This is a genomic window from Gilvimarinus xylanilyticus (assembly GCF_024195295.1).
In the GTDB taxonomy this organism is placed as follows: Bacteria; Pseudomonadota; Gammaproteobacteria; order Pseudomonadales; family Cellvibrionaceae; genus Gilvimarinus; species Gilvimarinus xylanilyticus.
On sequence record NZ_JAMFTH010000001.1, the window covers coordinates 1095760 to 1153430 of the forward strand.

Here is a 57671-nt window from a genome sequence, read left to right on the forward strand (position 1 = left end):
ACGACAGCCTTCTGCCCCAAGTAACCCGCGCGGATATTCAGCCGCAGATGTCTTACACCGCCGGCAGTCACGAAAATCTGGGCGCCTACCCTTTGCGGGCCTATGGCGCTGGCACCAACGGCCTGGTCTACCAGCAGCTGGTGGTGCGCCTCCCTGAGCTCAGTGAACGACAGCAACATCTGCTGGGCATTTATTGTCTGTGCCTGACCGAGGTGGGCCACGGCCAGCTGGATTATCTGCAGGCGCAGCTCCGTCAGGCCGAGCAGGTCGGGTCAATCAGTGCTCGGGTCAGCATTCGCAGCAACGGAACCGACCCCCAACACACCGACGCCTATTTGACGCTATCGGCCAAGGCCCTGGCGCGTAACGCCGACGCCTGCGCGCAGCTGATGCACGATACGTTCGAGCAGGTTCGCTTTGACGAGCACGAGCGCATTGCCGAGTTAATTGCCCAGGCCCGTGCACGCCGCGAACAATCCATTACCGGCAACGGCCACGCCCTTGCCATGCAAGCGGCCTCGGCCGGGGTTTCGCCCTCGGCAAAAATTGCCCACGAACTGGGGGGGCTGGAAGCAACCGCCAGGCTGATTGCGATCGACAACGGCAACCGCGAGCCGACTCAATTGGCCGAATTTTGCCGCGAGTTGAAGCAGCTGCACACCCTTATGCAGCGGGCGCCGCGCCAATTGCTGCTGGTGGGCGAGCAAGAGCAGCTGGATGACTACCGCGAGCTACTGGGTAACATCTGGCAGGACAGCCAAGAGCATACTACAGACGCCCTGAGCCTGCCCCCGGTACAGCGACAGATCCATCAGGGCTGGCTAACCAACACCCAGGTTAACTTTTGCGCTAAGGCCTACCCCACAGTAGCTTCGGACCACAAGGATGCACCCGCACTCACGGTTCTGGCGGGCATATTGCGCAACGGCTTCTTGCACCGCAGCATTCGCGAGCAAGGTGGCGCCTACGGGGGTGGCGCCTCGCAGGATAACAACGCCGGTGCCTTTCGCTTTTTCTCCTACCGAGATCCGCGTCTAAGTGAGACTTTGGATGACTTTGATCGCTCGGTGCAATGGGTGCTGGACACTGACATCGACTCCAACGAGATCGAACAGGCGATACTGGGCATCATCAGTAGCATCGACAAACCCGCCTCCCCCGCGGGCGAAGCCAAGCAGACCTTTCACGCCGAACTGTTTGGCCGCACTCGGGAAAAACGCGAGTCGTTCCGCGCGCGGGTACTGGAAGTGACTCAGGCCGACATCAAAGCCGTGGCGCGCCATTACCTGCAACCCGATGCAGCCAGCGTCGCAGTTGTTGCCCCCCATGGCGCAAAACAAACTTTACAATCGCTAGGGCTGGAAATAAAAACCCTGTAAACTGGCGCAAGGAATTGGCGGCTGACCCGCGCTATGCTGAGGGTCAGCCATCACAAGAATAATGCAAAACGCTAATGGAGCAGGATGGCTGGCAGAATCTTGGCACTGCCTGAAAGCCGCAAACCGGACCTAACGCCAGCTATGCAGAAACTGGACTCGAGCTCATTGACCAACCCAGGTCGTAAACGAGGCAACAACGAAGATTGTTTTCTCAGTTTACCCGAACACTGTCTGTGGATGGTGGCCGACGGTATGGGCGGGCACGAGGCCGGCGAAGTGGCCAGCGCCATTGTCAGCCAGACCCTGGCCCGCCACAGTGATAAACCACTGGCCGATGCGATTCAAACAGCGCACAAAGACATCTTGCAGGCCGCCGCGCAAGGTATCGGCGCCGAAGGCATGGGTTCGACGATAGTGGCACTTCGCCACCGCGGCGAGAGTTACGAAATCGCCTGGGTGGGCGACAGCCGCGCCTACTCGTACAGCGACGAAAACGGCTTACAGGCACTGACGACCGATCACTCTTACGTGCAAATGTTACTGCAAAGCGGAGCCATAGGCCCCGCCGAGGCAGAGCAGCATCCGGATAAAAACATTATTACCCAGTGCCTGGGCTCGCAAGAGCTGGACGATGTAAAGGTCGACACCCTGACACGCCCCTGGCAGCCCCGGCAGTGGTTATTGTTGTGCAGCGATGGCCTGAGCGACGAATTGAGCTCGGCCGATATGGAAAAAATTCTGCGCCGCTGCGCCAGCCCGGCCCAGGCAACGCGCGCGCTAATGAATGCCGCGCTAAAAGCCGGAGGCAAAGACAACATTACCATTCAAGTGGTGGCGGCGCCGCTACAACGCGGCGAAAGCTGGTGGAACCGGCTCCTGCACTGGGTTCCGGTTTTTACCCACAGCCGAACCCTGGACGCCATAATTTACGCAGCGGCATTGGGCGCACTGTGTGCCCTGCTCTATGGGACAATTTTGTAGAAGACGATGCAGATTCCCGGTTACCGAATCATTCGCAAAATAAATCACGGCGGCATGTCCACCGTCTACCTGGCGATTCAGGAGAGCGTCGGGCGGGTAGTGGCACTCAAAGTGATGTCACCGGCGCTTAATAGTGACCCGAGCTACAGCGAGCGGTTTCAGCGAGAAGCCAATATTGTGGGCCAGCTATCGCACCCGCACATCGTCTCAATCTACGACATCGGCAAACACGACAATCTCAACTACATTGCCATGGACTATCTGCCGGGCGGTTCGATCCATGACCGCATGCTGGCCGGCATCGACAGCAATGATGCACTCAAGATTCTCAAAGAAATTGGCGCCGCCCTAGATCACGCTCATGAAAAGGGCTATGTGCACCGGGATATCAAACCCGAAAACGTCTTGTTCCGCGACGACGGCTCGGCGGTACTCACTGACTTTGGCGTCGCGCGCGCTCAATCGCTTAACTCCCGCGCCACCCACGCCGGTACCGTAGTAGGCACCCCCCACTACATGAGCCCCGAGCAAGCCCGCGGTAAGACGGTAGATTCGCGCTCGGACTTATACAGCCTGGGCATTGTATTCTATGAAATGCTGACCGGCTCAGTGCCCTATCAGGGCGAGGAGGCGGTCGCCATTGCGCTAAAGCACTTGGCCTCGCCCCTGCCCGTGCTTCCTAAACAGTTTTCCCACTGCCAGCCCATACTGGACACACTGCTGGACAAAGAACCGGGCAAGCGCTATCAACACGGCCAGCAATTGGTGCAGGATGTCGAGGCACTGCAATTGCAAATCCGCGAGCAAGGCGAAAGGCGGACCGCCAGCTTGTCGCAACTAGGCGGCCAGCTGAGCAGCGCTTTGGGTATTGTATGGCGCAAATTCAAAGCATCATGTGGCACTTACTGGAAACAGTGTAGCGCTTTTATCGCCAGTATCCGGTTTGCCAAAGGTCGCGGTTTTTATCGTGTGGAAACAACGCACCAGGAACAGCTGCGATCACTCACACAGCAAAACACCCTGGTCGCGACTCGCGTACACCGACAGGTAAGCCCAGCCGGGGCCGCCGCCCTGTGGCACGACCTTGGCACTTGGGGGCAGCGCGCCGTGTGGGCAACCGCCGCACTGGTGCTGGTTTTAATTGCATTGCTGCTGTGGCCAGCTGATACGCAGCCGCCGGCGACAAAAACCGGCGATATAGTGAGTGCGAGTAAACACAGCGCAAAGGGCAAAAGCCCGCAGCCTTTAGCGTCCAGCGCTGGCAGTCTCGCAAACAGTGCTCAGAGCAGCCCTGCACCCACTGCCATTGCCTCTGCCCATGCCCATGCCGAAACCAGCGAGGCCTATTCAAGCCCGCCTCCAGCAGACTCCCCCCTTATCGAGACGGCCGGAACACAAGTGCAACCCCGTGCTGAGTTTGAAGGCCGCCCCGGAACGACTTTAGAAAATGCCCGCACAGCGGTCGACACCGAGATCGAGCTCGCGTCCAGGACCAATGCTGAGCCTGAGTTCGAGCCCACACCCGAGCCCGATAACGCGCAACCACCCGAACCCGAGGTAGAAAAATTTTCCCTCACGGTTGCGCCTAAACCCGCCAATGCGCGGGTCAGGATTATGAATATCCGTGAGAAATACCACGACGGTATTGCCCTGGCACCGGGGGCTTATCAAATTGAGGTAACAGCGCCCGGCTACCGCGAGCACCTGGAGTGGATGGACATAGACGATACCGATTTAAACTACGCGGTCGAGCTGGCCCCCAGCCGCCCCGCCGGGGCGGAATTTACCGACACATTGGAAAATGGCGAGCGGGGCCCGGTAATGGTCGTGATTCCCGCGGGCAGTTTCACTATGGGCGGTCCCGACAGCAACAGCCAGCCGCGTCACGAAGTAAGTTTCGCGCGCCCCTTTGCCATGAGTAAATTCGAGATTACCTTTGCCGACTATGATCGCTTTGTGGAGGATCAGTCATTGGCGCTGCCCGGCGACAATCGCTGGGGGCGAGAGCAGCGCCCGGTCATTAATGTCAGCTGGGAGGAAGCCGAGCTTTACGCCCAGTGGTTGAGCATGCAAACCGGCAAAACTTACCGCTTACCTACCGAAGCAGAATGGGAATATGCCGCACGCGGCGGGCGTCAATCGCGTTTCTGGTGGGGCGATGAGGCGAGTAACGCGGCGGCCAAAGCCAACTGTAAGCGTCACTGCGACAGCGGTTATACCGGTCTCTTTCGCACTGAAACCGCGCCGGTGGGATCGTTTCAAACCAATGACTACGGATTACACGATATCGCCGGCAATGTGGCCGAGTGGACCCAGGACTGCTACCGCGATACCTACCAGGGCGCGAGCCCCGACGGGAGTGCCTACAGTCAGAAAAATTGTCCCGCGCGCGTGGTGCGCGGGGGCTCATTAAACGACGGGGCCGAGGCGCTGGGAGTCTATCAGCGGCGCTATCAACCCCAGCACACCTACCATACCGATATTGGAATACGGTTAGTGGTGGAGGAGCTTTAACTTTTGTGTTTTAAGGTTTGAATCTGGTCGCGCAATTGGGCGGCCTTTTCAAACTCCAGGTCTTTGGCGGCTTTCATCATCTGAGCTTCCAGCTGTGCGACCTGCTTAAACAAATCGCCGCCCTCGGGAATGTCAGGAATATCCATCTTGCCGCTCTTATCGGCCTTGCGGCGGTTTTTACTGCCGGCCCCAGGAACCTGAGAGCCCTCCAGAATATCGGCAACATTCTTTTCAATACCGCGAGGAGTAATTCCATGCTCTTGGTTGTGCTGGATTTGCTTCTCGCGACGGCGCTCGGTTTCATTCATGGCGCGCTCCATCGAGCCGGTAATGCGATCGGCGTAGAGAATAGCCTTACCGTGAACGTTCCGCGCCGCGCGCCCGATAGTCTGAATAAGCGAGCGGTCCGAACGCAAAAAGCCCTCTTTATCCGCATCGAAAATCGCCACCAAGGATACCTCGGGCATATCCAAGCCCTCGCGCAGCAGGTTGATCCCCACCAACACATCGAATTCCCCCAGGCGTAAATCACGAATGATTTCCACCCGCTCAACAGTATCGATATCCGAGTGCAGGTAGCGCACTCTCACCCCCTGCTCGGTGAGATATTCGGTTAAATCCTCGGCCATGCGTTTTGTCAAAACGGTAATCAAAACCCGTTCATTGGCCTCTACCCGATTTTTTAGCTCAGACAGAACATCATCTACCTGAGTGGTGGCAGGCCGCACTTCAATTTCCGGGTCGACCAAACCGGTGGGACGCACCACCTGCTCCACCACCTGCCCGGCGTGCTCATTTTCGTAGGGGCCGGGGGTGGCAGAGACGAAAATCATCTGCGGCGCCCGGGCTTCCCACTCGTCAAATCGCATGGGGCGATTGTCCAGCGCCGACGGCAGGCGAAAACCATATTCCACCAGCGTCTCTTTGCGCGAGCGGTCGCCTTTGTACATGGCGCCAATCTGCGGCACGGTTACGTGGGACTCATCAATCACCAACAGTGCTTCGGGGGGTAAATAGTCAAAAAGCGTGGGCGGCGCCTCACCGGGATCGCGCCCGGATAGGTAGCGGGAGTAGTTTTCAATGCCGTTGCAGTACCCCAACTCTTGCATCATTTCAATGTCATAGCGGGTACGCTGCTCCAGACGCTGGGCTTCTACCAGCTTGTCGTTGTCGCGCAACTGCTGCAAACGCTCTTCCAGCTCTACTTTGATGTCTTCAATTGCCTCGAGAATACGCTCGCGCGGGGTCACATAGTGAGACTTGGGGTAAATCGTCACTCGCGGGACTTTTTGTAGCACCTCGCCGGTGAGAGGATCAAAGATGGACAGTTGCTCAATCTCGTCGTCGAACAGCTCCACCCTGATGGCCTCAAACTCTGAATCGGCCGGAAAAATATCGATCACATCACCGCGCACCCGATAGGTAGCGCGCTGAAAATCCATATCATTGCGGGTGTATTGCAGCTCGGCTAAGCGCCGCAGGATTTTACGTTGATCGACCCGGTCACCGCGCACCAGATGTAGAATCATTTTTAAATAAGATTCCGGATCTCCCAAACCGTAAATGGCCGATACCGTCGCAATCACAATCGCGTCTTTACGCTCCATTAACGCCTTGGTGGCGGACAGGCGCATTTGCTCGATATGGTCGTTCACCGAGGCGTCTTTTTCAATAAAGGTATCCGAAGACGGCACATAGGCCTCGGGCTGATAGTAGTCGTAATAGGAGACGAAATACTCGACGGCATTATGGGGAAAAAACTCTTTAAATTCGCCGTACAGTTGCGCCGCCAGGGTTTTATTGTGGGCCATTACCAGCGTGGGGCGCTGGGCCTGTGCCACCACGTGGGCAATCGAGAAAGTTTTACCCGAACCGGTAACCCCTAGCAACGTCTGGTGGGCCAAACCGGAGTCGATACCGTCAACCAACCCGGCTATGGCGGTGGGCTGATCCCCCGCCGGAGAGTAGCCACTTTCAACCGTAAACAACTTACTCATCTAAAACCTCGCTTAAAACCGCATCGTCGCGCTGGCGGAAAACCGCACTTTATCAGGTATCACTAGGCACGGGGGTAAGCAGGGTTTTAAATTCGGGTAATTCGTGTAAAGGCTCCAGAGCCGTGTCGTCCATCATGGTCTCGCGATAGTTCTGCGATCGCTCCAGGGTTTCACCTAAGTAGTGAATGGCCTGATCGTAATTACCCAACATGGTCTTAGCGCAGGCCAGCTGATAAAAGGCGTGAGCATTGTCCGCATCGATCGCCAGCGCCTGGTGACAGAGGTTGATGGCCCACTGCACCTCACCCAACTCCAGAACTTCATCGGCTTTATACGTGAGGGCTTCACAATCGAGAGGATGAAGGTCCAAAATTTGGTCGTAAATCGCAATTTTATTGGCAGGCGTGGACTCCTGCGCAGCGCGCAACCAGAGGGCGTGAAGCTCCTGAGTCCGCTCAATCTCCTCGCGGTTTTCATCGATATGCCGGGTCTTCTGAGTCAGCTGAGATTCAATCGCCGCCAGGCGTCTCTCATAAGTTGCGACCAATTTGCTGACTTCTTCGTCAGCGATTTTATTCATTCGCTCTTTAATATCGCGCAGCGACGACCAACCCACCAGCACCAAAATAGAACTGGCTGCAGCAATCAAGTAAAAGAAGTTAGAGATGGTGCTGGTGGCATAATCCACCCCCCGGTCAACCGACTGTATTTGGCGATCGACAATTTTTTCGGTCAACTCCACGCGCTGCTGCGCCATTTCGGCGCGCAGCTGCTTTAGCTCATCCAGCACATAGCGCTCAACAAACGGGTTATACAAGGGCTCGTCCAAAGACTCGACACGCGCCTGGGCCTCTTGCTCGGTTACCTGAGCGGATTCAGCGGTAGCATTATCGCGGTTTTCCTGCGCCCACAAAAAAGCGCTGGGCAATGCCAGCGCTATGGCGAACATGGCCGCTATCAGGCAGCGCATATGGCCTCTCCATGATCGTGCACTTCAATCAGGCAACGGTGCAGGCTTTGTACGGCCAGATCATAGTCGTCTTCATCCAGCACAAATTGCATATCTACCTGACGAATCGACTGGTGCATAGCCAGAATACTGATATTGACCTCAGACAGAGCCGATACCGTTTTCGCCAACATGCCGGGCACTTTCATATCACTGCCAATGGCCGAGACCACCGCCACCTTACGGGTATTGATTTCCGCATCGGGATACAACTCTTCCAGTTCGCGGCGAATGCGATTCACGGTTTTTAAGTTAGCCCCGACATAGTGGGTAATGGTATTGGCGTTAATATCTTTACTTACCACATGGGCTTTAAAACGAGCAATGGTTTTCAAAATACCCGAGTCGTATTTTTCAATGCTGCCCATCATGTCCTGATCAAACAGCTCGATAGAGTACACCCGACGGCGTCCGGCAATAATCTCGACCCGAGGCGTATCGCTGACATAGTCACCGGTAATTAAGGTACCGGCGTGCTCTGGCTCAAAGGTATTTTTGACCCGCAGCGGAATATCGGCCTGACGCAGGCCCTTAGCGGCACGGGGGTGGATGGCCTCCATACCCAAGTTCGCCAACTGATCGGCCACATCATAGTTGGTGCGACCAATTGGCACGACCTTTTCGGCTCCGACCAAGCGCGGATCGGCAGAGCTCAGGTGGTATTCTTTATGAATAATAGCTTCACTGGCGTTGGTTAACACCGCAATGCGGCTAAAGGTCATCTCACTGTAGCCGCGATCAAAGCTTGCCATCAGGCCTTTATCGCAATGGGTATACCCGGTGGCAATGGCCAGTTCGTGGGCATAATCCACATCGGCAAAGGATTTACAAATCATGTCATCCAGTGATTCTGCCTGATCCGCACGCCAACCAGACAAGTCTACGAATTTGGCTTTAATACCGTCGCGCTCTAACAAATGCGCCATATTCCAGGCGCTGTGCGCTTCGCCGATACTCGCCAACATTTCCCGTACAGTAAATAAATGAGATTGCAGCTCAAAATGGCCGTGCTGACACAACCGCTCTAGGTCCTTCAGCACTCGCTCGGCGTCATCCAGGCGCTGGGCGATAAATTCGTTGGCTTTATCACCCAACTCTGTCTCACCGAATAATGACGCATTAACGGCAAACATTTCATTGCGTAAATCCGCAAACGCCTGATGCCATTCTTCGTCATTGTTGGTGCTGGCAAACAGACCGTAAACACCGGGCTTGCCATTTTTCTTGTTTTCGAGCAGCAGATCTGTCATGCCGCCATAGGCAGACACCACAAACACGCGGTTGTAAATGTCATCGCTGTTGTTGCCCTTTAAAATGACATTGTCCCGCACCGCCTCATACTCGCTCATGGAGGTGCCGCCGATTTTCTCTACTGTATGACTCATAAACTTGCCTTTGCTTCGGTTAAAAGAGAGTAAAGGGCAGCTCTATTAATTCAGAGGTGCCCTATAAACCATCCTTCAACTTAGCCTTTAACCTCCTCGGCATCTAATTCGTAAGCGCCTTCGGCATTATGAACTTCTTTACCATGCAGAGGCGGGTTAAACACACAGGCCATTTTCATTTCTTCTTCGGCGCGCAGGATATGCTTGTCGTGCTGATCCAGCAAATAGATAGTGCCCGGCTCAATGGTGTGTACTTCGCCGGTGGCCAGATCTTCAATGGAGCCGTAACCGCTGACGCAGTAAACCGATTCCAGATGGTTCTGATAGTGCAGGTGCAATTCAGCATCGCGATAGATAGTGGTAATGTGAAACGAAAAGCCCATGTTGTCGTTGCGAAGCGCCAGGCGAGTGCTGTCCCAGCCTTCGGATACAATTTTACGATCGCCCTTTTCTGCATCTTTTAAACGTCTAACAATCATTGCTTAACTCCATAATTCGTTGCGGTAAAACAATGGCGACCCGTGGGGCCGCCGGTGGTATGTCGCTTTCTTAGGAAGCTTTTTTCAGCTTCTCTTGGGCAAAAACTTCGGCAAAGCTTTGCTCCAACTTGTTCAAGCCATCGGTCAAGGCTTCTTCGCTGATAGTCAGCGGGCAAAAGCATTTTACAATTTGGCTGTGGTTACCCGAGGTTTCAATGACCACGCCATGCTCGAATGCCTGGGCGCAGACTTTGCTCGCCAACTCGCCAGTGCCGCAGTCAATGCCCTGCATCAAGCCGCGACCTTTAAGGCGCAGAGTTAACTCGCCATTGGCTTCAATAATTTTCTTAAAGCGCTGGGTCACCAACTGAGCCTTGGCTTTAATCTCGTTCTCTAACTTGTCATCGCTCCAGTAGTGCTCAATGGCCGCGGTCGCCGTTACAAACGCGTGGTTATTACCACGGAAGGTACCATTGTGCTCACCCGGCTCCCAGATATCCAAATCCGGCTTGATCATCACCACGGCAAACGGTAAACCGTAAGCACTCAGCGACTTAGACAAGGTCACAATATCGGGCTTAATGCCCGCGGGCTCAAAGCTAAAGAATGTGCCGGTACGGCCACAACCTGCCTGAATATCGTCCAAGATAAGCAGTATTTCGTGCTTCTTACACAGTTTTTCAAGGGCCTGCAGCCATTCAGTGGTGGCCACATTCAAACCGCCCTCGCCTTGCACGGCCTCAACAATGGCACAAGCCGGCTTATCGATACCGCTCGAGGGGTCGGAGAGCAGCTTATCGATCATTTTAACCGTATCAACATCGCGGCCGTAGTAACCACAAAACGGCATGCGATCGACATCGCTTAAGCTAACGCCGGCCCCACCGCGGTGGTGCTGGTTACCGGTAGCGGCCACTGCGCCCAGCGAGCAGCCGTGGAAACCATTGGTAAACGAGATCACATTATTGCGCCCGGTCACTTTACGGGCGATTTTAAGGGCCGCTTCAACCGCGTTAGTCCCGGTAGGACCGGTAAACTGCAGCACATACTCCATATCGCGGGGGGTAAGGATCTTGTCGCGAAAAACCTCTAAAAAGCGCGCCTTAGCGGAGCTGTGCATATCCAAGCCGTGAGTAATACCGTCTTCGCTGATGTAATCCAGCAGCGCCTGCTTTAAATGGTCGTTGTTGTGGCCGTAGTTCAGCGAACCGGCACCCGAAAGGAAATCGATATACTGCTTGCCGTCCTCGCCGTACAAGTAGCAGTCTTTCGCTTTGTTAAAGACCACCGGAAAAGAGCGGGCATAAGACTGAACTTCCGATTCCATTTCGTTAAAAATATTCATGCTGACCTCAGTTAAACAATAGTAAAGAGAGAATTCGTTAACAGACTGTAAAAAGCACCTGGGTTTTAACAGTCTGTGAGTGGGCGCGTTTCGCTATTAGCGGCTAATGGGCCCGATTTCCAGCAGGTGCTCATCGTCGTGAACACCGCCAAAGTGTTTGTCTTTTTGGAAGTAGACGCCGCTGTTCAATTCTGCGTTTAGATCTTTCGCCAGAGAGCGAAATAGCCCCCAAGAGGCGTCGTTATCCGGGGTAATCGTGGTGTGAATATGGGTTACCCCTTTACAGGCGTCACTATCCAACTGGGTTTTCACCAATCTTTTGGCCAAACCGAGGCCGCGCCCCGCCTTGTCCACCACAATCTGCCACACAAACAGAATGTGCGGAGTCGCCGGCGGGATGTAGCCAGAGACAAAGCCGACCATTTCGCCGTCTTTAAAGGCCGCCACACTGGTCTCAGCAAAGTGCGAGCACTGTAAAAGGTTGCAGTAAATGGAGTTGGGATCGAGAGGGGGATTGGCTTCAACCAACTGGTTGACGGTGTATCCGTCCTCGGCGGTGGGATGACGTAACTCTACGGACTCTGACATAGAATTTACTTTTTCCTCTAAAGAGATAAATTCCAACACTAAGCCAAATATATGACTGTTTTTTGGCAACCTTTCCCTAAAACGCGCCATTTTCAGCAAAAACGGCGGTAAAAACCGGGCAGAAGACAAAAAATATTACTTAGTGCTCTAAGCGTTAATCTATAGTACACTAAGTAAATTGCAGTGTCCAGACGATGAAGTTTTCGCCCTGCCTTGCCCAAACTCGACCCGAGCGACGCAGGCCCCGTTAAGTAACCCAAAAGGTAACGATTACATGGCTTACGCGACAAAATCGCATGTCGGAACACAAAGGTTAGAACTCGAAGCAAATGCTGCTTATAATTTCGCGCATTCCCATCAGAGATTGACAATGGATAAGATAGAAGAAGTATTGGTCGCGCTGCGCCGAGTGATTCGTGCCACCGACTTACACTCTAAAAAACTGATCAAAACCGCCAGCGTCACTGGCCCCCAACTACTGCTGATGCAGATTCTGCACAACAAAGGGGATATGACCATCAGTGAACTGGCCCGGGATATGAGCCTGTCCCAGGCGACGGTCACCACCGTGCTGGACAGACTGGAAAAACGCGAATTAATCACCCGGGTGCGCTCGCAGCAAGACAAGCGCAAGGTCTACCCGCAACTGACTCACAAAGGCAGCAAAATCCTGGAAAGCGCCCCCACCGCCCTGCAGGATGATTTTGTGCGCCGCTTTAAAAACCTGGATAACTGGGAGCAGAGCATGATTATTGCCTCGCTCCAGCGAGTAGCGGAAATGATGAATGCCGACCAGCTGGACGCTTCACCCTTTTTGGATATTGGGGCTCTGGACCGGGGCGAAATCGAAAAGGTTTAACCCTCCTCCCCACCCCGGCGCCGCCGGGGCTGGCATCCCCCCTCGAATGACCTGATACCAACCTTCACCGTTCGGCCGCCCCCTTGCTCCCGACGGATTTCGCGCGCATAATAAACTGTACATCCATACAGTATTTTGCGCCATATGATCCCCGACAGCCTTCTTTCTACCTTGGCTCGCCAAGGCCACATACGCCAGGGGCGACAGTTAATGCCTCCGGCGCCCGGTATTGATTCCGGTTACCCGGCATTAAACCGCCTACTGGGTGGTGGCTTGCCAGAATACGGGGTGTGTCGGCTAAAGGCGACGGCGGGTATCGGCGAGATTCGCTTGCTGTTGCCTTATTTAACCCGCCGCGCTGTGGACTCGAGCCTGGTGGTTTTAATCAACCCACCGGGACGCCCTCAGGCCGACTTCTGGCGCAAGTTCGGCCCGGCCCCCGCAAAAGTGCTCAATCTTATGATTCCAGATCGCCGGGACCTTTTATGGTGCCTGCAGCAATGCCTGCAAAGCGGTTGCTGCAGCGCCGTGTTGGTGTGGGACTGCGACATAGAAACCCGGCACTGCAAACAACTGCAGCACGCCGCTTACGCTGGCAACAGCTGCCTGTGGCTGATCGGGGATCAAACACTGAGCTCTATTCCTTTAACTCTGAGCCTAAGTGCTAGCCCGCTTGCCCGAGGTATTCGGGTTTGGGTCACTAAACGCAAAGGCGGCTGGCCCGCCGGCCCAGTGGATATAAAGTGGCAAGATCGCTGGCCCGATTTTTATCCCGCCGTTGGGCACAGCTGCCAACCAGGCTCCCGCTTTGGGGAGCTGGGTTATTAAGCCGTGACCGAGGCTAGCTGGTTATACCTGCACTTTCCCCGTTTACAGCTCGAGTGCCAGCCTACGAGCGAGGCGCCTCTGGCAGTCGTCTGCCCGCAAAGCCTAAAGATTAGGCAAAGCAACCAGGCGGCCCAGGCCCAGGGGGTATACACGGGAATAGGGTTTGCGCTGGCCTGCACCCTGTGTGACCGATTACAGGTACAGCCCTATCGACGTGAAAAAGAAGTTCACGCGCTACATCAATTAGCCCATAGCCTGTACCAGCAAAGCGCGATTATCAATCTATTTGCCCCCCAGGGGCTCGCTTTGCACATTCGCCCCATGCTCACCTATTACGGCAGTTTGTCGGCTTACTGGGAGGCCATAAGGCAGTGCCTGACGAAAGAAAAAGTCACCTTTTGCGCCGCTACCGCCACTAACCCCTTGGCCGCCAAGGCCTTAGCTACGGCGCAAAAAGCCAATAGCGAAGACCTCGCCTGCCCCCCGCTAGACACCCTGGCACTGGTTTACAGTGATTTACCCGAAAAGGAGGTTGAACGTTTACACCGGGTGGGCATTGTCACCTTTGGCGATTTACGCCAGCTAAGCTTGAGCGAGCTGAGCGTGCGATTCGACAAATCGGTCATTCAGTATATAAAGCAGGTGCTGGGACACAGCCGGGTACAACTTGCCAGCTTTACCCCCGAAGAATATTTTTATCACTATTGTGAGCTCAACTATGCCAGTAGTAATAGCCACATTATAAGCCAGTGGCTACCTCATCTATTGCAAGATCTGGAAGTCTATTTGCGTAAGCGCAACCAAGTCACTCAGGCGTTAACCCTCACCCTTTACCACTATCAAGCACCAGAGTCACCGCTAAGAGTAAGTGCCGCCCAGGGACAGGCCAACGCCTCCATCTGGATGCGCCTGCTGCAGGTGAAACTCGACCAATTGAAGCTGGCACATCCGTTTTACGCTTTTTCGCTTAAAGCGGAACCGGGACAGACACTTTCCCCCAAAACCGATTTGTTCGATCAGATGGGCGCCGGTGCTACGGACGACCTCCTTAATCTACTGAAAGCGAGGCTTCCTTCCAGCGCTTTCTTTTGGCCAACCCCCGCCAATGATCACAGGCCTGAATGTAATGCTACAGACACCACCGCCCCAGCAGATAGCACACTGTGTCTGCGACCCGCTTTTCTATTAGCCCGTCCGCAACCGTTAACCGGCCCTCTATCTATTAACGCCGGACCAGAGCGCATTACCAGTGGCTGGTGGGATCAGCACCCGGTACGACGGGATTACTATATGGCCCAAGACAAACGGGGGCGAGAGCTCTGGGTGTACCGGGAACTGATCTCCGGCCCCCAGTCACCCCAGTGGTATTTACACGGATACTTCAGCTAAACGCTTACCACCCAATCACGAGAAAACCCGAAAAGATTATGTACGCTGAACTTTACTGCCAAAGCAATTACTCCTTTTTGCAGGGGGCCTCCCACCCGGAAGAGTTAGTATACGAGGCCGCACGGCTCGGTTATCAAAGCATTGCGATTACCGATGAATGCTCAATGGCAGGTGTTGTTAAAGCTTACACCGCTATTAAAGAGCACCGGCTTCCCATCCAATTGATTGTGGGCAGCCTGCTTCACATCGACAACCAACTGAGCCTTATCGCTCTGTGCCCCAATCGTCGCGCCTACGCTGAACTATGCCGTGTGATTAGCAATGCGCGACGACGCGCTGCTAAAAATCACTATGCCATTTCTCAGTGGGATCTCGCCTCGCTAAAACAGTGTTTAATCATCTGGCTGCCCTCTCCGCAAAACGAAGACGATTCCTGGGGTATATGGCTTAAAAAACGTCACGGGAATCGACTTTGGATCGGCGCAACACGGCATTTACAAAACCGTGATCATCAATACATCAGTAGCGCTCAGCATCTTTCTAAAAAGTTAGACATTCCCCTCACCGCGTGTGGCGGCGTGTTAATGCACTGCGCCCAGAGACTGCCGTTGCAACATGTGCTAAGCGCAAGGCGACTGGGAACCACCATTGATAAAGCGGGCCGACAACTGTTAAGCAATGCCGAACGCTGCTTGCGTCCAGTGGCAAAACTAAAAAGACTATTTCCTTCCGAACTTCTGCAAGAGAGCCTGAACATTGCCAATCGCTGTCGGTTTGATTTATCCGAACTGCGCTACGAATACCCCACCGAAATCATTCCACCCCACCACACCGCCATAAGTTACCTGCGCGACCGCGTTGCCGAAGGCTGCAATAAACGTTTTGGTAAATGCCCACCGGAGGATATAAGCCGCACCATTGAAAAAGAACTGGCGCTTATTGAAGAGCTGGATTATGCCCACTTCTTTCTCACTATTGACGATATTGTGCAGTTCGCGCGTCGAAATAATATTCTCTACCAAGGGCGAGGTTCGGCGGCTAACTCGGTGGTGTGTTACTGCCTGGAAATTACCGCCGTTGACCCGCGCCATATCGAGGCCCTGTTCGAGCGTTTTATTTCCAAAGAACGCTGTGAACCACCGGATATTGATGTCGACTTTGAGCACCAACGACGCGAAGAGGTTATTCAGTATATTTACCAAAAATACGGTCGCGAACGCGCCGCCCTGGCCGCTACGGTAATCAGCTATCGCTTTAAGAGCGCGCTTAAGGATGTAGGCAAGACTCTGGGGTTTAGCGAGACCCAAGTCAACTTTTTTACGCAAAACATCGACACCCGGGACAAATACCACAGCTGGCAAGAGCAATTAATGACCTTGGGAGTCAATCGAGACGCCCAGGCAAGCCAACACCTTATTCGCCTGACTCAAGAGCTTATGGGCTTTCCCCGACACCTATCCCAACATGTGGGCGGCTTTGTCATTTCCCGCGGCCCCCTGTACGAACTGGTCCCCATCGAAAATGCTGCCATGGCCGAGCGCACCGTTATTCAATGGGATAAAGACGACTTAGAATCTTTGGGACTGCTTAAAGTGGATGTTCTTGCCCTGGGAATGCTGAGCGCCATTCGCAAAACCCTGGAGCTGATTAAAACCCACCACCACCAAAACCTGAGCCTGGCTCAGATTACCGCGCAGATGAATGATCAAAATGTTTACGCCGATATGCATAAAGCCGACACCGTGGGAGTCTTCCAGATAGAGTCACGTGCGCAAATGACCATGTTGCCGCGTTTAAAGCCGCGCACCTACTACGACTTGGTGATACAAATTGCCATTGTGCGTCCGGGCCCCATTAAGGGCGGCATGGTCACTCCCTATTTAAACCGCCGCCAGGGTTTGGAAACGCCCAGTTACCCCTCCGCCACCTTAAAAAAAGTGCTGCAAAGAACCTTGGGTGTGCCTATTTTTCAAGAACAGGTGATAAAGCTTGCCATGGTCGCGGCGGGTTTTACCGGCGGCGAGGCCGATCAGCTACGCCGTGCCATGGGCAGCTGGGGCAAGTCCGGAAAACTTCTCGCTTTTCGGGACAAGCTGGTGCGCGGCATGATTGCCAGAGGCTACCAAGAAGCCTTTGCAGAACAGCTATTCGAACAAATTCTGGGGTTTGGCGAATACGGCTTTCCCGAATCTCATTCGGCAAGCTTTGCCCTATTGGCCTATGCCTCGGCCTGGCTCAAACACTATTATCCAGCCGCCTTTTACTGCGCCCTGCTTAACAGTCAACCAATGGGGTTTTACTCGGCATCACAATTGTGCCAGGACGCTCAGCGTCACGACTGCCCCATTTTGCCTGTGTGTGTAAATCACTCACAATTCGATCACACCCTGGAAGCCACAGAGCGGGGGTTGGGTGTGCGCTTGGGATTTTGTCAGGTAAAAGGGTTTAGCCCCCAGGACGGCGATACATTAGTCACTCAGCGTAAAAGGCCCTTCACTCAGATACAACAAATAGCGGAATTGGGCCTGGATCATACGTCCCTCAATGCTCTGGCCAGCGCCAATGCGTTTGCCTGCTTTAAAGACAACCGCTATAAGGCGCGCTGGGCATTAATGGAGCAGCGCCGTTCTGGTCTGTTTTCCGAGCCGTCTCGCTCTACCCTTAATACCGAGCCCGGCATTAAAGACGAACTGCTGGAAGACTACCAAAGCCTTGGCCTGAGTCTTGAACTACACCCCATTGAGCTGCTGGAAAGTGAAGGCCTGCTGGATGCTTTTACCCATGCGGCCGATTTACGCCAGTGTCGCCACGGTGCGGTGGTGGCAGTTGCGGGCGTCGTTACCGGGCGCCAAAGACCCGGAACGGCCGGAGGCATTACCTTTATGACTCTGGAAGATCACACGGGCAATAGCAATGTGATTGTCTGGGCGGCTACTGCGAGTGCGCAAAAAAAAGCTTTTTACGCCTCGCGCTTACTTTTTATTAAAGGCACGGTAGAGCACGCCGAGGGAGTTACCCATGTGATTGCGGGCAAACTAACGGACATTAGCCACTGTCTGGAAAAACTTAACAGCCGCTCGCGGGACTTTCATTAACGGTATGTCAACATTAACGGTATGCCAAAAGTTATTAGCGATACTGTAACTTAACGCTGTCCATACCGTATTCATTGCGCAATCGCTGTAGCAGTTCATCTTCCGGACGCACACCCCAGTCGCTGCCCAGTACCAGCTCACATCGGGCATCCGAGCGCTGATAGTCAATAACCACCGGGCACACGCCGTCGCGATACGGTTCAAGGCAATTTTTTAGCTGAGCATTAAACCCGGCGCTTAAACCGCTACCCTGAAGGGTTAAGCGCAGCGCACGGGCTTTTTCTTGCCGTGCTTCGGCCAAGTTTTTAATACTGTCGGCACGCATCTTTAACGAATTGTTGTAGTCGTCATGGCTTACTTGCCCCTCGACCAACAACAGTGCGTCTTTGACTAAAAGCTCGCGAAACTCGGTAAAAGTGTCGGCGAACACCGCAATTTCAATTCGTCCCGTGCGATCATCCAGGGTAATAAACGCCATGGTATCGCCGCGTTTGGTTTTCATGGTGCGCGAGGCAACCACTAGTCCCCCGATACGCTGGGCTTTTTTGTCCGGCTGCAAATTGGAAATACGGCAGGAAACCAAATGCTGTATTTCGTGTTCGTATTCATCAATGGGGTGACCTGTCAGGTACAAACCCAAGGTGTCGTTTTCGGCCTGTAAGCGCTCTTTCATCGACCAGGCGTGAACCCGCGAGAACTCCCGGTAGGCGTCTTCGGTTTCCGTAGCGACGGGAACCACATCGCCAAACAAATCCACCATTCCGGCACTGGCGTTGGCAGCACTTTGCTCGGCGGCCTTTACCGCTTCGCCAATCGCCGAAAACATAACCGCGCGGTCTTTATCCAGCTCGATGCCGGGGCCTAAATTATCGGCCGCACCCGAGCGAATTAACGCCTCCAGTGCGCGCTTATTAACCTTTTTAGGGTCAATACGGGCACAAAAATCAAATAAGTTTTGGAAGGGGCCACCTTCATTGCGCGCACTGATAATACTTTCGACCGGCCCCTCGCCCAATCCCTTAATCGCACCCAAGCCATAAATGACATTATTGTCGTCATCCACCGTAAATTTCAGCTCGCCGCGGTTCACATCCGGCGGTAAAAGCGTGAGCCCCATGGTGCGACACTCTTCAATAAAGGTCACCACCTTGTCGGTTTTATCCATGTCCGAGCTCATGGTGGCGGCCATAAAGTGCGCCGGATAATGCGCTTTTAGCCAGGCGGTCTGATAGGACACCAATGCATAGGCCGCCGAGTGAGACTTGTTAAAACCATAGCCGGCAAACTTTTCCACCAGGTCGAAAATCTTCATCGCCAAGTCGGGGTCAATGCCCTTGCCTTTAGCGCCTTCTTTAAAGATTTCGCGCTGCTTGGCCATCTCTTCGAGTTTCTTTTTACCCATGGCGCGACGCAACAAATCGGCACCACCCAAGCTGTAGCCCGCCAACTCCTGGGCAATCTGCATCACCTGCTCCTGATACACGATAACCCCATAGGTGGGCTTCAGTATCGGCTCCAGGCACTTGTGCTGATATTTAGCATCCGGATAGGCAACTTCGGCCTGGCCGTGCTTGCGGTTCACAAAGTCGGTTACCATACCCGAATCCAGCGGACCGGGACGGAACAGCGCCACCAGGGCGATCATATCTTCCAGGTTGTCAGGCTTGAGACGCTTAATCAAATCCTTCATGCCGCGCGATTCGAGCTGGAAGACGGCCGTGGTTTCCGCGCGCTTTAGCAGGGCAAAGGTTTTGCCATCTTGCAGATCGATGGCGTTGATATCCAAAGGTTCTTGTGAAGCCTTTACCCGCTGGGCGTTAATCATCTCCATCGCCCAGTCGATAATGGTTAAGGTGCGCAACCCCAAAAAGTCGAATTTAACCAGACCGGCCTCTTCGACATCGTTCTTGTCATACTGGGTTACCAAGCCCTTACCAGATTCATCGCAATACAGCGGTGAAAAATCCGTTAATTTATTGGGCGCAATCACCACCCCACCGGCGTGTTTACCCACGTTACGGGTTAAGCCCTCAAGCTTAACCGCCATCTCCCAAATTTCCTGGGCGTCGCCATCGGTATCCAGCATTTCCCGCAACTGGTCCACTTCTTCCAGGGCCTGCTTCAAGGTCATACCCGGTGTCGGGGGAATCAGTTTTGAGAGCTTATCTGCCAAACCATAAGACTTACCCAGCACCCGGGCCACATCGCGCACCACCGCTTTAGCGGCCATAGTTCCGAAGGTAATAATCTGGCTGACCGCTTCGCGGCCGTAGGTATCGGCCACATAGCTAATCACCCTGTCGCGGTTTTCCATGCAGAAGTCCACATCGAAATCCGGCATAGAAACCCGCTCGGGGTTCAGGAAACGCTCGAACAGCAAATCGTACTGCAGCGGGTCCAGGTCGGTAATTTTGAGCGAGTAAGCCACCAGAGAGCCTGCACCCGAACCACGCCCGGGACCGACTGGAATACCGTTATCCTTGGCCCACTGAATAAAGTCCATTACAATCAGAAAGTAGCCGGGAAACCCCATCTGCAGAATGATATCCAGCTCAAAGCGCAGGCGCTTTTCGTAAAGCGCTTTTTGCTCCTGATAATCCGCTTGGTTTTTATCTAAAATCCACTCTAACCGGTCATAAAGGCCATCAAAACAGACTTTCTCGAAGAAGTCGTTCTCGGTCATTCCCTCGGGAATAGGGTATTGCGGCAGAAAATATTCACCCAGATGAATATTAACCGTGCAGCGTTTAGCGATTTCAACGGAGTTTTGCAGAGCTTCCGGGATATCGCTGAACAACTCCTGCATCTCTTCGCCCGAGCGCAAATACTGCTGTTCGCTGTAGCGCTTTTCGCGGCGGGGATCATCGAGCGTGCGGCCCTCGGAAATACAAACCCGCGCTTCATGCACTTCAAAGTCATCCGCCTTTAAAAAGCGAACGTCATTGGTTGCCACCACCGGGCATTGAAAACGCGCCGATAAATCAATGGCCGAGTGCAGGTAGCTTTCTTCGTATTCGCGGCCGGTGCGTTGCAGTTCGAGATAAAAACGCCCGGGAAATTGCGACATCCAATACTGCAAATCATCGGCGGCCTGCGCTTTACGGCCCGATAAAAGCGACATGCCCACTTCGCCCAACCGACCACCTGACAGAGCGATTACACCCTCAGTGTATTCCTCAATCCAGGAACGCTGCACATAGGCGATGCCCTGCTGCTGCCCCTGCTGGTAGGCGCGAGAAATCAGGGCAATAATATTTTTATAGCCTTCATCGTTCATTGCCAGCAATGTAATTAAAGTAGGCTTGCTCTCGCTGTCGGCACCGGCGATTAAAAAATCACTGCCCGCAATGGGTTTAATACCCTGCCCCTGCATGGCTTTGTAAAATTTTATCAGGCCGTAAAAGTTTGTTTGATCCGTAATCGCACAGGCAGGCATCCCCAACTCGGCTAAGCGAGCCGTCAGGGGTTTGATTCGAATAATACTGTCCGACAGAGAATACTCTGTGTGCAGGCGCAGATGAACAAATGATACCGACATAAACTCTAAAACATTTCCAGTTGTTCAAGTTGGCGTTTTACCGGCCCAAAGCTCACCCGGTGAGCTTTACACGGCCCCTGTTTTTCCAGTGCTTGCATATGCACTTTGGTGGGATAACCTTTGTGTCCGGCAAAGCCATAACCCGGATACACCTTGTCCAGCTCGACCATTTCCCGATCCCGAGTGACTTTTGCCAGAATCGATGCCGCGCTGATTGCGGCTACCCGGCTATCTCCCTTAACCACCGATTCGGCCGGATACGACCAAGTGGGAATTTTATTACCATCCACCAGCACATGCTCGGGCGCAACCGACAGACCTTCTACCGCGCGCTTCATGGCAAGCAAACTGGCCTGCAGAATATTAAGCTGGTCGATTTCAGCTACTGAGGCACGGGCAATGCAAAACGACAAGGCGTTTTTCTGAATCTCAATAAACAATGCTTCACGGCGCTTTTCGGTTAATTTTTTTGAATCCGCCAACCCCTCGATCGGTTTTTGTGGGTCGAGAATAACCGCCGCGGCAACGACATCGCCCGCCAGGGGTCCGCGCCCAACTTCATCGACACCGGCGAATAGCTCACCTTTATAGCAACTTACAAAGGGCTCTAACATGTTTTAACCATCGATAAGCTCAGCAACCGCACGGGCCGCTTCGCGGTTAGCATCGCAGCGCAGCTGTTGATGCAAAGACAAAAACTGATCTTGCAGTGATGCGACTTTCTCCGGGCTCTCCAAATAATTGACGACTTCTCGATAAATATTCTCTGCAGAGGCGTCGCCTTGCAGGAGCTCGGGCACTAAGGCTTTATCGGCCAGCAAGTTCGGTAAGGAAACATAAGAAACCGTAGCCATGGCTTTCATAATTCGAAACGAAAGCGAAGCCATTCGATAAGTCACTATCATGGGCTTTTTCAGCAGCATAGCCTCAAGCGCCGTTGTGCCTGAGGCTAGGACCACCAGATCAGAGGCGGCCATAACCTCATGCGAGAGCCCGTTAATCAGTTTAATCGGTAAATCGGTAAACTCGCTTAACTGCTGATGTAACTGCCGATACCGGTGCCCATTGGCCGCGGGAACCAAAAATTTTGTGCCGGGCTTGTGCTCGTGAATCTGCCGTGCGGCGCGCCAAAAAACAGGCCCCAGTCGCTCTACTTCTGACTGACGACTACCGGGTAACAGCGCAATGACCGGGCCGCCGGCATCTATATTGAGCGCGGCTCGGGCTGCATTTACATCGGTTTCCAGGGGAATTTTATCGGCCAGCGGGTGGCCGACAAAGCGCGCGGGCACTTGATGCTGGGCGTAGATATCCGTTTCAAAGGGCAGCAGAGTCAACATTAAATCTACCGCACGGCGAATGGTTTTAATCCGTCCGCTGCGCCAGGCCCACACCGAGGGGCTGACATAGTGGACGGTCTTAACCCCGTTGGCTCGCAAATGGGCCTCTAAAGCCAAATTAAAATCCGGCGCGTCAATACCAATAAAAGCATCGGGCGGCTGTTCGCTAAAATGCTGCTTAAGAAATTTGCGAATTCGCAAAAGCTCAGGCAAACGCTTTAAAGGCTCGATTAACCCCATCACCGCCAAACGCTCTTGAGGAAAAAAAGAGTGGAAGCCCTGCTCTAGCATAAGCGGCCCACCAATTCCCGAGAACTCGACGTGGGGGTAGAGAGATTTAAGCGCGTGAATCAAACCCGCACCGAGAATATCACCGGAAGCTTCACCGACGACAATGCCAATCCGTACAGGTCTGTGCATAGAGTTACAAAAGCCTAGCGAACAATGCCGCGTTTGGAACTTTTTAACGAATCAATAAGAAGCTCGACGACCGGCTCGTCCGCCTGCATTTGCTGCAACTGCTGCAGAGCCTCGTCAACGGTATGACCGCGACGATAAATAATTTTAAAAGCGCGATTGATCGCTGCGATCTGAGTTTTGGTGTAGCCGCGCCGCCGCAATCCTTCCGAATTAATACTTTTAGCCGCTGCGGGGGCTCCCGTTACCATGACAAAAGCTGGGACATCTTTACCAATCGCACTGCCCATACCGGTGAAACTGTGGGCGCCTATATTGCAAAATTGATGCACTAGGGTAAAACCGCTGAGTATTGCCCAATCGCCAATATGCACATGCCCCGCCAGTGCAGTGTTGTTCACCAAAATGCAATGGTTGCCCACCACACTGTCGTGACCTATGTGCACATAAGCCATGATCAGGTTGTCATTGCCAATAGTGGTTTCCGAGCGATCCTGCACCGTGCCCCGGTGTATCGTCACGCCTTCGCGAATAACATTGTTGTCCCCAATAACCAGGCGCGTGGGTTCACCGTTGTATTTTAGGTCCGGGGTATCCTCTCCCACCGAGGAAAACTGGTAGATATGGTTATTGCGCCCGATTTTTGTGGGGCCCTTTAAAACCACATGGGACTCAATAACACTACCGGCCCCGATTTCGACGTCGGGACCAATCGTTGTCCAGGGCCCAACACGCACATCACTTGCGATTTTGGCGTCGGGATGAATAATGGCCTGGGGGTCAATCAAAACCTATGCCTCGCCCAAATACCTAGATTTTACGATCAGCACACAAAATGGTCGCCGACGCCACTAGTTCGCCTTCTACACTCGCTTTACAGGCAAACTTCCAAATGCCACGTTTAGAGGAAATAATACTGGATTCGAGCTGCAGACGATCGCCCGGCACAACCTGACGTTTAAATCGAACATCATCGATGCCCGCAAAAAGATAAATTGAGCCGTCGGTGGGCTTTTTATCCATGGTTTTAAAACCCAAGATACCCGAGGCCTGAGCCAAGGCTTCCAGAATTAGCACGCCCGGAAACACCGGAAACTCAGGGAAGTGGCCATTAAAAATATCTTCATTAATGGAAATATTTTTATACGCTACGATTGACTCACCTTCTACCAACTCGGTCACTCTATCTACCAGCAACATGGGATAGCGGTGCGGCAAAAGCTGCCGAATTTCGTTTACATCCATCATGGAATTGAGGCCTTATACAATACTAAAGAATACGTCCAAGCCAGTTTAAGCGTCGGACGGTTTGCTGTCTGTTTCCAGCTTGCGTACACGCTGCGCAAGCTCGTTTAGCTGGTTAAAACGCACCGCATTTTTACGCCACAAGCGAGTCGTTACTGCACTGGTGCCCGAAGAATAACTGCCGGGTTCGGGAATGGATTTTGACACCATTGTCATGCCTGTAACGTGCACATTATCGGCTATATCGATATGTCCAACCACACCGACAGCACCAGCAAACGTACAATTACGTCCAACCTTCGTGCTACCGGCGAAACCGCAATTAGCGGCGATAGCCGTATTCGCCCCTATTACACAGTTGTGGGCAATATGCACTTGGTCATCGATAATCACGCCATCCTCAATGACAGTGTCATCTAGAGCGCCGCGATCGACAGTCGTCGAGGCACCGATTTCAACACCATTGCCAATCACTACCCCACCTAACTGGTGAATTTTGCACCAGCCTCCGGCATTTTGATCGGGCGCAAAACCAAAACCATCGGCACCGATCACACAACTACTGTGAAATCGGCAACCCTTTCCAACTATTACACTGTGGTAAAGGGTTACATTGGCAGCGAAACGAGTATTTTCACCCACCGTGCATCCATCGCCTATTACGGTGCCCGCGCCGACCACCACGTCGTCACCAATAAAGACCCCTTTGCCAATGACAGCGTGCGGGCCAATAGAGACACCCTCACCTATACGAGCGTTAGGATCAATAACCGCAGTGGGGTGAATACCTGGCGCCACCTCAAGGGCTTTATCGAACCATCGGGATAGGCGCGCGTAGCTTAGATAGGGATCGGCTACAACCAGCTTACTTCCCGAAAAAAGCGTCGCTTCAGACTCGCGTAAAATAACCGCACCGGCGGCGGTATCATCCAGTTGGTGTTGGTAGGCTTTGTTGGCCAGAAAACTGATATCGTCGGATTGCGCAGCCACCAAACCAGCAATGCCGGTTATAATTAAACCGGCATCACCTATCAGTTCAGCATTGAGATAATCCGCGATTTCGCGGAGGGTATAACTAGACACAAACAGTTTCGTCCGACAATGAATTACTTGGCTTTATTTAAGCGCTCGATAAGCTGGGCCGTAATATCGTGATCGGCGTCGGCGTGAAAGACAGATTGTGCATTAATAATCATGCCGATTTTTTCGTCTTCAATCAGCTTCTCCAGCACGGGACGAACCTTGGGTGTCAGTTGTTGCTGAACACGCTGCATTACCTGCTGTTGCTCCGCCTGAAGCTTTTTGGTGGCCAGCTCGTAATCGGCGCGCAAGTACTCGACCTTTTTGCGGTGATCGGCTTGCTGATCTTCCGACCAGGTCATACCGTCTTTTTCAGCGGTTTCTTGCAGCGCCTGAATGTCGGCGACCAAGCTCTCAACCTTGGCGCGCAGAGCCGTAAACTCAGTATTTTTCTGCAGATCTTCAACGCTTTTCTGCGCTAATTCGGTGCCCAAAATAGCTGCCTGCATATCCAGGGTAACCACCTTGCCTTCGGCTATAGCAAAAGTACTTACCAGCGTCATCGCTGCCACTGCCAACATTTGTTTAAAAGTTTTCACAATCTATCCCCTTTTATAATCGCTTGTGATTTATGCATTTACGCGCCGGACGCGCTCAGACGTTAAAATGTTTGCCCCATGGAAAAGTTAAAGCCTTTTTCGTCGTCCAATTCATTCTTCTGAATAGCCTCAGACACAGAAAAGGTCATGGGACCGAAAGCCGAGATCCAGGTTAGCCCCAGCCCCGCCGCAATACTCATGCGGTCTAACGCAAAGTCGAAACAGTTTACCTGTGTTGCCCCACAGTTGGTATCGAAAACGTTACCCGCGTCGATAAAAAACGCTGTCTGGAAAGAGCGCTGATCTTCGATAAACGGCAGAGGGAAAATAATCTCTGCACTGGTCTCCACCAGCAAGTTGCCCCCAAATGAGCGACTTTGATCTGTCACCTGGCCGCCCGAATTGGTCATCAATTCGCCGGGACGGCAGGTTTGGCGCGCCGGGTTATAGCCGCCCATATCCGGGTCTTCACACAGCACATAGTACGCGCTGGCTAACTCGCTATTATCGATTACGCCATCGCCATTAACATCATCCCAGGCGGTATAAGGTGCGAACGAAGATTCGGCATAGGTGCCGCGCGGCCCCAGGCTGTTGCGCTCAAACCCGCGAACCGAACCAAAGCCGCCAGCGTAGTAGTGCTCAAAGAAGGGTAACTCTTCAGTTTTACCATACGAATCCGCCCAACCAAGACTGGTACGCAACCGCAGGGTGAGGTGACGGGTTAGCGGCTGGAACATCTGCGCGTCATAGGTAACCTTGTAATATTCTAGGTCGCCGCCCGGCAAGGCGGTTTCTATACCCAAACGCTGCGAGGCCCCCCGGGTTGCCAGCACCCCGCGGTTAAGGGTCGATTTAGCCCAGCCGGCATTGGCGACGAAGTCGTGAAACTCACGGCCATGTACATCGAGAAAGCCCGGCTGACCGCGCACGCCATCAACGTCGTCCTGCAAGCTTGGGACGGGCGTGGGATCATAGGGAACAAAGGGGCTATCTTCACCACTGCTGATTTTTTCCTGAATTTCCAGCAGTTCACTTTGAGTAATGTAACTGGCCGAAGAAGAATAAAGCGGCGTATTGATAATTTCCCGTACCGAGTAACTGGTCGGCTTAACCTCTAGGTTGCGAAAGCCAATGTCAAAGCTCAGTCGTTCGACATCCGAAATCGGGTAACCAAAGCTGACATTACCGCCAAATACATCGGTGCTGTAACCCGATACGTTCGCCCGCGCATAATCACTGCTTTGGTAGAAAATGTTAAACCCGCGGCTTACCCCATCAACGGTAAAATAGGGATCGTTGTAGCGGAAGTTATACGCCGTTTGATAATTAGAGTGACTGGCAGAAATGCCCACCTGCTTACCGGTACCGAACCAGTTGTTTTGCTGAATATTTCCCGAGATAATCAGGCCCGAATATTCCGCATAACCCAGCTGCAAGCCCATACTACCCGAAGGCTGCTCCTCCACGGTAAAGTCCACGTCTACCTGATCGGCAACACCCGGCACCTCGACCGTATCGACGGTCACCTCTTTAAAGAACCCCAAGCGCTCCAGACGCACTTTGGAGTGTTCGATTTGTGCGGTTGAGGCAGCGCCCCCTTCCATTTGTCGCATTTCGCGGCGCAGGACTTCATCTTGCGTAGTGGTGTTGCCGCGGAAATTAATCCGACGCACATAGGCGCGCTTTTTGGGATCGATAAAGAAGGTGACTTTTACGGTTTTGTCTTCATCGTTACGTTCGGGAATACCCTCTACCTCGGCAAAGGTATAACCCTCGTTCCCCAGACGGTTGGTAATATACTCTGATGAAGTCGTCATCAGCGCCTGTGAAAAGGTCTGCCCTTCGCGCATCAGAATCATGCGGCGGATAAAGCGCTCGTCAATGGCCGGATCGCCCGCCAAGTCAACGTCACTGACCGTGTAAACATCACCTTCGGTTACATTGAGGGTAATAAACACCTTGGATTTATCGGGGCTTAGAGAAACCTGAGTGGAGTCCAGGTTAAAGGCAAGATAACCGCGATCCAGGTAATAAGATTCTACTCGCTCAATATCGCCGGTTAGCTTTTCGCGGTTGTATTTATCGTCGCCGGTAATCCAGGAGAACAAACCGGTTGTCTGCAATTCAAACAAATCCAGCAGTTCGTCGTTAGCAAAGGCCTCGTTACCGACGATATTAATTTTGCGAATTCGGGCGGTTTCGCCCTCGTCGATTTCTACCAGAACTTTAACCTGGTTGCGGGGTAAGTCTTCGACCTCAAGGTCCACCGATGCGCCGTAACGGCCCTGACCAATGTATTCGCGCTCCAGTGCCTGGCTGATCATGTTAAGAGTGGCACTTTGGTAGATTTGCCCTTCCGAAAGGCCATTCTCGGTAAGACTTTCCATCAACTGTTCGGTCTTAATGACCTTATTGCCCTCAATAGCAATTTCGTTAATGGCGGGACGCTCTTCGACCATAATCACCAACACATCGCCGTCGCGGCCGATGGAAACGTCGGTAAACAAGCCTACTTTAAACAGCTCGCGAGTGGCGCGCTGTACATCTAAATTACTCAGGGTGTCACCCACCCGGATAGGGATGGCACTGAACACAGTACCGGCCGAGACCCGCTGCAATCCCTCTACCCGAATATCATTCACGCGGAAAGTCTGTGCATGCACGGCCAGCGAAAAACAAACTGCCAACAACAGGCCGAACACTCGAGAGAAAACTTGCATCATATAATACGTTCTATTTTAGATTTGTCAGTTTGCACAAACACAACACCGCTTCCCGCCAAGGCTATGGCGGCCTCTGCATTCTACAGGGTTAAAGCCTCATGATGTCGTTGTACAGTGCCAGAATCGTTAGGCCAACAACCATGACCAGACCAACCTGGTAACCCACCATTTGCGCTTTTTCAGAGACTGGTGTTCCTTTTACCAGCTCAACTAAGTAGTACACTAAATGACCACCATCGAGCACGGGTATGGGGAGCAGGTTAAAAACCCCCAGCATGACGCTTAGAGCCGCCAGAAAGCGCAAAAAACTGCGCCAACCATTCTCGGCCTCAGAACCCGCAACCTTAGCAATGGTGATTGCTCCGCTCAAGTTTTTTGTGGAAATTTCCCCAAAAATCAGCTTCTTAACTGACAACAGAACAAAGGCAGAAGTTTCCCAAGTGCGGTCAACAGCCGCTACAAAACCACTGACCGGAGAGTATTCCCACTGCCGGATCAGATGCTCGGGCCATTCATACGCGGCAAAGCCCATCCCCACTCGCCCATAACTGCTATCGCCCTCACTGACTCGCGCGGGAGTGACAGAAAGATTAAGCGATTGGCCCTCGCGCACCACCTCCAGGTTAATTAACGCCTCGGGCCTCGCCTTGACGTAATCGATCCACGCCTGAGCGCTGGAGATTTCGGTATCGTTGGCTGCGACAATATGGTCACCGGACTGCAAGCCCGCCTGTTCGGCCGGACTGCCCGCTTCCACCGGCCCCACAATGGCGGGCACTTCGGGAATAAAAGGTGCCACACCCAGGCCCGCCAAGGGCTCGGGCTCATCGGCACCGCGCAGCCAGTTATCCAGCTCCACTTCCGATTCATAGCGCAGAGTCGATTCCGGGTACTGAACCGTAAAGGACAATGGCCCACTTTCACCCAGACGTCGCAGCAGCTGTTTCTGCACCATCTGCCAGGAATGGGTGGCGACACCATCCACTTTTAAAATCTCTTGCCCCGCCTCCAGGTTTGCGGCCTCGGCCACGGAGCCTGGCTCTACCTTGCCGATGACCGGGGCAATCCCACGCTCACCGCTGACCGCCAGCACCAGCCAGAAAATCAACACCGCCAGAATCAAATTTGCCAGCGGTCCCGCCAGCACAACGGCAATGCGCTTACCCACGCTCTGACGATTAAAAGCCCGGTCCAGCTCGTGCTCGGCGACCTCGCCTTCGCGCTCATCCAGCATTTTCACGTAGCCGCCCAGGGGGACAGCCGATAGCGCGAACTCGGTTCCGTGCTTATCTCGCCACGAGGTTAATACCTTGCCAAAACCGATCGAGAAGCGCAGCACCTTGACGCCGCAGCGCCGCGCCACGTAAAAGTGGCCGAACTCGTGTACAGTCACCAGCACTAAAATCGCGACAAAAAACCAAAATATATATTGGAATATTTCCACGTTACCCTCTAACTAAAGGCGTGTCGGGCGATAAGCTCGCGCGCGATCACTCTGGCCTCGAAATCGGCCTGTTGGACAACCTCAAGGCTGTCCGGTTCAGTCAAGTTAACCCGCCCCAAGGTCGCCTCGATCACTCGTGCAATATCGGTAAATGCGAGGCCCTGCTGCAAAAAGGCTGCGACCGCCTCTTCATTGGCCGCGTTTAACACGGCCGGCGCAGTTCTTCCCTCCCCGGCGGCCTGCTGCGCCAGGTGCAAGCAGGGAAACCGCTGGTCATCTGGAGTCTGAAAATCCAGGCGCGCGATATTAACCAAATCCAGCCGCTCGACTCCCGAGGCCAAACGCAAAGGCAACCCCAACGCATGGGCAATAGGGGTACGCATATCGGGGTTACCCAACTGGGCAAGCACCGAGCCGTCGATATATTCTACCAGCGAATGAATGACGCTCTGAGGATGAATAACCACCTCAATATCGCGCGGGGCGGCATTAAACAACCAGCAGGCCTCGATAAACTCGAGACCTTTGTTCATCATGGTGGCGGAATCCACGGAAATCTTGGGCCCCATATCCCAATTGGGGTGGGCGCAGGCTTGCTGCGGCGTAACCGCAGCCAAGTCGCTCACATCGCTTTCGCGAAAAGGGCCGCCCGAGGCCGTTAACAGAATCTTGCGAACTCCTAGCTGCGTCAAATCCAGGCCCGCTGCCAATCCGCCCGCGAGAGGCAAGCACTGAAAGATCGCGTTGTGCTCGCTGTCGATGGGCAAAACTTCGGCACCTGCCCGGCGAGCGGCGGTCATAAACAGCCCCCCCGCCATTACCAGCACCTCTTTATTGGCCAGCAGTACACGCTTGCCTGCCTTTACCGCAGCGAAGCTGGGTAAAAGCCCGGCAGCGCCTACAATAGCCGCCATAACGGTATCCACTTCGGACGCTTCGGCGACTTCCGCCAGGGCAGCCGCACCACTCAACACCTGGGTTGGCACCTTGCATTCTGCCAGCCGAGCGCGCAACAAGGCGGCGTGCTCATCACTCGCCACGACCGCAAAGCGGGGCTTAACAGCCTCGCACTGCGAGGCCAATGCCTCCCAGCGGGTTTGAGCGGTAAGCGCAAACACCGAGAATCGATCCGGGTGACGGGCAAGCACATCCAGAGTGCTGACACCAATAGAGCCGGTTGAGCCAAGCACCGTGACCCACTGCGGACGGCTACCCAAAGCGAAGCTCCAGCGCAATTAAAATAAGCGCAAACACCGGCGCAGCCGCGGTGAGGCTGTCGACTCGGTCGAGCACCCCCCCGTGACCGGGCAAGAGAGAGCTGCTGTCTTTAATGCCGCGCTCGCGCTTGACCATACTCTCCAGTAAATCGCCCAAGACAGAGGCCAGCGACGTGGTAATTACCAGGGCGATCACCGCCCACAAGGCATTGCCCGTCAGCAACCACAATACAGCTCCCACTATCGCGTTGGCCGCAACCCCACCCAGAAAACCTTCCCAGGTTTTACCTGGGCTGACATTGGGGGCCAACTTGTGACGTCCAAACTTGCGCCCCACAAAATAGCCGCCAATATCGGCAGCGGCGACTACGGCTACAATCAATAGCACCAACCAAGCGCCCGAGTCGTGAGAGCGTACATAACTAAACGCCGCCCAGGTGGGGATCAAGACGAAAAACCCCATCAGCGCACGCATCACCCGCCGCCCCCACAAGAGCGCGCTAGAGGGATAACCCTGGACCCACAAAAGCGCCAGCGCCCACCAGCTGCACCCGACTAGCAAAACAGCTTGATAGCGCTCGGTGGCCCCGACCGCCAGAGTGGCATCGGGCTGAATAATGCCAATAAAATAAGCGACCCCTAAAATGCACACGGCCTGCAGGGCGACATAGATAACTCTCTGCCAAGGCTTGGAAAATCCGCTTAAATTAGCCCACTCCCAAGCGCTGATTAACACAATCGTGGCGACAAACGCGGAAAATAACGGTACCGGCAAATAAAACAACGCCAATACAAACACAGCGGCCAACACCAAAGCCGTCATAACCCTCTGTTTAAGCATAGGAATCTCCGTCCGCGTAGGCGCGTTCACACTGTTCACTGGTGCGCCCAAAGCGCCTTTGACGCTTAGAAAAGTCATTGGCAGCAGCTTTTAATGCCTCGGCATTAAAATCGGGCCAGAGGGTATCCACAAAGTAGAGTTCGGCGTAAGCCGCCTGCCAGAGTAAAAAGTTGCTGATGCGCTGCTCACCGCCGGTGCGGATTAATAAGTCCAGCGCGGGCAACTCGGCCAGCGAGGTATGGGCATTAAAGCTGTGCTCGTCAATTTCATCGACTTTCAATTGCCCGCTGGACACCTGAGCCGCAAGGCGTTTGGCGGTATCGGCAATATCCCAGCGGCCACCGTAATCGGCCGCAATCACTAGAGTGGTTTTCGCCTCAGCGACGTCCGTCAAAGCTTCGGCCTTGGCAATGGATTTGTTGAGGCTGTCGCTAAAGCGGTCGCGGCTCCCCACCACTTTTAAGCGCACCCCACGCTGCTTGAGGTCTTTTGCCTCGCGCTTTAAGTACACCTGGAACAGTGACATAAGCGCATCCACCTCTTTGCGCGGCCGACGCCAGTTCTCGCTGCTAAAGGCAAACAACGTCAAAGCCTCCACGCCCAGCTCCTGGCAGGCTGACATAACATCGCGAATGCGCTCGACACCCTCGCGATGCCCCGCTACCCCGGCCAGATTATGCTGCCTGGCCCAGCGGTTATTGCCATCCATAATAATGGCGATATGACGTAACGAACTAGCTGTCACACACGACTCCGGTGCCTGGATCTGCCCTTTTCGGGCTTATTTGCGAAAACGCCTGGCGAACACCAGGCGTTTTATTGCCTTATTGTTGATAACGCTTAAGCAAGAGCTGCCTTAAACCGTCATCAGCTCTTCTTCTTTTTGCGCCAAGGCCTTATCGACCTCGGCTACATATTTATCGGTGATTTTTTGTACATCGTCCTGCATACGGCGATCTTCGTCTTCGGTAATCTCCTTATCCTTAAGCAGAGACTTCACATCAGACAACACATCGCGACGAACGTTGCGAATAGCCACACGGCCGTTTTCCGCCTCGGCGCGGGCCTGCTTAATGTAGCCCTTGCGGGTTTCCTCCGTCAGCATGGGCAGCGGAATACGGATATTCTCACCCGCTGTAGATGGGTTTAGGCCCAAATCAGACTTCATGATCGCCTTTTCGATTTCGGGGACCATTTGCTTTTCCCAGGGCTTAACCGACAAGGTGCGCGCATCTTCCACCGAGATATTAGCCACCTGAGACAGAGGGGTTTCCGAACCATAGTAAGAAACCGTCAATCCCTCCAAAAGGCTTGGGTGGGCGCGACCAGTGCGGATTTTGTTCAAATTGTTGCCCATCGCCTGCAGGGCTTTTTTCATTCGGTCATCGGCGTCTTTTTTTAAATCATTCAGCATGGGTGTTCCCCTCTTCTATTAATGTGCCCTCGTTGCTGCCCACGACGATATTGAGCAGGGCACCACTCTTGTTCATACGAAACACCCGCACCGGCATATCATGCTCACGGCACAGGCATATCGCGGTTAAATCCATTACCCCCAACTTATCTTCCAGCACCTTATCGTAGGTCAGGCGGTCATATTTGGTAGCATCACTCACTTTCATGGGGTCGGCAGTGTATACGCCGTCAACTTTGGTTGCCTTCAGGACAATATCGGCCTCAACCTCAATGCCGCGCAAACAGGCCGCCGAATCGGTGGTAAAGAATGGGTTGCCGGTGCCGGCTGAGAAAATTACCACTTCGCCCGCATTCAAGCAGCGAATGGCGTGGCGGCGATCATAGTGCTCGACGATACCGCTCATTGGGATGGCCGACATCACCCGCGATGAAATATTGGAGCGCTCCAAAGCGTCGCGCATGGCCAAAGCGTTCATTACCGTGGCCAGCATCCCCATATGGTCGCCCGTTACCCGGTCCAGCCCGGCGGCATTGAGCGCGGCGCCGCGAAACAAATTACCGCCGCCGATCACAAGGCCCACCTGAACCCCGATACCCACCAGCTGGCCAATCTCCAGCGCCATTTTGTCCAGCACCTTGGGGTCTATCCCAAAGCCCTCGGCCCCCATCAATTCTTCACCGCTCAGCTTGAGCAATATACGCTTGTATTTCTTATCGCGAGAATGGGCCATGGCGGATCTCCTGCAGGCTGGGATAAAAACGGAGGGCAGTTTACAACAAAAGGAGGCCGGATGGGTATCCGACCTCCTTTTGATTAGCCTTGACGCGCGCGCCAAGGGCACTTTTGCACCGAACTATAGAGTGAGTCGGCGCAAAAGCAGGTGAAACAAACTTAGCCTTTAGAAGCGGCCACTTGAGCGGCCACTTCGGCGGCAAAGTCGGTTTCGTCCTTCTCGATACCTTCGCCCACTTCAAAGCGAACAAAGCTATCAATGCTGGCACCAGCTTCTTTCGCCAGTTTACCCACAGTGAGCTCGGGGTTCTTAACAAAAGGCTGCTCGTTCAAGCTACCTTCTTTAAGGAACTTATTAATACGGCCCATCATCATTTTCTCGACGATTTCCGCAGGCTTGCCTTCCATATCGGGCTGCGCCTTAATGATATCTTTCTCTTTTTCAACGATATCAGAGGGCATATCTTCGGGCTTAACCACTTGCGGGTTAACGGCCGCTACGTGCATGGCGATGTCGCGCGCCAACTCGGCGTTGCCACCTTCCAGCTTAACCGCTGAGGCGATACGGTTGTTGGAGTGCACATACACATCAACCAAACCGCCTTCAACCAGAGAAATACGACGTACGCCGATGTTTTCCCCGATTTTCTGCACCAGAGCTTCACGGGCAGACTCCAGCTCACCGTCCATCAGAGCCGCCACGTCGGTCTGCTTGTCGGCAAACGCCTTGTCGGTAACGCTGGCTACAAACGCCAAAAAGCCTTCATCGCGAGCCACAAAGTCAGTTTCACTGTTCACTTCAACCACAACGGCGTAGCTGTTGTCGTCGGCAACTTTTGCCGACACAACACCGTCAGCGGCGGTGCGGCCCGCTTTTTTAGAGGCCTTCAGACCACTTGCCTTACGCAGGTTTTCAATTGCCAGCTCAACATCGCCGTCCACTTCCGCCAGGGCTTTTTTACATTCCATCATGCCCAGGCCAGTGCGTTCGCGCAGTTCTTTTACCAGAGAAGCAGAGATAGCTGCCATGTATCTATCCTCTTAATTTGCAAATGTCTATTGAAAAAAGGGGCAAACCACCTGGCTCGCCCCCTTTTGTGTCGCACTTTACGCGCTAAAGGTTACAAGCTTGCGGCTTACTCAGCGGCAGCTTCACCGTCGGCGGCGACATACTCGTCTTTATTGGGTACTGACTGAGCCTGAGCGGCGCCTTCGGCGCAGGCATCCGCAACCGCAGTCACGTACAGGCGAATCGCGCGGATGGCGTCGTCGTTACCCGGAATAACGTGATCAATGCCGTCGGGATCAGAGTTGGTATCAACCACGCCGATAACGGGGATACCCAGCTTGTTGGCTTCCTGCACAGCGATACGCTCGTGATCAACGTCTACCACAAACAGCGCATCGGGCAGACCGCCCATATCTTTAATACCACCGATGGAGCGATCCAGCTTCTCCATGTCGCGGGTACGCATCAAAGCTTCTTTCTTGGTCAGCTTCTCAAAGGTACCGTCGTTGGCCTGGGCTTCCAGATCGCGGTAGCGACGGATAGAGGCGCGGATGGTTTTGTAGTTAGTCAGCATACCGCCCAACCAGCGGTGACTAACAAAAGGCTGGCCTACGCGCTCGGCCTGCTCTTTGATGATCTTTTGTGCGGCGCGCTTGGTGCCCACAAACAGGATTTTTTTCTTTTGCGAGCCCATTTGCTTAACCAGCTCAAGGGTCTCGTTGAACGCCGGAACAGTGTGCTCCAGGTTGATGATATGAATCTTGTTACGAGCGCCGAAGATAAAACGGTCCATCTTCGGGTTCCAGTAACGGGTTTGGTGACCAAAGTGGACACCGGCTTGCAGCATATCGCGCATGCTTACTGTAGGCATAATTCTTTCCTGTATATCGGGTTAGGCCTCCATATACCCGCCAGCCAACCCTTGCGGGCACCCAGACTGAACGTGTCGGTATATGTGTGACATTTAAAAGTGATAATCTCTGGCAACCGCAAACGGGCCTGTTACAGCCGTCGCTTTTACAAGAGGCGCGCTTTATACCACAACCCCGCCCCAACTGAAAGCTTTTTCAGTCGCGTGGAGCACAAACGAGCAAGATCGGTTATAGTCGCAAAAACTATCTGAAACACACGCAGGAGTACCCCATGAAAGAGACTTGGCGCTGGTTTGGCCCTCAAGACACTGTCACCCTGGCCAATATTCGTCAGGCCGGAGCCACAGGTATTGTCACCTCCCTCCACCACATTCCCACCGGCGAGACTTGGCCACTGGACGAAATCCTGGCGCGCAAACAGGAGATCGAAGCCGCCGGACTCGAATGGAGCGTGATTGAGAGCATCCCGCTGCACAATGACATCAAAACCCGCACCGGCGACTACCAAACCTATATTGCCAACTATCAGCAGTCCATTCGCAATGTCGCAAAGGCGGGCATTTTCGACGTCTGCTACAACTTTATGCCGGTGGTGGACTGGACCCGCACCAACCTGTCCTACAGCCTACCCAACCAATCTCAGGCCCTGCGCTTTGAAATGAGCGACTTCGCCGCCTACGACGTCTACCTGCTTAAACGCGATAATGCCGCCGCAGACTACCAACCGGAGGTTCTAGAGCGAGCCAAGGCACGCTTTGACGCCATGAGTGACGAAGAAAAGGCGCTACTGGAAAAGAATATTATCGCTGGCCTGCCGGGCGGTGAAGGCAGTTATTCCCGCGACGGCATCCGCGAGGCCATTGCCCAGTTTATCGAGCTGGGCGACGAGGGCATGCGCGCCAATCTGTTTACCTTTTTGCGCGAAATCATCCCGGTGGCCGAAGAAGTGGGCGTGCGCCTGGCGATTCACCCTGACGATCCGCCCTTTTCTCTGTTCGGCCTGCCCCGCGTGGTTTCCACCCAAGATGATGCCCGCGCTCTGTTGGCGGCCGCACCCAGCCCCGCCAACGGCCTGACCCTGTGTGCGGGCTCTTATGGCGCGCGCGGCGACAACGACCTGGTGGATATGGTGCGCGAATTCGGCGACAACATCTATTTTGTCCACCTGCGCAATATCAAGCGCGAGGCCGATGGCTCGTTTTACGAGTCCGACCACCTGGACGGCGACAATGACATGGTGGGCCTGATTGATGCCCTACTAAAAGAAGAGCATCGTCGGCGCGAGACAGCAAGCCCGCTGCCCCCGATTGCCATGCGCCCGGATCACGGTCACCTAATGGGCGACGAGATCGGCCGCGACGGCATTAACCCCGGCTATTCTTACGGCGGACGCATGCGCGGCCTGGCGGAGCTTCGCGGGGTTATCCACACCCTGGAAACTTTGGCCGCGCGCTAGCGCACACCCCAAACCTGACTACAGCCCGCAGCGGCTGCGGGCTGTAGTCGGAGCGGGCAATCGGTTAAACTAGACGTTTTGCAATCGGGCCCAAACCCCAACAAGCGAGACATCATGACCGTATCCATCAAAACCCCCGAAGATATCGCCAAAATGCGCGTCGCGGGCCGCATGGCCGCCGAAGTGCTGGAAATGATCGAGCCCCACGTTCAACCGGGCGTTACCACCGCCGAGCTGGATAAAATTTGCCACGACTATATTGTCGAAGAGCAAAACGCCATTCCCGCCTGCCTGGGCTACCGGGGCTTTCCCAAATCCATCTGTACCTCGGTCAATCAAGTGATTTGCCACGGCATTCCCTCGGAAAAGAAAGTGCTTAAAAGCGGCGACATCATCAATATTGATGTCACCGTGATTGTGGATGGCTACCACGGCGACACCAGCAAAATGTACTTTGTGGGTAAGCCCGCCCCCCACGCTAAGCGTCTGGTGGAAGTGACCCAAGAGTGTATGTACAAGGGTATCGAGCTGGTTAAGCCCGGCTGCCGCTTAGGGGATATTGGCGCGGTGATTCAAAAACATGCCGAATCCAACTATTACTCGGTGGTGCGCGAATACTGTGGCCACGGCATTGGCAAGGTATTTCACGAAGAGCCGCAAATTCTTCACTACGGCCGCGCGGGAACCGGGTTGGAATTAAAAGAAGGCATGACTTTTACCATCGAGCCCATGATCAACGCCGGCAAAGCCACCACCAAACTAAAACGCGACGGCTGGACCGTGGAAACCAAAGACGGCCGCCTTTCCGCCCAGTGGGAGCACACCATGGCGGTCACCGCCGATGGCGTTGAAGTACTCACCGCCCGCAAAGAAGAGTCTTTTTGATGGCAAGCGACTCCAGCACCCCCTACTTCACCCGGCCGCTGTTCTTTTTTGACCAGAGCCGCTTTCGCAACGCGCTGACCGAAAAGCCGGTTATTACCGTCTTCAAGGACGCCATTACCGCCGCCAATGCCCAGTTCGACGTGCGCTTTCGCGAGGGTGAAGACATTCGCGCGTTGATTCACGAACGCGCCCTGTTTGTCGACTGCCTATTGCACTACGCCTGGTACGAATTTGATTGGCCCCAAGGCATCAGCCTTGAGGCCGTAGGCGGTTACGGGCGCTGCGAGCTGCACCCGCACTCGGATATCGACCTGTTGATTCTGCTTAACGAAGGCTTAGAAGAACAGTGCCGAGACAACCTGGAGCGCTTTTTAACCCTGCTGTGGGATATTGGTCTGGAAATTGGCCACAGTGTACGCAGCGTTGACCAATGTCTGGAGATTGCGCGCACCGACATTACCGTGGCCACCAACTTAATGGAGTCGCGCACCCTGGTAGGCGATGCCAGCATGCGCGAACGTCTGGGCCAATTAGCCGAGGCGGAAAAATTGTGGCCCGCCGATGAGTTCTTTAAAGCCAAATTCGAAGAACAACACCAGCGCCACGAAAAATACAAAAACAGCGAGTACAACCTCGAACCCAATATTAAAAACGCCCCCGGCGGCTTGCGTGACATTCAAATGATCGCCTGGGTCGCCAAACGCTTCTTTCAGGTCCGCACCTTAAAACAACTTGATGGTAAAGGCTTTTTTACCGAAGAAGAGTTCACTCTGCTGCAAAACGGTGAAGAGTTTTTATGGCGAGTGCGCTACGGCCTGCACATGATCGCCGGACGCCCCGAAGATCGTCTGCTGTTCGACCACCAGCGCGAACTGGCCAAACTGTTTGGCTATCAGGACAACGACGAAAACCTGGCCGTCGAACAGTTTATGCACAAGTACTACCGCCTGGTGATGTCGCTGCGCGAATTAAACGACGTACTGCTGCAGTTTTTGTACGAAGCCATCTTACAGCGCGGCGTTAAAAGAACCGTAACCCCGATTAACGAGCGCTTCCAGCGTCGCGACGACTATATTGAAGTCGCGCACATTTACGTGTTTGAAGAATCACCTTCGGCAATGCTGGAAATCTTTTTGTTGATGGCGCAAAACCCCGACATCAGAGGGGTACGCGCTTCCACCATTCGCCTGATGCGCGAAAACCGCCATTTGATCGACGAAAGCTTTCGCAGTGACGAGCGCAACACGCAGCTATTTTTGCAGTTATTCAGCTACCCAGACCAGCTGGTAGAAAACCTAAAGCGGATGAATCGCTACGGCGTATTAGGTTTGTATTTGCCCGAGTTCGGTCGCGTAACCGGGCAAATGCAGCACGACCTATTCCATATTTACACGGTGGATGCTCACACCTTACTGCTGGTGCAAAATTTATGTAATTTCTTACTGCCCCAAGCGCGGGAGGACTACCCCGTTGCCTGGCATGTAATGCGTCGGCTGCCCAAAGTAGAAACCGTTTTACTGGCGGGTTTATATCACGACATCGCCAAAGGCCGCGGCGGCGACCACTCCGTACTGGGCGCAGTAGACGCCGAAGAGTTTGGCATTCGCCACAATTTATCTCCCCGCGAAACCCGGCTGATCAGCTGGTTGGTAGAAAAACATTTGTTAATGTCGGCGGTCTCGCAAAAACAGGATATTTCCGACCCGGATGTGATTCACAGCTTTGCCCTGACCGTGGGCGACCAGATGCATCTGGATTATTTATACGCGCTCACCGTCGCCGACATTAACGCCACCAACCCCGATTTATGGAACACCTGGCGCGCCAGCTTAATGCGCACCTTGTATTTAGAGACGAAACGCGCTTTGCGCCGGGGCCTGGAAAACCCCATCGACAAACAGGACTGGATTGAAGAAACCCAGCAGGCGGCACTGGCCAGACTTAACCGCCACAATGTCACCACCGACCAAGCTCTGGAGGTGTGGGAAGATGTAGATGATGAATACTTCCTGCGCGAGTCATTTCTGGATATTGCCTGGCACACCGAGGCGATTTTGCTGCACCAGCAATCCGATCAGCCACTGATTCTGATTCAAGAGACTTCCAGTCGCGAACTGGAAGGCGCAACGCAAATATTTGTGCGCAGCAAAGGCCGCGACAATGTGTTTACCGCCATTGCCACGGCACTAGACCAGATGAATTTAAGCATTCAGGATGCGCGCATCTACAATTCCAAATCCGGTTTTACCCTGGATACTTTTTTTGTCCTCAATCAAAACGGCGAACCCCTGGGCACCGACCCGGCGGTACTCACCCGTATTCACGACGCGCTCGTCCAAGAGCTGCGTTTGCTGGACGAAGATCAAGACGTTGCAATCCGTCGCACACCGCGCCGCCTTAAGCACTTTACCCGGCCCACGCGCACAATTATTCGCAACGATATTTTAAGTGGCTGTACCTTGCTTGAGGTCATCAGCCCGGATCGCCCGGGGCTGCTGGCGTGCATTGGCCATATCTTTATCGACTTTGGTCTGCATCTGCAAAACGCCAAAATCGCCACACTGGGCGAGCGCGTTGAAGATATCTTTTTTATCACTGACAGCGAGGGCAACCCGCTCTCGGACCCACAACTGTGCCAGCGACTGCAGGCGGAAATTTGCCGCCAGCTGGACGACCGCGTCGACCAGGCGGCGGGCTACTGAACCTGACATTTATGAATCACGATTTAGACTTGCTCCACCCCTACCCGTTTGAAAAATTAGCCAAACTGAAAGCGGGGATTACTCCGCCCGCCGATCGCGAACATATCGCACTGTCCATCGGCGAGCCTAAGCATCAACCCCCGGCGTTTGTGCTTCGCACCCTCAGCGAAAACCTGGACAAGGTGGCGAATTATCCAGCCACCAAAGGTCTGCCCGAGCTGCGCGAAGCCATCGCCCGCTGGGCCAGCACTCGCTTTTCCCTCTGCGCGCCGCTCGACGCCGATACTCAGGTGCTGCCGGTTAACGGCACTCGCGAAGCATTGTTTGCCTTCGCCCAGGCCGTTGTGGATCGCAACCAAAGCAACCCTTTAGTGGTAAGCCCCAACCCCTTCTATCAAATATACGAAGGTGCGGCATTGCTCGCGGGCGCTAAGCCGCACTTTCTTAACTGCAGCGCCGATAACAGTTTTATTCCCGACTTTAATGTAGTGAGCGAGCAAGTATGGCAAGACTGCCAGCTGTTGTATGTATGCAGCCCAGGCAATCCCACCGGCGCAGTGATTAGCAGCGAGCAATTTCAAACCCTGATTCAGCTCGCCGACAAATACGATTTTGTGATTGCCTCGGACGAGTGCTACAGCGAACTCTACCGCGATGAGAACCAGCCTCCGCCTGGGCTATTACAAGCGGCAAGCGACATGGGCCGGACCGATTACGCCCGCTGTGTGGTATTTCACAGCCTATCCAAACGCTCTAACCTGCCGGGACTTCGCTCGGGCTTTGTCGCGGGCGATGCCCAGATACTGAAAAAATTCCTAACCTACCGCACCTACCACGGCTGCGCCATGCCGGTTCCGCAACAGCTGGCCAGCGTCGCCGCCTGGAACGATGAAGAACATGTACTGACTAACCGCGACGCCTATCGCGCCAAGTTTGCGGCGGTGCTGGATATTCTAGACGGCTGCCTGGATGTGCAAATGCCCCAGGCGGGTTTTTACCTCTGGCCCCAGCTGCCCATAAAAGGCGAAGTGTTTGCACAGCAATTGTTTGCCCAGGAAAATATTACCGTGCTGCCCGGTGCCTATTTATCCCGGGACTGTGGAGGCATCAACCCGGGCGATAACTATGTGCGTATGGCACTGGTGGCTACCGAAGCCGAGTGTGTAGAAGCCGCGCACCGCATTCGACGTTTTGTACTGAGTTTATAACCGTGGAAGAACCCAAGCCCAAAAACCTGAGCAAACCCGAGCGGGTGGCGCTGGTTCAGCAAACCCTGAATCAGCTGTATCCCGAGCCGCCTATTCCGCTGGATCATTTTGACGCCTACAGCCTGCTGGTGGCCGTATTGCTATCGGCCCAGTGCACGGACGAACGGGTCAATCAGGTCACCCCGGCGCTGTGGCAGCTGGCGGACAATCCCTTCGATATGGCCAAGGTGCCCGTCGAGGAGATTAAAGCCGTCATTCGCCCCTGCGGCCTGTCGCCGCAAAAATCCAAGGCCATCTCGGTGCTTAGCCAGCGTTTGGTGACGGAGTTTAACGGTATGGTACCGGCCGATATGGCGGCGCTGGAATCGCTGCCGGGAGTCGGCCATAAAACCGCGAGTGTGGTAATGGCCCAGGCCTTCGGTGTGCCTGCCTTTCCCGTGGACACGCATATTCACCGCTTAGCGCAGCGCTGGGGCTTAACCAGCGGCAAGAATGTGGTGCAAACCGAGAAAGATTTAAAACGCCTGTTTCCCGAGCAAGACTGGAACAAGCTGCACTTGCAGATTATTTTTTACGGTCGCGAGCACTGCACCGCGCGCGGTTGCGACGGACGAGCTTGCGGCCTGTGTCGCGCCTGTTATCCGGCGCGCAAACACCCCAAAAAAATTCACAAACCGTAAAGGCGGCAATTTTTGCTATCATACCCGCCTTTTACGCGGAGCGACCCATGACAACCCCTCGACTCTACGGCATAAAAAACTGCGATACGGTCAAAAAAGCTCGCCGCTGGCTGGAAGAAACCGGCATTGAATACGAATTTTCTGACTTTCGCCAGGACGGGATAAACGCGCAAGAGGTAAAAGCCTGGCTCGATGAAGTGGGCCCGGGCACTCTGCTCAACAAGCGCTCGACCACCTATAAAAATCTGTCAGATGAGCAAAAGCAGCAGGCCGAACAAGGCGAACTGTTAAGCTTACTGCTGGAGCAACCCACCCTGATTAAACGACCAGTACTGACCACTGACGGCGCCATTACCGTTGGCTTTAAGGCCGACCAGTACGCCTCTTTATTTAACACTTAAACACGTAACCGAATGGGATACACCATGACTGATTTATACAGCGTCGGCCTAGGCGTCGGCACCCAAAACAGCAAAGGCGAATGGCTGGATGTTTTTTACCCCGCGCCTTTACTTGCGCCCGATGCCAACACCGCCAAAGCCCTTGCCGACACTCTGGACTACAACGGCGGCAATCAAATTATCGCCCTGAGTAACGAGCAAGCCAAAACCCTGGCCCAGGCATTAAGCGCCGCAGGTAACTCTGAACAGGCCGCCGTAGCCGAATCGCTGAGCGACAGCCAGCAGCCACTGGTAGCGACCCTTTTAGCCCAGGACGAAGCGCCCGCCTCGGTACCCGAAGGCTTTTTAAAGCTGCATTTAATTTCTCACCGCTTGGTAAAGCCACACGGCACTAACCTGACCGGTCTGTTCGGCGCCTTGAAAAATCTGGCCTGGACCAATCAGGGCCCGATCGAGCTGGACGAGCTGCCCCAGCGGCAGCTGCAAGCGCGCTTAAAAGGCGAAGTACTGGAAGTCGCCTGCGTGGATAAATTCCCCAAAATGACCAACTATGTGGTCCCCACCGGCGTGCGTATTGCTCACACCGCAAGGGTTCGTCTGGGCGCCTACCTGGGCGAAGGCACCACCATTATGCACGAGGGCTTCGTCAACTTTAACGCGGGCACCGCGGGCCCGGGCATGATCGAAGGCCGTATTTCCGCCGGTGTGTTTGTCGAGTCGGGCTCGGACTTGGGCGGCGGCAGCTCTACCATGGGCACCCTGTCAGGCGGTGGCAATATTGTAATCAAAGTGGGCAAAGAGTGCCTGCTGGGCGCTAACGCCGGCACTGGCATTCCTTTGGGCGATCGCTGCACCATTGAGTCAGGGCTGTACATTACCGCTGGTACGAAAGTGGCTGTGCTGGATGACCATGGCAACGAAGTGGAAGTCGTTAAAGCCCGCGACCTGGCCGACAAGGATGATTTACTGTTCCGCCGCAATTCCCAAACCGGCCGTACGGAGTGTTTGACCAACAAGTCCACCGTACAGCTGAACGAAGAGCTGCACAAAAACGCTTAAGTGGTGGTATAGCCCTGCGGGGACTGCCCACAAAAAAAGGCCCGCGGGCCTTTTTTTGTGGGTGTCATTCTTTGTCACCACTTAAATTAATCCGGAAGGGAAACTGCCGGCTTTGCTGCTCCTCCGCCAGGGTCAACACCAGGGTATCCGGCTGAGCTTTCCAGCCCAACACAATAAATTGACCCTCGAAGGTCTCCTGCAAACGAGCGGGATCGGATACTAACTCGTCCCCCCGATAAGCTCCGACCTTAACTAACCCCGATAAATCACCGCTGAAACTCAAGTAAATAGAGCGGCGATTGAGCTGAGCGATTTGAATTGAAAAGTCAGTACCTGTGTAACTCTGACCCAACTTGAACGGCAACGACTGCTCACTAACCGATACCGGAAGGTTCAGCTCAAGCGCCCCGGAAATAGCTTTCAGCTTGTTCGTCGGCTTCAAATCACTATCGGCCAACCGGAAAGAACCACTCATCCAGGGTTTGTCTTCATCCACCTGAAACTCACCGTTCATCCAATAGCCACCTTTGGCCTGCAGCCCTGACGCTGCCTGCAAATTAACCTGCTGGGTTTGCCCATCGGTAAATTCTAGAATGTCGATACTAAGCCTTGCCGGCGCCAAGGGTACGGTAGCGGGCAACTTAATCGGCATAAACACTTCGGCGCTCAGCTCGAATCCAAAACGGTTGCCGGGGCGCAGCTTGTACACGGCCACCCGGCCCGGCCCTGCGACTGCTTCCTGCTCGGGTTGTTGCCACGAGTAAGTCACCTTGGGAGCATCGGCGGTAAACAGGCTCTGCCAGTTTTGGGTTAACGGTACTTCGTTGCGGCGAAAGCCATCGTCTTCCGGCGCCATCGCCACGCCATCTAACTCAAAGTTATAGCGGTGGTGTTCTACGACGTCCGCCATGACCACTTCAACAGCCTCGACCCGACCATAGTAGTCCACCGTGGCGGTTTCACCACTGCCAAACAACCCAGCGCCCCACATGGCGCCGCCACTTTTGAGGGGCTGGCCCGACTCGTTAAGTGCAGCCACATGCAGCAACTGCCCCTGCTCGCCTTCGGCGCGGTAATTGATGCTGTGTTGGCGCTGGCCCAAAAAGCGCACAGACAAGTCGTCCGTGGTCACGGTCTTACCGGCCAATGGCTGCTTGAGAGTCTGCCGGCTGACGCCGTTTACCTGGGTGTAGTCTATGTGACCTTTCACAGTGGCCACATCGCCGATTTGGCTTCCAGCCTTTAAGGTAATGACTTTTTGCGCCGATATTTTCTGCTGCTCTAACATTTCGCCATCCACACGGGCGATATGGTTGGCGGGCGTACTGAACTCTTCGGCCTCGCGGTTGGCATCGGGGCCACACTCGGGTTCGGCGAGCAACGAGTCTCCGTTGCGATCGTGCACATCATCAATCACCAATGCCGCCGCCGAGCCTCGGGTGGGTAAATTGGGCAAACCAATAGCCTGTGCATCCAGGGTGATGGTTAGCTGCTGCTCGGCATTTACCGCCAAGCGAGTTATATCGACAGCGAAGGGGCCGGCCAGCGCACGCGGCGCAGGCACCTCGGTATCGAGCGGATAATCGGGCACACGAGTATCGCTTAAATCGGCAAACACCGGAGCGCGCTCGTCTATCTGCTCTTCGCTAGGTGTATCGGCCTGTTCGCCACCTCCCATAAGTCCACCCAAGGTGGCGCGAAGCAGGTTGTCAATATCGCTGCGCAAGTTTTCATCAAAGCGCACTCCGCCTTGCAGACCTTTCTCGGTTCGGACCAGAGACACTCGATCAAAAAGAGGGATCATTTCCGGGTAGTTAAGTGTTGCCTGTTGGCGTATATCGGCAAGGCTTTTTCCCAAGCTTTGCTCAGTGGTGTTTAGCCAGTCGGTATTATCACTTTCAAACAAGACACTTAGCTCCACGCCTGCGGGCATCAGCGTGGGTTCGACGCCTAGGTAAATGCCCGACGCTTGCTGCACCGATTGCCCCACACCACGCATCAACCACCCGGAGGGGCCACTGATCCCCTTGCCCGCCTGGGACGGCGCAAACAGCGCGGCCGAAATCATTTGCTGCTCGCTCAGCTGATACCAGCGCTGTAAGCGCGGAGGGAACTCACCGCCGCTCTGCAACCGGGCCACCAGTTGGTCGACCCGCTCGGGATTGCCGACGATCATCTTTCCCTGAGTGAACAAAACCCGCCGGGGCGGGTTGAGTTCGCAGGTTTGCTGCTGGACGGTACTGAAAAGCAAGCCGTCCGGGTATCGCTCCCGCACGCGGTAGCGCTCGGCGAACCAGGCCTGCATGGTATCCGTATTAAACGCCCCCTGGGCTACTATTAACGTATCAGCCGTGCTATCAGTGGCGTAAGCACCGCCCCACACATAATCAAACTCTGCCAATGGGTTAATGCCCTGCTCCTGCAGCGAAGCCAGTAAAGTTTCGGGGTTCCACTCCTCACTCCAGGCGCCCTGCTCTGCCATAAGCGATTCCAGGTCGCGGATTGCGACGACATTAACTCGCGCCAACGCGTAGGTATCGTCCATTAACAGGGCCCGCCCTAAGTCGCGTTGACTTTGCTCCAGTTCTACCCCTTGCCATAAGCCTTTGGTGGACCAGAGCACCAGAACGATAGCGGCCACAACAGCCAGAGCCACCGCGCCCAACAATACATAGACTTTATTGCGCTTACGCACGCCGGGGCTGCGCTCGGCTTCACTGGATAAGGTCGGTTCTTCGTAGGTGGTGGCCTGGGGATTGTTGCGATCGGGGCCCGACTCTGCCTTGTCGTCCCAGGGCGCCGATACGGTGGGGTTGGCTGGCGGCGTATCACCAAGGCTCAGAACCACTAAGATCGCACCGGCATTGGCAAAAGCCTTGCGCCATTTAAGCGCCTGCTCTTGGGTTTCTACTTTTTTGATGGTGACCGGCGAGCCCGCAAACAGTTGGGTGCGTATTTTTTGTTCATCACGCTTTAAAAGCTTGGCGAGATTGCGAACCACGCTCTGTTCATCGTACCCAGTCACTAATTCACCGGCAAACACCAACCTGAACATGCATCCCTCTCCGTTTGACTTGTGGGCAATCAACTGATTTGGCTATGACAAGCAATCTACTGTCGCCGATCCGCTGGATGATTTCAAGGCGCGGGCTTCCACTCTCTACTTGTGCGGTCAAAACCGCTATAATCGCGGCTTTTACATTCTGTTAATTACTGCGCAAGGCAAAGGTCCGACAGTCCATGGATAAAACCTATCAGCCCCAGGCCATCGAGTCCCAGTGGTATCAAACCTGGGAAGAAAACGGCTACTTTAAGCCCCAGGGCGGGGCAACTCCCTACAGCATTATGATTCCCCCACCCAATGTGACCGGCAACCTGCACATGGGACACGGCTTTAATAACGCCGTCATGGACGCCATGATTCGCTACCACCGCATGCAAGGTGACGACACTCTGTGGCAAATGGGTACCGACCATGCCGGTATCGCTACCCAAATGGTGGTGGAGCGTCAGCTGGCGGCCGAGGGCATCAATCGCCACGATCTGGGCCGCGAAAAATTCCTGGAGCGAGTGTGGGAATGGAAAGCCGAGTCCGGCGGCAACATAACCCGTCAGCTGCGCCGCCTGGGGTCATCCCTGGACTGGTCCCGCGAACGCTTCACTATGGATGAGGGACTGTCGAACGCCGTAAAAGAAGCTTTTGTACGCCTACACGAAGACGGCCTTATCTACCGCGGCAAACGCCTGGTTAACTGGGACCCCAAACTGCATACCGCCATCTCCGATGTGGAAGTGGAAAACCACGATGAGAAAGGCTTTTTGTGGCACCTGCGCTACCCGCTGGCCGATGGCGCCACCACCGCCGATGGCAAAACCTATTTGGTGGTCGCCACTACCCGACCCGAAACCATGCTGGGCGATACCGCCGTGGCTGTGCACCCCGAAGACGAACGCTACCAAGCGCTGATCGGCAAAGAGATCGAACTGCCGCTGGTGGGACGTCGCATTCCCGTTGTCGCCGATGACTATGTGGACCGCGAATTCGGTACTGGCTGCGTAAAAATTACCCCCGCTCACGATTTTAACGACTATGAAGTGGGTAAACGCCACAATATGGCGTTAATTAATGTTCTGGACGAGTCCGCTCATATACTGGCCCAAGCCCAGGTGTTTAACCTAGATGGCAGCCCCCGGAATGATCTGGACACGTCTTTGCCTGCGGCCTATGCCGGACAGGACCGCTACGCGGCGCGCAAACAAATTATCGCAGACCTTGAGAGCGCGGATCTATTAGAAAAGATCGATGATCACGCCCTTAAAGTCCCGCGTGGCGATCGCTCAGGCGTGGTGATTGAGCCCTGGCTAACCGACCAGTGGTATGTAAGTACCAAACCTCTGGCCGAGCCCGCTATTAAAGCGGTAGAGGACGGCGAGGTACAATTTGTGCCCAAGCAGTACGAGAACATGTACTTCTCCTGGATGCGCGACATTCAAGACTGGTGCATTTCTCGTCAGCTGTGGTGGGGGCACCGTATTCCCGCCTGGTACGACAAAGCGGGTAATGTCTATGTCGCGCGCGACGAACAAGAGGCACGCACCAAACATAACCTGGGGCCCGAGGTGGAACTGAGCCAGGACGAAGACGTTTTGGACACCTGGTTTAGCTCGGGGCTGTGGACCTTCTCAACCCTGGGCTGGCCCGAACAAACCGATTTTCTGAAAAAGTTTCACCCCACCGATCTGCTGGTAACCGGCTTTGACATTATCTTTTTCTGGGTGGCGCGGATGATGATGATGACTCTGCACCTGGTAAAAGATGAAAACGGTCGCGGTCAGGTACCCTTTAAAACGGTTTATGTTCACGGCTTGGTACGCGACGGTCAGGGCCAGAAAATGAGTAAATCCAAGGGCAATGTACTCGACCCCCTGGATATCATTGACGGCATTGATTTAGAAAGCCTGGTGGCCAAGCGCACCAAAGGCCTGATGCGCCCCAAAGACGCGCCCAAAATCGAAAAACAAACCCGCAAAGAGTTCCCGGAAGGCATCGACGCCTTTGGTACCGACGCCCTGCGCATGACATTTTGCTCGCTCGCCTCGACCGGGCGCGACATTAAGTTTGATATGGGGCGGGTGGAAGGCTACCGCAACTTCTGCAACAAGATGTGGAACGCCGCCCGCTACGTATTAATGAACACCGAAGAGCAGGACTGTGGCCAGGACGACTCAACCGACTACGAACTATCCCTGGCCGATCGCTGGATTATCAGCCGCCTGCAACAGGCCGAAAAGGCCGTTAGCGAAGCGCTGGACAGCTACCGACTGGATTTGGCCACTCAGGCGTTTTACGAGTTCTTCTGGAACGAATACTGCGACTGGTATTTAGAGCTATCCAAACCCGTACTCTGGGATGACAACGCCACCAGCGCGCAGAAAAAAGGTACCCGCCGCACTCTGATTCGGGTACTGGAAACCGCACTGCGCCTAGCGCACCCTCTGATTCCCTTTATTACCGAAGAAATCTGGCAGCGCGTCAAAACACTGGCCGGCCAAGGCGGCGACACTATTATGCTGGCCCCCTACCCGGCCTTCGATGCATCGCTTATTGACACCGGGGCCACTTCTGATATTGAATGGCTCAAAGGCGTGATTGTGGGTGTACGCAATATTCGCGGCGAAATGAACATCGCCCCGGGCAAAGCCATCCCCGCTTACATGCAACACGGCGGCTCAGAAGATAAACAACGATTAACCGCCAACCAGCAGTTTCTGCAAAAGCTTGCCAATCTGGAGTCCGTTACCTGGCTCGAGCCGGGCGATGAAGCCCCACTGTCGGCCACCGCGCTGGTAGGCAAGCTGGAAATTCTGGTGCCCATGGCAGGGCTGATCGACGTAGACGCCGAAAAAGCGCGCTTAAATAAAGAATTGGAGCGTTTAAATAAAGACAAAGAGCGTGTTAGTGGTAAACTGAACAACCCCAATTTTGTCGATAAGGCGCCCGCCGCCGTGGTCGATAAGGAAAAAGCCAAGCTGAACGGCATTACCGACAGCATTAAGGCACTGGACGAACAATTAAAAGCCATTGAGGCCATGTAGGAGCACCACAGATCTTTTGATTCCACAAACCGCCAATCTCAGCGAGCCTCTCGTCTAATGGACAGATGTAGCTCGCTAGGCCTGTGCGTACAATAGAACCAAAACCGCTTCTACTTATCTGTTTCACCCTTGGGGCCGGCGCAAGCCGGCTTTTTTTTGGGTTAATCGCGGATTAGTGTGAAAACACTAGGAGACAGGATAGTTTTGAGATCACCAAAACGACAAAATAGAGGAACCTCTCATTAATTCGCAGCAGCTGCGCCCCCGCCAAACCTTCACTCTATTACCGAAAAATACTACTGCACCCGACCTTCATGCTTTCCAGTACCCGATTTCATTTCGCTGGCAATTGTCACAGTATTAGCCAAAAGTACACTGCGCCTAAAGGTCCTCATTCAGTGGTGCTAAGCTTAGCCCAAGCGGCGACAGATCAAACGCGCAAAGAGAGGTTTATCTCGGTCAGAACTCTTACATATTGTGGCTAGACGGCATGGGCTCGTGCGACTCGCTCGCACTCGCGCAGCAATTGCGCGTAGTGCTGCTTCACGTCCAAAAGTGCGTTAAGCAAAAAAGTGCGGTTATCGCGGTTAGCTAGGCTGAGTTTATCCAGAACACAGGCAAAGGTTTGGTCAAGCTGTCGAACTCGGTCAAAATCACCCTCTGCCAGTGCTGCAGCCATATCTTGCTTGAGCTGTAGCAATGCATCTGCCCCCGAATGCCCACTTAAGTCAGTGGGCACGACCAGCGAAAGGCTCATACCGGATTACCCGCATCGGCAATATTATCCCAAGCGCCCTTTATCTCGCCCAGCAGGCGGCCGCATTCATCTAACTGCTCGGGGCGATTGTGCTGATTAGCCGAGATCAAGGTACGAATAATGTAGTCATACAACAAATCCAGATTCGTCGAAAGCTCGCCGCCCTCAGTATCGTTCAGGCTACCCTGTAGGCCCTGAACGATGTTAATGGCTTTGCTGATCAGCTCGCCCTTGCGTACCACATCGCTGCGCAACATGGCGCCCTTAGCCTGGGCGATACGCTCCAACGCCCCGGCAAACAGCATTTGGATTAACCGGTGCGGTGAGGCATCAACCACGCTGGACTGTACATTAACCTGTTGGTATTGCTTGGCGGCGGCGCTGTATGGACTCATAGACTGATTCTCTTTTCACTTTATAGGTTTAACAAAGCTATAAAGCTAACGGCTGGAGATAGTAAAACTTTAGTTAATGTGGCGCTAAAGCGCCGCTTTTTTCTGGGCCTCCGATCAGGGTCGGGGATGACCTTGCCAGATTCGTATAAGCTCATTAGTTCCACCTTGCGCGATTGAGGATAACCGTGTCAGGTGCGTATAAGCTCATCGAGTCCACCTTGGGGCGGGCTGGCTCTGCCGACCGCGAATAAACTCAAACTCTGCTACACCTCGGCGACATTAGGAAATCGCCGGGATGGCTTCAGCGGGACTTATCCGTGGTGAGGTGCCGCCCCCAGACATCGACAAATAATGTCAAAAGGAAATGTAAAACGGTATCTTGACAAGTTTATCTGAGGCGATAGCCCGTCATCTCGGTCTGACAGGCCATCACCCGGCGACCGTTTTACTTAGGTGCCGTAAACGGTAAACGGTCGTTAATATCTTCCAGGAACGAGCCTGTATTGTTCAGGTTATTCACAATCAGCTCCATCGCCAAGAATTGACTTTCTAGGCGCGCGCGATAGGCATCGGTACGACGATCCAGATCCGTGCGATCGTCTTCAATTTCAGTCAAATCGTCTTCAATGTTTTCTTCGCGCGAGGCGATTAAACCGTTACTGGCCAAAAAGCTGTTGATTAGACTGCTCATGCCACCGGCAAAACCACGGGAAAAGTTTAAGCTCGCCCCGGTTGCACCTTCGTTCACTTTAAGTGCCAACCCTTCTGCCGCTGTGCCAAGCTTAGGCAACAACACCTGACCGGAGCCGAAGGCCACTTCACCGTCGACGGTACCGGCGACGTTGGTGCCTGCGACGCCACTAGCGACACTTAATCCCATCTCAGCCGCATCAGCCCCTACGCTTTTTATCGCCACCAAGCTGCTACTGCCATAGGCCTCTGAGGTGAAAGTTAATGCGCTGCCATCAAAATCCACAGCCACCTCGGTGCGAGAATCTGCGAGTTCACTGCTGGCGTTTATCAGCGATTCCAGCTCCGCTGCCAGTTCGGCGCCACTGGCGTAAACAACCCCGTCAGGCAAGCTTATTTGCGCGGTTTTATCGTCTATATCAATTTCAAAGCTGTAGTCTTTACCCGCTGTGTCCAGCGGAAAAGACGGCACAGCCGCACCGGTTAAGCTGCCTTTACTGGGCTGCTGGGTAATCACAACCTCGTAATTGCCGGGGCGGGTGTTTTGGGTAAAATTGGTGATTTCGATGGCAGCAGAGTCAGAGCTGGTTTGGGGCACAAACATATCCCGTACCAAGTCATAGTTATCGCTCATGACCGCATTAAAGTTGGTGTTAATGCGGGCAGGGTCTTCATTAATAGACAAGGTACCGTCTTTCACATTGGTTTGAATCCCCAGCTGCGCCAGTGAAGCAAAACCGTTTTCAATACCGGGCACCGAGGCGGCAATCATATTGCGTACCCGGTCGATAATATTGTCGGCCATCGAATCATTGTACAAGCTGCCAAATTCCCCAGTTTCATCATTGACCCCCACCAACTGCTCCACCGCCCCTAAAAAGGTGTTGTAGGCCTCGACGAAATCGCGAATGGCGGTTTCCGCCAAATCCCGGTCTTCGCCAATGGTGATACTGATGGTGTCGGTATTTGAGGCGCTGAAAAGGTCCATCGACAAGCCATTGATGACGTCGTCAACGCTGTTGGTTTCGCGGGTTACCTGCAGGCCATTCACCCGCAAAATAGCGTCTCTGCCCTCTTGCTGCTGAGTCATATTTTGGCTGGTGGCGTTAAAATCAAACTGCGCCAATCCGGGCGCTCCGGCATCTTCAGTTGCGGTCAGTTCAATTTCATTACTGGCGCCGGTGGGGCCGGTCATTAGCAGGCGGTAACTGGTGCCATCGCTGACGATACTGGCCTGTACGCCAATATCAGCGCCATTAATCGCGTCCCGTAACCCCTCTAGGGTATTGTTAGAGTCGTCGATGGTAATAGTGGCGCCAGTTTTTTCGGTATCGACCGTAAAATCATCCAACGCACCACTCCAGTCGCCGAAACGCAGGGTAATCTCACCCTTGCCAATTTCGGCGTCGGCCGATGCAAAACCGGCGCTTGCCAGCGATTGAGACTGGGCAATTTGTTCGATTTGTACTTGGTAGCTGCCAGCCACGGCGCTGGAGTCCAGCTCGGTCAAGGCCAATTGGGTGGTTTCGGGGACAGAGACCGATTTCGCATCAAACGTGTCGGCGCTGCCCAGCTGAGCCACCGAGCCTTCCAACTCAGACAAGGCGCTGCGCAGCAGGCCGTAATCGGATATTTGCGCCTCCAGCTTGGTTTCTTTGGCATCCAGGCGGTTGGCATCGGGGGCGCGGTTTAAACTGACCAAATCATTGATCAAGGTCGCGGTATCTATGCCCGATCCGCCACCCAGACTGCTGATAATGTTGTTCGCCATGCCCTACTCCGAAATTCACAAAATTTGTGTGCATAAGGTTGTCGGCCAACCCGTGCCAGGCTTTAATGATAGCTCACTTTTAATAGGCAAAAAAAAGGTGCCCTGGGGCACCCTAAGTGTTCTTTTTGACTTTTATGCCTGAGCAGTCAGTAAAGGTACCGGCTCATCTGCATTCAATTCACGGGCCAGCTTTAAGAAAATCTCGTCCGGGATTTGCCGAATCAGCTCTTTGGTAGAGCTATCCAACACTTTCACGATGGTGTCACCCGAGTCACTGTCATAGCTAAACTGCAGATCGCGCTGGGTAGCCTGTATAAACTCATTCATATGAGCTACCGCTTGCTTGACACTCTCTTGAAACTCGCCGGGCGAGACTTCTGGCTTTGTCGCCTTGGGGTTTGACTCCTCGGGCGGCAAACTTTTACCGCTTTGCTGCGCGGCGCCTGCCTGTGCTGATGAAGCCGCACCAGAGTGCGCAGCGCTGTAGCGCTCTGCGACTGTTGCGTTCACTTCATTCATAGCTTAGTCCTCAATCAGTAAAACCCGCCGGTGTCCCGGCGGGCCGATTCAGCCTTACTGCAGCAGAGACAGTACTTGCTGCGGACGGGAGTTAGCCTGGGCCAACATGGCGGTCGCCGCTTGCTGCAGCACCTGGGCTTTACTCAGGTTGGCAGTTTCTTTAGCGAAGTCCGCATCCATAATCCGCGATTTTGCCGCTGCGGTCTTTTCTGACACGTTGGTCAGGTTCGATACAGTGAAGTCCAAGCGGTTGTTAATCGCACCCAAATCGGCGCGTGTTTCGCTCACCTGACCGATGGCCTCATCAAGAATACCGATCGCTTTTTGAGCGCCTGCAGCGGTTGAGATGTCAATACTTGCCACGGAGCCTGTGCCCTGAGAGGCATTTCGCTCTTGCAAGCCGGTAACGTCCATTACATCATCTGCGGTTGCTGAATCACCGTATTTAATCGATATTTCACCACCATCAGCAGAGCGTAGTGATATGGCGTCACCACTCGCAAAAGCAACAACTCCAGTCTGGGAAGACACCTCATTGATGGCTTCAATAGCCGCTGCAGCGGTACCCGCCTCGTCTGCGCCAGCATCGATCTGCCCAATTTCCACGCCGTTAATAATCAAATCGCCTTCGGCAATGCTTTGCGCACCGGTGGAAGTAGTTGACTCGGAAGTGACATCCGAGCCCGTAATATTACCATTACTGTCCTGCATATCTATGCCTAGATCAGCACTTGCAGCATAACTACCTGCCGCCTCGATAGTAACGCCCGACTGTTCAGCACTGGTATCATTCACCACCAAAGAGAAATTAGTTGGAGTAACACTTGCGGTTAGCCCGCTGTTGGCTTCTGCATCACCAGTGGCACCAACTTCAATTGAAGTTGCCCCTTCCGCGTTCAAAATCAGCTCTCCAGCATCATTCAAGCGTGCATTAATCGACGTTTCCTCATTGATTTTGGCTACCAACTCATCCATATCGTTAGTGCCAGTAATTTGAGTTGCTTGCGTCGAGCCATCGCCGTCTGTCAAGGTGAGAGTTAATACGTCTGTCCCTGCTATAAGACGGCCTGAACCGATTCCACTAGCCTCTACCTCAACCAGCGAGGAAACCTCTGCACCTTTGCCTTCCAAATCCGCATTAATACTCGCAAGCGCTTCATTCAAAGTCCCACCCGCAGCATCAGAAGCGTCTATTAGTGTTCCGTTGATGCTAATTGTGTCGGTTCCATCCAAACCAGTGAGGTCGGACACACCGTTCGCAACAGCTTCACCAACGATATCACCCGAAGAACCACCCAAGGAACTAGCGCTGAATGATCCAACCGTAATTTCAATCGTTTGATTCTGCTCAGAACCCACCTGCAAGCTAGCCGCCTGCAAAGAACCATCCAGCAGAGCCTTACCGTTAAAGGTTGTCTCTTCGGCAATACGACCCAACTCAGATTTCAGCTGCTGTGCTTCCGAATCCAGACGGGCGCGGTCATCGTTAGAGTAGATGCCGTTAGCAGACTGTACCGACAGCTCACGCATACGCTGGAGAATATTGGTGACCTCTTGCAGGGCACCTTCGGCGGTTTGAATCATGGATACGCCGTCGTTGGCATTACGGACAGCCTGGTCCAGACCGCGTACCTGAGAGGTCATGCGGTTGGCAATGGCGAGGCCGGCGGCGTCGTCTTTGGCAGAGTTAATGCGGTTACCGGACGACAGGCGTTCGGTGGCTTGGTCAAGCGAGTTGCCTGATTGCAACAGCTGGCGCTGAGTATTCAGGGAGGCAACGTTGGTATTAATTACTAGAGCCATGAGTAATCTCCTAAGTTATTTCCTGTTCACAGTCTTGCCAGCTGTGACCAGCCGATTTACCGAAGCCGCAGGGTTTGCGTTTGCTTCTGTGTAGGTTATCGGTCTGATTTAAGGAAGCTTTAGGATTTTTTCCGGCTTTTTTGAAGTTTTTGTAAGCGTTTGATTTTACAGCACTTTACACCAAAACATGGCGCTAAAGCCCCAAAAAAGTGGCGCATTAAGACTTTTTATAGGCCTTAATGGCGTGGTTGTTGGTGCGACTTTGGCGGTGCTGCTGCTGAATTTCGCTGCGATAGCGCTCTGAGAGCTCGACCAAGTGGCTGTTTTGCGCCTGCAGCTTAGTCAAGGCTTGACTGAGCGCGAGGGAGTCCTGCTCGGAGAGTGTATGTAGTGCGGGCGTATCCAAGCGCTGCAAAATAGTATCGCGGGCTTGCACGTCTCGACTGAAGCGCTCCCACTCTCCTCGCTCGGCTTGAGCCAGCAATTGCCGGTTGAGCGTCTGGGCCTGTTCAATAATGGTTTGCCAATCAATGGGTTGCATACCAATTTACGAGATATAGTTAAATAAGGTCAGCCCCGCAACCTTTACAAAGCTCTTTTGCGCTGCCGACAGAACTAGCTCTTGCATTTCGAGGCGGGTGGATGCCTCGGCATAGTCCAGGGCCTCAAGGTCGTTAAGAACCGTTTCTGTGTACAATTTAGAGTCCAGGTTCTGCTCGCGGGTACTTTCCAGGGTATTGAGCCGCGCGCCCAGCTCGCCCTGCACCACTGAAATATTGGTAACCGCGTTTTCCAAGTTTGCTAGGGTATCACTAACCACACGATCTAAATGGTCTTTGCTTTGCTGACTACCATCCATTGCATTCATCGCGTCACTCAAGCGCGTTAACGTGCCGGATAGGCTTTGTTTTCCGGTGCTGGTGAGAGTAAAGCTGTCACCGGGTACCGCGCCGCCGTCGCCTGGGTAAGGCTGTCCGGTGATAG

45 protein-coding genes (2 of these 45 only partly in view) are annotated in these 57671 nt (G+C 54.0%); 15 read left to right on the forward strand and 30 right to left on the reverse strand.

Annotated features, from left to right (window positions below; all coding sequences use genetic code 11):
- The 3 genes from M6D89_RS04655 to M6D89_RS04665 all read left to right on the forward strand — a co-directional run.
- Positions 1-1379, forward strand: the final stretch of a protein-coding gene (locus M6D89_RS04655) for an insulinase family protein (protein ID WP_253967699.1). Its footprint begins 1543 nt before the window's first position; the window shows 1379 of its 2922 coding nt (coding positions 1544-2922); its start codon lies off the left edge, out of view; it ends in the stop codon at positions 1377-1379.
- A gap of 84 nt (positions 1380-1463) precedes the next feature.
- Positions 1464-2360 (forward strand): PP2C family protein-serine/threonine phosphatase, encoded by an 897-nt coding sequence (locus M6D89_RS04660; RefSeq protein WP_253966859.1) that lies wholly within the window; start codon positions 1464-1466, stop codon positions 2358-2360.
- A 6-nt stretch (positions 2361-2366) separates the two neighbouring features.
- Complete coding sequence (locus M6D89_RS04665) at positions 2367-4874, forward strand: bifunctional serine/threonine-protein kinase/formylglycine-generating enzyme family protein (RefSeq protein ID WP_253966860.1); 2508 nt, start codon at positions 2367-2369, stop codon at positions 4872-4874.
- On the opposite strand, the gene uvrB is transcribed toward M6D89_RS04665, so the two are convergent.
- The 6 genes from uvrB to ectA all read right to left on the reverse strand — a co-directional run bounded on the left by uvrB (position 4871) and on the right by ectA (position 11677).
- Positions 4871-6871 (reverse strand): excinuclease ABC subunit UvrB, encoded by a 2001-nt coding sequence (uvrB, locus tag M6D89_RS04670; protein WP_253966861.1) that lies wholly within the window; start codon positions 6869-6871, stop codon positions 4871-4873. The two genes, M6D89_RS04665 and uvrB, sit on opposite strands and share 4 nt — an antisense overlap.
- A 52-nt stretch (positions 6872-6923) precedes the next feature.
- Positions 6924-7841, reverse strand: a complete 918-nt coding sequence (locus M6D89_RS04675; RefSeq protein ID WP_253966862.1) for a TPR end-of-group domain-containing protein — start codon at positions 7839-7841, stop codon at positions 6924-6926.
- On the reverse strand, positions 7829-9265 hold the full coding sequence (locus M6D89_RS04680; RefSeq protein ID WP_253966863.1) for an aspartate kinase: 1437 nt from the start codon (positions 9263-9265) through the stop codon (positions 7829-7831). The genes M6D89_RS04675 and M6D89_RS04680 overlap by 13 nt, the downstream gene beginning before the upstream one ends.
- A gap of 80 nt (positions 9266-9345) precedes the next feature.
- Complete coding sequence (locus tag M6D89_RS04685; protein WP_253966864.1) at positions 9346-9744, reverse strand: ectoine synthase; 399 nt, start codon at positions 9742-9744, stop codon at positions 9346-9348.
- Between the two features lie 70 nt (positions 9745-9814).
- Positions 9815-11089 (reverse strand): diaminobutyrate--2-oxoglutarate transaminase, encoded by a 1275-nt coding sequence (gene ectB, locus M6D89_RS04690; RefSeq protein WP_253966865.1) that lies wholly within the window; start codon positions 11087-11089, stop codon positions 9815-9817.
- Between the two features lie 96 nt (positions 11090-11185).
- The gene (ectA, locus tag M6D89_RS04695) at positions 11186-11677 is read right to left on the reverse strand and encodes a diaminobutyrate acetyltransferase (protein WP_253966866.1); all 492 of its coding nucleotides are present in this window, start codon (positions 11675-11677) and stop codon (positions 11186-11188) included.
- A gap of 370 nt (positions 11678-12047) precedes the next feature.
- On the opposite strand from ectA, the gene M6D89_RS04700 reads away from it, so the two are divergent.
- The 4 genes from M6D89_RS04700 (at position 12048) to M6D89_RS04715 (ending at position 17848) form a co-directional block, all read left to right on the forward strand.
- Positions 12048-12536: a MarR family winged helix-turn-helix transcriptional regulator gene (locus tag M6D89_RS04700; RefSeq protein WP_253966867.1), complete on the forward strand. Its 489-nt coding sequence runs from the start codon at positions 12048-12050 to the stop codon at positions 12534-12536.
- 210 nt (positions 12537-12746) lie between these two features.
- A complete protein-coding gene (locus tag M6D89_RS04705; protein WP_253966868.1) occupies positions 12747-13364 on the forward strand; it encodes a hypothetical protein in 618 nt (205 codons plus the stop codon).
- 3 nt (positions 13365-13367) lie between these two features.
- Positions 13368-14753, forward strand: coding sequence for a Y-family DNA polymerase (locus M6D89_RS04710; protein ID WP_253966869.1), 1386 nt, complete (start codon positions 13368-13370; stop codon positions 14751-14753).
- A 35-nt stretch (positions 14754-14788) separates the two neighbouring features.
- A complete protein-coding gene (locus tag M6D89_RS04715; protein ID WP_336297543.1) occupies positions 14789-17848 on the forward strand; it encodes an error-prone DNA polymerase in 3060 nt (1019 codons plus the stop codon).
- Positions 17849-17882: 34 nt separating this feature from the next.
- On the opposite strand, the gene dnaE is transcribed toward M6D89_RS04715, so the two are convergent.
- The 16 genes from dnaE to rpsB form a co-directional block, all read right to left on the reverse strand.
- Entirely contained in the window at positions 17883-21386 is a 3504-nt protein-coding gene (gene dnaE / locus M6D89_RS04720) for a DNA polymerase III subunit alpha (RefSeq protein WP_253966871.1), read from the reverse strand.
- Between the two features lie 5 nt (positions 21387-21391).
- The gene (gene rnhB, locus M6D89_RS04725; RefSeq protein WP_253966872.1) at positions 21392-22000 is read right to left on the reverse strand and encodes a ribonuclease HII; all 609 of its coding nucleotides are present in this window, start codon (positions 21998-22000) and stop codon (positions 21392-21394) included.
- Positions 22001-22003: 3 nt separating this feature from the next.
- Positions 22004-23146, reverse strand: coding sequence for a lipid-A-disaccharide synthase (gene lpxB / locus M6D89_RS04730; RefSeq protein ID WP_253966873.1), 1143 nt, complete (start codon positions 23144-23146; stop codon positions 22004-22006).
- Between the two features lie 14 nt (positions 23147-23160).
- A complete protein-coding gene (gene lpxA, locus M6D89_RS04735; RefSeq protein WP_253966874.1) occupies positions 23161-23931 on the reverse strand; it encodes an acyl-ACP--UDP-N-acetylglucosamine O-acyltransferase in 771 nt (256 codons plus the stop codon).
- A gap of 22 nt (positions 23932-23953) precedes the next feature.
- On the reverse strand, positions 23954-24391 hold the full coding sequence (gene fabZ, locus M6D89_RS04740) for a 3-hydroxyacyl-ACP dehydratase FabZ (protein WP_253966875.1): 438 nt from the start codon (positions 24389-24391) through the stop codon (positions 23954-23956).
- 45 nt (positions 24392-24436) lie between these two features.
- Entirely contained in the window at positions 24437-25477 is a 1041-nt protein-coding gene (gene lpxD / locus M6D89_RS04745; protein ID WP_253967700.1) for a UDP-3-O-(3-hydroxymyristoyl)glucosamine N-acyltransferase, read from the reverse strand.
- A 17-nt stretch (positions 25478-25494) separates the two neighbouring features.
- On the reverse strand, positions 25495-26007 hold the full coding sequence (locus M6D89_RS04750) for an OmpH/Skp family outer membrane protein (RefSeq protein ID WP_253966876.1): 513 nt from the start codon (positions 26005-26007) through the stop codon (positions 25495-25497).
- A 62-nt stretch (positions 26008-26069) separates the two neighbouring features.
- Complete coding sequence (bamA, locus tag M6D89_RS04755) at positions 26070-28733, reverse strand: outer membrane protein assembly factor BamA (RefSeq protein ID WP_253966877.1); 2664 nt, start codon at positions 28731-28733, stop codon at positions 26070-26072.
- Between the two features lie 88 nt (positions 28734-28821).
- Entirely contained in the window at positions 28822-30177 is a 1356-nt protein-coding gene (gene rseP, locus M6D89_RS04760) for an RIP metalloprotease RseP (protein WP_253966878.1), read from the reverse strand.
- Between the two features lie 8 nt (positions 30178-30185).
- Complete coding sequence (ispC, locus tag M6D89_RS04765) at positions 30186-31394, reverse strand: 1-deoxy-D-xylulose-5-phosphate reductoisomerase (RefSeq protein WP_253966879.1); 1209 nt, start codon at positions 31392-31394, stop codon at positions 30186-30188.
- Complete coding sequence (locus M6D89_RS04770) at positions 31387-32235, reverse strand: phosphatidate cytidylyltransferase (RefSeq protein ID WP_253966880.1); 849 nt, start codon at positions 32233-32235, stop codon at positions 31387-31389. Before M6D89_RS04770 ends, ispC begins: the two co-directional genes overlap by 8 nt.
- Positions 32228-32980 carry a polyprenyl diphosphate synthase gene (gene uppS, locus M6D89_RS04775; protein WP_253966881.1) on the reverse strand — a complete coding sequence of 251 codons (753 nt, stop codon included), beginning with the start codon at positions 32978-32980 and terminating at the stop codon, positions 32228-32230. The genes M6D89_RS04770 and uppS overlap by 8 nt, the downstream gene beginning before the upstream one ends.
- 111 nt (positions 32981-33091) lie before the next feature.
- A complete protein-coding gene (gene frr / locus M6D89_RS04780; protein WP_253966882.1) occupies positions 33092-33649 on the reverse strand; it encodes a ribosome recycling factor in 558 nt (185 codons plus the stop codon).
- Positions 33639-34382 carry a UMP kinase gene (gene pyrH, locus M6D89_RS04785; RefSeq protein WP_253966883.1) on the reverse strand — a complete coding sequence of 248 codons (744 nt, stop codon included), beginning with the start codon at positions 34380-34382 and terminating at the stop codon, positions 33639-33641. The genes frr and pyrH overlap by 11 nt, the downstream gene beginning before the upstream one ends.
- A gap of 161 nt (positions 34383-34543) precedes the next feature.
- A complete protein-coding gene (tsf, locus tag M6D89_RS04790) occupies positions 34544-35413 on the reverse strand; it encodes a translation elongation factor Ts (protein WP_253966884.1) in 870 nt (289 codons plus the stop codon).
- A 107-nt stretch (positions 35414-35520) separates the two neighbouring features.
- Entirely contained in the window at positions 35521-36264 is a 744-nt protein-coding gene (gene rpsB, locus M6D89_RS04795; RefSeq protein WP_253966885.1) for a 30S ribosomal protein S2, read from the reverse strand.
- Positions 36265-36536: 272 nt separating this feature from the next.
- On the opposite strand from rpsB, the gene uxuA reads away from it, so the two are divergent.
- The 7 genes from uxuA (at position 36537) to dapD (ending at position 44656) form a co-directional block, all read left to right on the forward strand.
- Positions 36537-37721, forward strand: a complete 1185-nt coding sequence (gene uxuA, locus M6D89_RS04800; protein ID WP_253966886.1) for a mannonate dehydratase — start codon at positions 36537-36539, stop codon at positions 37719-37721.
- 114 nt (positions 37722-37835) lie between these two features.
- Positions 37836-38606: a type I methionyl aminopeptidase gene (gene map, locus M6D89_RS04805; RefSeq protein ID WP_253966887.1), complete on the forward strand. Its 771-nt coding sequence runs from the start codon at positions 37836-37838 to the stop codon at positions 38604-38606.
- Positions 38606-41308: a [protein-PII] uridylyltransferase gene (locus tag M6D89_RS04810; RefSeq protein ID WP_253966888.1), complete on the forward strand. Its 2703-nt coding sequence runs from the start codon at positions 38606-38608 to the stop codon at positions 41306-41308. Before map ends, M6D89_RS04810 begins: the two co-directional genes overlap by 1 nt.
- A gap of 11 nt (positions 41309-41319) precedes the next feature.
- Positions 41320-42516: a succinyldiaminopimelate transaminase gene (dapC, locus tag M6D89_RS04815; RefSeq protein WP_253966889.1), complete on the forward strand. Its 1197-nt coding sequence runs from the start codon at positions 41320-41322 to the stop codon at positions 42514-42516.
- Positions 42517-42518: 2 nt separating this feature from the next.
- On the forward strand, positions 42519-43196 hold the full coding sequence (gene nth / locus M6D89_RS04820) for an endonuclease III (protein WP_418930338.1): 678 nt from the start codon (positions 42519-42521) through the stop codon (positions 43194-43196).
- 47 nt (positions 43197-43243) lie between these two features.
- Positions 43244-43597 (forward strand): ArsC family reductase, encoded by a 354-nt coding sequence (locus M6D89_RS04825; protein WP_253966890.1) that lies wholly within the window; start codon positions 43244-43246, stop codon positions 43595-43597.
- A 24-nt stretch (positions 43598-43621) separates the two neighbouring features.
- The gene (dapD, locus tag M6D89_RS04830) at positions 43622-44656 is read left to right on the forward strand and encodes a 2,3,4,5-tetrahydropyridine-2,6-dicarboxylate N-succinyltransferase (RefSeq protein WP_253966891.1); all 1035 of its coding nucleotides are present in this window, start codon (positions 43622-43624) and stop codon (positions 44654-44656) included.
- A 64-nt stretch (positions 44657-44720) separates the two neighbouring features.
- Here the strand turns inward: dapD and M6D89_RS04835 are convergent, their stop codons facing one another.
- Entirely contained in the window at positions 44721-47711 is a 2991-nt protein-coding gene (locus M6D89_RS04835; RefSeq protein WP_253966892.1) for a hypothetical protein, read from the reverse strand.
- Positions 47712-47896: 185 nt separating this feature from the next.
- On the opposite strand from M6D89_RS04835, the gene M6D89_RS04840 reads away from it, so the two are divergent.
- Complete coding sequence (locus M6D89_RS04840) at positions 47897-50752, forward strand: valine--tRNA ligase (protein WP_253966893.1); 2856 nt, start codon at positions 47897-47899, stop codon at positions 50750-50752.
- Positions 50753-51233: 481 nt separating this feature from the next.
- Here the strand turns inward: M6D89_RS04840 and M6D89_RS04845 are convergent, their stop codons facing one another.
- From M6D89_RS04845 to flgL, 7 genes are all read right to left on the reverse strand, one after another.
- Positions 51234-51509 (reverse strand): hypothetical protein, encoded by a 276-nt coding sequence (locus M6D89_RS04845; RefSeq protein ID WP_253966894.1) that lies wholly within the window; start codon positions 51507-51509, stop codon positions 51234-51236.
- Positions 51506-51904: a flagellar export chaperone FliS gene (fliS, locus tag M6D89_RS04850; RefSeq protein ID WP_253966895.1), complete on the reverse strand. Its 399-nt coding sequence runs from the start codon at positions 51902-51904 to the stop codon at positions 51506-51508. The genes M6D89_RS04845 and fliS overlap by 4 nt, the downstream gene beginning before the upstream one ends.
- Before the next feature lie 445 nt (positions 51905-52349).
- A complete protein-coding gene (fliD, locus tag M6D89_RS04855) occupies positions 52350-54365 on the reverse strand; it encodes a flagellar filament capping protein FliD (protein ID WP_253966896.1) in 2016 nt (671 codons plus the stop codon).
- Positions 54366-54497: 132 nt separating this feature from the next.
- Complete coding sequence (locus M6D89_RS04860) at positions 54498-54884, reverse strand: flagellar protein FlaG (protein ID WP_253966897.1); 387 nt, start codon at positions 54882-54884, stop codon at positions 54498-54500.
- A gap of 54 nt (positions 54885-54938) precedes the next feature.
- A complete protein-coding gene (locus M6D89_RS04865; RefSeq protein ID WP_253966898.1) occupies positions 54939-56687 on the reverse strand; it encodes a flagellin N-terminal helical domain-containing protein in 1749 nt (582 codons plus the stop codon).
- A 217-nt stretch (positions 56688-56904) separates the two neighbouring features.
- On the reverse strand, positions 56905-57228 hold the full coding sequence (locus tag M6D89_RS04870) for a flagellar protein FliT (protein ID WP_253966899.1): 324 nt from the start codon (positions 57226-57228) through the stop codon (positions 56905-56907).
- A 6-nt stretch (positions 57229-57234) separates the two neighbouring features.
- Positions 57235-57671 carry the end of a flagellar hook-associated protein FlgL gene (gene flgL, locus M6D89_RS04875; protein WP_253966900.1) on the reverse strand. The gene runs 835 nt beyond the window's last position, so the window shows 437 of its 1272 coding nt (coding positions 836-1272); its start codon lies off the right edge, out of view; its stop codon occupies positions 57235-57237.

Coding starts and splice junctions, on each gene's coding strand:
- M6D89_RS04660 (WP_253966859.1), top strand. CDS start 1,464: ATGGCTGGCAGAATCTTGGCACTGCCTGAAAGCCGCAAACCGGACCTA.
- M6D89_RS04665 (WP_253966860.1), top strand. CDS start 2,367: ATGCAGATTCCCGGTTACCGAATCATTCGCAAAATAAATCACGGCGGC.
- uvrB (WP_253966861.1), bottom strand. CDS start 6,871: ATGAGTAAGTTGTTTACGGTTGAAAGTGGCTACTCTCCGGCGGGGGAT.
- M6D89_RS04675 (WP_253966862.1), bottom strand. CDS start 7,841: ATGCGCTGCCTGATAGCGGCCATGTTCGCCATAGCGCTGGCATTGCCC.
- M6D89_RS04680 (WP_253966863.1), bottom strand. CDS start 9,265: ATGAGTCATACAGTAGAGAAAATCGGCGGCACCTCCATGAGCGAGTAT.
- M6D89_RS04685 (WP_253966864.1), bottom strand. CDS start 9,744: ATGATTGTTAGACGTTTAAAAGATGCAGAAAAGGGCGATCGTAAAATT.
- ectB (WP_253966865.1), bottom strand. CDS start 11,089: ATGAATATTTTTAACGAAATGGAATCGGAAGTTCAGTCTTATGCCCGC.
- ectA (WP_253966866.1), bottom strand. CDS start 11,677: ATGTCAGAGTCCGTAGAGTTACGTCATCCCACCGCCGAGGACGGATAC.
- M6D89_RS04700 (WP_253966867.1), top strand. CDS start 12,048: ATGGATAAGATAGAAGAAGTATTGGTCGCGCTGCGCCGAGTGATTCGT.
- M6D89_RS04705 (WP_253966868.1), top strand. CDS start 12,747: ATGCCTCCGGCGCCCGGTATTGATTCCGGTTACCCGGCATTAAACCGC.
- dnaE (WP_253966871.1), bottom strand. CDS start 21,386: ATGTCGGTATCATTTGTTCATCTGCGCCTGCACACAGAGTATTCTCTG.
- rnhB (WP_253966872.1), bottom strand. CDS start 22,000: ATGTTAGAGCCCTTTGTAAGTTGCTATAAAGGTGAGCTATTCGCCGGT.
- lpxB (WP_253966873.1), bottom strand. CDS start 23,146: ATGCACAGACCTGTACGGATTGGCATTGTCGTCGGTGAAGCTTCCGGT.
- fabZ (WP_253966875.1), bottom strand. CDS start 24,391: ATGATGGATGTAAACGAAATTCGGCAGCTTTTGCCGCACCGCTATCCC.
- bamA (WP_253966877.1), bottom strand. CDS start 28,733: ATGATGCAAGTTTTCTCTCGAGTGTTCGGCCTGTTGTTGGCAGTTTGT.
- M6D89_RS04770 (WP_253966880.1), bottom strand. CDS start 32,235: ATGCTTAAACAGAGGGTTATGACGGCTTTGGTGTTGGCCGCTGTGTTT.
- frr (WP_253966882.1), bottom strand. CDS start 33,649: ATGCTGAATGATTTAAAAAAAGACGCCGATGACCGAATGAAAAAAGCC.
- pyrH (WP_253966883.1), bottom strand. CDS start 34,382: ATGGCCCATTCTCGCGATAAGAAATACAAGCGTATATTGCTCAAGCTG.
- tsf (WP_253966884.1), bottom strand. CDS start 35,413: ATGGCAGCTATCTCTGCTTCTCTGGTAAAAGAACTGCGCGAACGCACT.
- rpsB (WP_253966885.1), bottom strand. CDS start 36,264: ATGCCTACAGTAAGCATGCGCGATATGCTGCAAGCCGGTGTCCACTTT.
- uxuA (WP_253966886.1), top strand. CDS start 36,537: ATGAAAGAGACTTGGCGCTGGTTTGGCCCTCAAGACACTGTCACCCTG.
- map (WP_253966887.1), top strand. CDS start 37,836: ATGACCGTATCCATCAAAACCCCCGAAGATATCGCCAAAATGCGCGTC.
- M6D89_RS04810 (WP_253966888.1), top strand. CDS start 38,606: ATGGCAAGCGACTCCAGCACCCCCTACTTCACCCGGCCGCTGTTCTTT.
- dapC (WP_253966889.1), top strand. CDS start 41,320: ATGAATCACGATTTAGACTTGCTCCACCCCTACCCGTTTGAAAAATTA.
- M6D89_RS04825 (WP_253966890.1), top strand. CDS start 43,244: ATGACAACCCCTCGACTCTACGGCATAAAAAACTGCGATACGGTCAAA.
- dapD (WP_253966891.1), top strand. CDS start 43,622: ATGACTGATTTATACAGCGTCGGCCTAGGCGTCGGCACCCAAAACAGC.
- M6D89_RS04835 (WP_253966892.1), bottom strand. CDS start 47,711: ATGTTCAGGTTGGTGTTTGCCGGTGAATTAGTGACTGGGTACGATGAA.
- M6D89_RS04840 (WP_253966893.1), top strand. CDS start 47,897: ATGGATAAAACCTATCAGCCCCAGGCCATCGAGTCCCAGTGGTATCAA.
- M6D89_RS04845 (WP_253966894.1), bottom strand. CDS start 51,509: ATGAGCCTTTCGCTGGTCGTGCCCACTGACTTAAGTGGGCATTCGGGG.
- fliS (WP_253966895.1), bottom strand. CDS start 51,904: ATGAGTCCATACAGCGCCGCCGCCAAGCAATACCAACAGGTTAATGTA.
- fliD (WP_253966896.1), bottom strand. CDS start 54,365: ATGGCGAACAACATTATCAGCAGTCTGGGTGGCGGATCGGGCATAGAT.
- M6D89_RS04860 (WP_253966897.1), bottom strand. CDS start 54,884: ATGAATGAAGTGAACGCAACAGTCGCAGAGCGCTACAGCGCTGCGCAC.
- M6D89_RS04865 (WP_253966898.1), bottom strand. CDS start 56,687: ATGGCTCTAGTAATTAATACCAACGTTGCCTCCCTGAATACTCAGCGC.
- M6D89_RS04870 (WP_253966899.1), bottom strand. CDS start 57,228: ATGCAACCCATTGATTGGCAAACCATTATTGAACAGGCCCAGACGCTC.